63 protein-coding genes and 1 tRNA gene (2 of these 64 only partly in view) are annotated in these 54141 nt (G+C 73.0%); 33 read left to right on the top strand and 31 right to left on the bottom strand.

Annotation, left to right across the window (positions count from 1 at the left end; translation table 11 throughout):
• Positions 1-306 carry the end of a PAQR family membrane homeostasis protein TrhA gene (gene trhA, locus Pdca_RS05285; protein WP_085911771.1) on the top strand. It extends 321 nt beyond the left edge of the window, so 306 of the gene's 627 nt are visible here — the last part of the coding sequence; its start codon lies beyond the left edge, outside the window; it ends in the stop codon at positions 304-306.
• A gap of 16 nt (positions 307-322) precedes the next feature.
• Here trhA and Pdca_RS05280 read toward each other — a convergent pair whose 3' ends face one another.
• The 4 genes from Pdca_RS05280 to mca form a co-directional block, all read right to left on the bottom strand.
• On the bottom strand, positions 323-889 hold the full coding sequence (locus Pdca_RS05280) for a hypothetical protein (RefSeq protein WP_166665900.1): 567 nt from the start codon (positions 887-889) through the stop codon (positions 323-325).
• Positions 890-950: 61 nt separating this feature from the next.
• The gene (locus Pdca_RS05275) at positions 951-2966 is read right to left on the bottom strand and encodes a thioredoxin domain-containing protein (RefSeq protein ID WP_085911584.1); all 2016 of its coding nucleotides are present in this window, start codon (positions 2964-2966) and stop codon (positions 951-953) included.
• Between the two features lie 13 nt (positions 2967-2979).
• The gene (locus Pdca_RS05270; RefSeq protein ID WP_085911583.1) at positions 2980-3255 is read right to left on the bottom strand and encodes a hypothetical protein; all 276 of its coding nucleotides are present in this window, start codon (positions 3253-3255) and stop codon (positions 2980-2982) included.
• A gap of 81 nt (positions 3256-3336) precedes the next feature.
• Positions 3337-4275 (bottom strand): mycothiol conjugate amidase Mca, encoded by a 939-nt coding sequence (gene mca / locus Pdca_RS05265; protein ID WP_085911582.1) that lies wholly within the window; start codon positions 4273-4275, stop codon positions 3337-3339.
• Between the two features lie 479 nt (positions 4276-4754).
• Between mca and greA the strand changes: the two genes are divergently transcribed.
• Entirely contained in the window at positions 4755-5243 is a 489-nt protein-coding gene (gene greA / locus Pdca_RS05260; protein WP_174824366.1) for a transcription elongation factor GreA, read from the top strand.
• An 87-nt stretch (positions 5244-5330) separates the two neighbouring features.
• On the opposite strand, the gene ilvA is transcribed toward greA, so the two are convergent.
• A complete protein-coding gene (ilvA, locus tag Pdca_RS05255; RefSeq protein ID WP_085911580.1) occupies positions 5331-6569 on the bottom strand; it encodes a threonine ammonia-lyase in 1239 nt (412 codons plus the stop codon).
• Positions 6570-6718: 149 nt separating this feature from the next.
• Between ilvA and Pdca_RS05250 the strand changes: the two genes are divergently transcribed.
• A complete protein-coding gene (locus Pdca_RS05250; RefSeq protein ID WP_085911579.1) occupies positions 6719-6946 on the top strand; it encodes a hypothetical protein in 228 nt (75 codons plus the stop codon).
• A 19-nt stretch (positions 6947-6965) separates the two neighbouring features.
• Here the strand turns inward: Pdca_RS05250 and Pdca_RS05245 are convergent, their stop codons facing one another.
• The 3 genes from Pdca_RS05245 to Pdca_RS05235 are packed head-to-tail and all read right to left on the bottom strand — an operon-like array spanning position 6966 to position 10003.
• Positions 6966-8111: a cystathionine gamma-synthase gene (locus Pdca_RS05245; RefSeq protein WP_085911578.1), complete on the bottom strand. Its 1146-nt coding sequence runs from the start codon at positions 8109-8111 to the stop codon at positions 6966-6968.
• A 43-nt stretch (positions 8112-8154) separates the two neighbouring features.
• Positions 8155-9522, bottom strand: coding sequence for a cystathionine beta-synthase (locus tag Pdca_RS05240; protein ID WP_085911577.1), 1368 nt, complete (start codon positions 9520-9522; stop codon positions 8155-8157).
• Positions 9523-9541: 19 nt separating this feature from the next.
• Positions 9542-10003, bottom strand: coding sequence for a pyridoxamine 5'-phosphate oxidase family protein (locus Pdca_RS05235; protein ID WP_085911576.1), 462 nt, complete (start codon positions 10001-10003; stop codon positions 9542-9544).
• Positions 10004-10111: 108 nt separating this feature from the next.
• Here Pdca_RS05235 and Pdca_RS05230 point away from each other — a divergent pair, with 108 nt between their 5' ends.
• Entirely contained in the window at positions 10112-11332 is a 1221-nt protein-coding gene (locus Pdca_RS05230) for an acetyl-CoA C-acetyltransferase (protein WP_085911575.1), read from the top strand.
• A gap of 7 nt (positions 11333-11339) precedes the next feature.
• Here the strand turns inward: Pdca_RS05230 and Pdca_RS05225 are convergent, their stop codons facing one another.
• The 3 genes from Pdca_RS05225 to Pdca_RS05215 form a co-directional block, all read right to left on the bottom strand.
• A complete protein-coding gene (locus Pdca_RS05225; protein WP_085911574.1) occupies positions 11340-11792 on the bottom strand; it encodes a hypothetical protein in 453 nt (150 codons plus the stop codon).
• 161 nt (positions 11793-11953) lie between these two features.
• The gene (locus tag Pdca_RS05220) at positions 11954-12754 is read right to left on the bottom strand and encodes a Bax inhibitor-1/YccA family protein (RefSeq protein ID WP_085911573.1); all 801 of its coding nucleotides are present in this window, start codon (positions 12752-12754) and stop codon (positions 11954-11956) included.
• Between the two features lie 155 nt (positions 12755-12909).
• The gene (locus Pdca_RS05215) at positions 12910-13185 is read right to left on the bottom strand and encodes a hypothetical protein (protein WP_085911572.1); all 276 of its coding nucleotides are present in this window, start codon (positions 13183-13185) and stop codon (positions 12910-12912) included.
• Positions 13186-13355: 170 nt separating this feature from the next.
• Between Pdca_RS05215 and Pdca_RS05210 the strand changes: the two genes are divergently transcribed.
• The gene (locus tag Pdca_RS05210; protein ID WP_125911269.1) at positions 13356-13580 is read left to right on the top strand and encodes a hypothetical protein; all 225 of its coding nucleotides are present in this window, start codon (positions 13356-13358) and stop codon (positions 13578-13580) included.
• A gap of 10 nt (positions 13581-13590) precedes the next feature.
• Here Pdca_RS05210 and Pdca_RS05205 read toward each other — a convergent pair whose 3' ends face one another.
• A complete protein-coding gene (locus tag Pdca_RS05205) occupies positions 13591-13872 on the bottom strand; it encodes a hypothetical protein (RefSeq protein WP_125911268.1) in 282 nt (93 codons plus the stop codon).
• Between the two features lie 185 nt (positions 13873-14057).
• Here Pdca_RS05205 and Pdca_RS05200 point away from each other — a divergent pair, with 185 nt between their 5' ends.
• Positions 14058-14294, top strand: a complete 237-nt coding sequence (locus Pdca_RS05200; protein WP_085911769.1) for a DUF397 domain-containing protein — start codon at positions 14058-14060, stop codon at positions 14292-14294.
• 4 nt (positions 14295-14298) lie between these two features.
• On the opposite strand, the gene Pdca_RS05195 is transcribed toward Pdca_RS05200, so the two are convergent.
• Positions 14299-15348 carry an NAD(P)H-dependent flavin oxidoreductase gene (locus tag Pdca_RS05195; protein WP_197719931.1) on the bottom strand — a complete coding sequence of 350 codons (1050 nt, stop codon included), beginning with the start codon at positions 15346-15348 and terminating at the stop codon, positions 14299-14301.
• Positions 15349-15448: 100 nt separating this feature from the next.
• On the opposite strand from Pdca_RS05195, the gene prcB reads away from it, so the two are divergent.
• From prcB to Pdca_RS05180, 3 genes are all read left to right on the top strand, one after another.
• A complete protein-coding gene (gene prcB, locus Pdca_RS05190) occupies positions 15449-16240 on the top strand; it encodes a proteasome subunit beta (RefSeq protein WP_085911568.1) in 792 nt (263 codons plus the stop codon).
• 2 nt (positions 16241-16242) lie between these two features.
• Positions 16243-16749, top strand: coding sequence for a DinB family protein (locus tag Pdca_RS05185; protein ID WP_085911567.1), 507 nt, complete (start codon positions 16243-16245; stop codon positions 16747-16749).
• A gap of 89 nt (positions 16750-16838) precedes the next feature.
• Positions 16839-17192: a bleomycin resistance protein gene (locus Pdca_RS05180; protein ID WP_085911768.1), complete on the top strand. Its 354-nt coding sequence runs from the start codon at positions 16839-16841 to the stop codon at positions 17190-17192.
• A gap of 7 nt (positions 17193-17199) precedes the next feature.
• Here Pdca_RS05180 and Pdca_RS05175 read toward each other — a convergent pair whose 3' ends face one another.
• Positions 17200-17400, bottom strand: a complete 201-nt coding sequence (locus Pdca_RS05175; RefSeq protein WP_085911566.1) for a hypothetical protein — start codon at positions 17398-17400, stop codon at positions 17200-17202.
• Between the two features lie 86 nt (positions 17401-17486).
• Between Pdca_RS05175 and Pdca_RS05170 the strand changes: the two genes are divergently transcribed.
• Complete coding sequence (locus Pdca_RS05170; protein ID WP_197719930.1) at positions 17487-18059, top strand: TetR/AcrR family transcriptional regulator; 573 nt, start codon at positions 17487-17489, stop codon at positions 18057-18059.
• Between the two features lie 30 nt (positions 18060-18089).
• Positions 18090-18587: a hypothetical protein gene (locus Pdca_RS05165; RefSeq protein WP_085911564.1), complete on the top strand. Its 498-nt coding sequence runs from the start codon at positions 18090-18092 to the stop codon at positions 18585-18587.
• A 39-nt stretch (positions 18588-18626) separates the two neighbouring features.
• Here Pdca_RS05165 and Pdca_RS05160 read toward each other — a convergent pair whose 3' ends face one another.
• Together Pdca_RS05160 and Pdca_RS05155 are read right to left on the bottom strand one after the other, a co-directional pair.
• The gene (locus Pdca_RS05160) at positions 18627-19193 is read right to left on the bottom strand and encodes a dihydrofolate reductase family protein (protein WP_085911563.1); all 567 of its coding nucleotides are present in this window, start codon (positions 19191-19193) and stop codon (positions 18627-18629) included.
• A gap of 7 nt (positions 19194-19200) precedes the next feature.
• The gene (locus tag Pdca_RS05155; protein WP_085911767.1) at positions 19201-20628 is read right to left on the bottom strand and encodes an amidohydrolase family protein; all 1428 of its coding nucleotides are present in this window, start codon (positions 20626-20628) and stop codon (positions 19201-19203) included.
• Between the two features lie 197 nt (positions 20629-20825).
• Between Pdca_RS05155 and Pdca_RS05150 the strand changes: the two genes are divergently transcribed.
• The 7 genes from Pdca_RS05150 (at position 20826) to Pdca_RS05120 (ending at position 29662) form a co-directional block, all read left to right on the top strand.
• Entirely contained in the window at positions 20826-21635 is an 810-nt protein-coding gene (locus Pdca_RS05150; protein ID WP_085911562.1) for an IclR family transcriptional regulator domain-containing protein, read from the top strand.
• 73 nt (positions 21636-21708) lie between these two features.
• On the top strand, positions 21709-22875 hold the full coding sequence (locus Pdca_RS05145) for a CaiB/BaiF CoA transferase family protein (RefSeq protein WP_085911766.1): 1167 nt from the start codon (positions 21709-21711) through the stop codon (positions 22873-22875).
• On the top strand, positions 22872-23675 hold the full coding sequence (locus Pdca_RS05140) for a citryl-CoA lyase (RefSeq protein WP_085911561.1): 804 nt from the start codon (positions 22872-22874) through the stop codon (positions 23673-23675). Before Pdca_RS05145 ends, Pdca_RS05140 begins: the two co-directional genes overlap by 4 nt.
• Positions 23672-24574, top strand: coding sequence for a dioxygenase family protein (locus tag Pdca_RS05135; protein WP_232021421.1), 903 nt, complete (start codon positions 23672-23674; stop codon positions 24572-24574). Before Pdca_RS05140 ends, Pdca_RS05135 begins: the two co-directional genes overlap by 4 nt.
• Before the next feature lie 5 nt (positions 24575-24579).
• A complete protein-coding gene (locus tag Pdca_RS05130) occupies positions 24580-25527 on the top strand; it encodes a quinone oxidoreductase family protein (RefSeq protein ID WP_085911560.1) in 948 nt (315 codons plus the stop codon).
• Positions 25528-25883: 356 nt separating this feature from the next.
• Positions 25884-26555 carry a GntR family transcriptional regulator gene (locus Pdca_RS05125; protein WP_085911559.1) on the top strand — a complete coding sequence of 224 codons (672 nt, stop codon included), beginning with the start codon at positions 25884-25886 and terminating at the stop codon, positions 26553-26555.
• An 83-nt stretch (positions 26556-26638) separates the two neighbouring features.
• Entirely contained in the window at positions 26639-29662 is a 3024-nt protein-coding gene (locus tag Pdca_RS05120) for an FAD-binding and (Fe-S)-binding domain-containing protein (RefSeq protein WP_085911558.1), read from the top strand.
• Here Pdca_RS05120 and Pdca_RS05115 read toward each other — a convergent pair.
• Positions 29637-30278 (bottom strand): LysE family translocator, encoded by a 642-nt coding sequence (locus Pdca_RS05115; protein ID WP_085911764.1) that lies wholly within the window; start codon positions 30276-30278, stop codon positions 29637-29639. The genes Pdca_RS05120 and Pdca_RS05115 overlap by 26 nt on opposite strands.
• 225 nt (positions 30279-30503) lie before the next feature.
• Here Pdca_RS05115 and Pdca_RS05110 point away from each other — a divergent pair, with 225 nt between their 5' ends.
• On the top strand, positions 30504-30722 hold the full coding sequence (locus tag Pdca_RS05110) for a hypothetical protein (RefSeq protein ID WP_085911557.1): 219 nt from the start codon (positions 30504-30506) through the stop codon (positions 30720-30722).
• Between the two features lie 49 nt (positions 30723-30771).
• On the opposite strand, the gene Pdca_RS05105 is transcribed toward Pdca_RS05110, so the two are convergent.
• The gene (locus Pdca_RS05105; protein WP_085911556.1) at positions 30772-31494 is read right to left on the bottom strand and encodes a TetR/AcrR family transcriptional regulator; all 723 of its coding nucleotides are present in this window, start codon (positions 31492-31494) and stop codon (positions 30772-30774) included.
• On the bottom strand, positions 31491-32966 hold the full coding sequence (locus tag Pdca_RS05100; protein ID WP_085911555.1) for a carboxylesterase/lipase family protein: 1476 nt from the start codon (positions 32964-32966) through the stop codon (positions 31491-31493). The genes Pdca_RS05105 and Pdca_RS05100 overlap by 4 nt, the downstream gene beginning before the upstream one ends.
• Before the next feature lie 168 nt (positions 32967-33134).
• Between Pdca_RS05100 and Pdca_RS05095 the strand changes: the two genes are divergently transcribed.
• Positions 33135-34457, top strand: coding sequence for an MFS transporter (locus tag Pdca_RS05095; protein ID WP_197719929.1), 1323 nt, complete (start codon positions 33135-33137; stop codon positions 34455-34457).
• A gap of 3 nt (positions 34458-34460) precedes the next feature.
• Here the strand turns inward: Pdca_RS05095 and Pdca_RS05090 are convergent, their stop codons facing one another.
• Positions 34461-34850 (bottom strand): nuclear transport factor 2 family protein, encoded by a 390-nt coding sequence (locus Pdca_RS05090; protein ID WP_085911554.1) that lies wholly within the window; start codon positions 34848-34850, stop codon positions 34461-34463.
• A 176-nt stretch (positions 34851-35026) separates the two neighbouring features.
• On the opposite strand from Pdca_RS05090, the gene Pdca_RS05085 reads away from it, so the two are divergent.
• From Pdca_RS05085 to Pdca_RS05070, 4 genes are all read left to right on the top strand, one after another.
• The gene (locus tag Pdca_RS05085) at positions 35027-35521 is read left to right on the top strand and encodes an anthrone oxygenase family protein (RefSeq protein WP_085911553.1); all 495 of its coding nucleotides are present in this window, start codon (positions 35027-35029) and stop codon (positions 35519-35521) included.
• Between the two features lie 214 nt (positions 35522-35735).
• Complete coding sequence (locus Pdca_RS05080) at positions 35736-36128, top strand: VOC family protein (RefSeq protein WP_085911552.1); 393 nt, start codon at positions 35736-35738, stop codon at positions 36126-36128.
• A 125-nt stretch (positions 36129-36253) separates the two neighbouring features.
• Positions 36254-36631 (top strand): DUF4345 domain-containing protein, encoded by a 378-nt coding sequence (locus Pdca_RS05075; RefSeq protein ID WP_085911551.1) that lies wholly within the window; start codon positions 36254-36256, stop codon positions 36629-36631.
• Positions 36632-36875: 244 nt separating this feature from the next.
• Entirely contained in the window at positions 36876-37310 is a 435-nt protein-coding gene (locus Pdca_RS05070) for a cupin domain-containing protein (RefSeq protein ID WP_158092088.1), read from the top strand.
• A 127-nt stretch (positions 37311-37437) separates the two neighbouring features.
• Here Pdca_RS05070 and Pdca_RS05065 read toward each other — a convergent pair.
• A tRNA-Leu gene (locus Pdca_RS05065) sits at positions 37438-37511 on the bottom strand.
• Between the two features lie 32 nt (positions 37512-37543).
• Here Pdca_RS05065 and Pdca_RS05060 point away from each other — a divergent pair.
• Together Pdca_RS05060 and Pdca_RS05055 are read left to right on the top strand one after the other, a co-directional pair.
• On the top strand, positions 37544-38362 hold the full coding sequence (locus Pdca_RS05060; protein ID WP_085911549.1) for a class I SAM-dependent methyltransferase: 819 nt from the start codon (positions 37544-37546) through the stop codon (positions 38360-38362).
• A gap of 19 nt (positions 38363-38381) precedes the next feature.
• Positions 38382-38723, top strand: coding sequence for a hypothetical protein (locus tag Pdca_RS05055; protein ID WP_085911548.1), 342 nt, complete (start codon positions 38382-38384; stop codon positions 38721-38723).
• Positions 38724-38784: 61 nt separating this feature from the next.
• Here the strand turns inward: Pdca_RS05055 and Pdca_RS05050 are convergent, their stop codons facing one another.
• On the bottom strand, positions 38785-39501 hold the full coding sequence (locus Pdca_RS05050) for a uracil-DNA glycosylase (protein ID WP_085911547.1): 717 nt from the start codon (positions 39499-39501) through the stop codon (positions 38785-38787).
• Positions 39498-40451, bottom strand: a complete 954-nt coding sequence (locus tag Pdca_RS05045; protein ID WP_085911762.1) for a Ppx/GppA phosphatase family protein — start codon at positions 40449-40451, stop codon at positions 39498-39500. Before Pdca_RS05045 ends, Pdca_RS05050 begins: the two co-directional genes overlap by 4 nt.
• 86 nt (positions 40452-40537) lie before the next feature.
• Here Pdca_RS05045 and Pdca_RS05040 point away from each other — a divergent pair, with 86 nt between their 5' ends.
• From Pdca_RS05040 to Pdca_RS05030, 3 genes are all read left to right on the top strand, one after another.
• Positions 40538-42202, top strand: coding sequence for an acyl-CoA dehydrogenase family protein (locus tag Pdca_RS05040; RefSeq protein WP_197719927.1), 1665 nt, complete (start codon positions 40538-40540; stop codon positions 42200-42202).
• A gap of 175 nt (positions 42203-42377) precedes the next feature.
• Entirely contained in the window at positions 42378-43337 is a 960-nt protein-coding gene (locus Pdca_RS05035) for an ABC transporter substrate-binding protein (RefSeq protein ID WP_158092087.1), read from the top strand.
• On the top strand, positions 43330-44124 hold the full coding sequence (locus Pdca_RS05030) for a siderophore-interacting protein (RefSeq protein WP_197719926.1): 795 nt from the start codon (positions 43330-43332) through the stop codon (positions 44122-44124). The genes Pdca_RS05035 and Pdca_RS05030 overlap by 8 nt, the downstream gene beginning before the upstream one ends.
• Here Pdca_RS05030 and Pdca_RS05025 read toward each other — a convergent pair whose 3' ends face one another.
• The 3 genes from Pdca_RS05025 to eno all read right to left on the bottom strand — a co-directional run bounded on the left by Pdca_RS05025 (position 44125) and on the right by eno (position 46650).
• Positions 44125-44658 (bottom strand): DUF501 domain-containing protein, encoded by a 534-nt coding sequence (locus Pdca_RS05025; RefSeq protein WP_085911545.1) that lies wholly within the window; start codon positions 44656-44658, stop codon positions 44125-44127.
• A 4-nt stretch (positions 44659-44662) separates the two neighbouring features.
• Entirely contained in the window at positions 44663-45235 is a 573-nt protein-coding gene (locus Pdca_RS36285; RefSeq protein WP_197719925.1) for an FtsB family cell division protein, read from the bottom strand.
• 119 nt (positions 45236-45354) lie between these two features.
• A complete protein-coding gene (gene eno, locus Pdca_RS05015; protein WP_085911758.1) occupies positions 45355-46650 on the bottom strand; it encodes a phosphopyruvate hydratase in 1296 nt (431 codons plus the stop codon).
• A gap of 151 nt (positions 46651-46801) precedes the next feature.
• Here eno and Pdca_RS05010 point away from each other — a divergent pair, with 151 nt between their 5' ends.
• Positions 46802-47203 carry a tetratricopeptide repeat protein gene (locus tag Pdca_RS05010; protein ID WP_085911544.1) on the top strand — a complete coding sequence of 134 codons (402 nt, stop codon included), beginning with the start codon at positions 46802-46804 and terminating at the stop codon, positions 47201-47203.
• Positions 47204-47332: 129 nt separating this feature from the next.
• On the opposite strand, the gene Pdca_RS05005 is transcribed toward Pdca_RS05010, so the two are convergent.
• Complete coding sequence (locus Pdca_RS05005) at positions 47333-48343, bottom strand: IS3 family transposase (protein WP_125911267.1); 1011 nt, start codon at positions 48341-48343, stop codon at positions 47333-47335.
• Complete coding sequence (locus Pdca_RS35975; RefSeq protein ID WP_179956585.1) at positions 48340-48816, bottom strand: transposase; 477 nt, start codon at positions 48814-48816, stop codon at positions 48340-48342. The genes Pdca_RS05005 and Pdca_RS35975 overlap by 4 nt, the downstream gene beginning before the upstream one ends.
• A gap of 164 nt (positions 48817-48980) precedes the next feature.
• Between Pdca_RS35975 and efeU the strand changes: the two genes are divergently transcribed.
• From efeU to efeB, 3 genes are read left to right on the top strand one after another with little or no spacing between them, the layout of a single operon-like run.
• The gene (gene efeU / locus Pdca_RS04995; RefSeq protein ID WP_085914699.1) at positions 48981-49799 is read left to right on the top strand and encodes an iron uptake transporter permease EfeU; all 819 of its coding nucleotides are present in this window, start codon (positions 48981-48983) and stop codon (positions 49797-49799) included.
• A 14-nt stretch (positions 49800-49813) separates the two neighbouring features.
• Positions 49814-50950, top strand: a complete 1137-nt coding sequence (gene efeO, locus Pdca_RS04990; protein WP_085914700.1) for an iron uptake system protein EfeO — start codon at positions 49814-49816, stop codon at positions 50948-50950.
• A complete protein-coding gene (efeB, locus tag Pdca_RS04985) occupies positions 50947-52182 on the top strand; it encodes an iron uptake transporter deferrochelatase/peroxidase subunit (protein WP_085914701.1) in 1236 nt (411 codons plus the stop codon). Before efeO ends, efeB begins: the two co-directional genes overlap by 4 nt.
• Positions 52183-52186: 4 nt before the next feature.
• On the opposite strand, the gene Pdca_RS04980 is transcribed toward efeB, so the two are convergent.
• The 3 genes in view from Pdca_RS04980 to Pdca_RS04970 are tightly spaced (at most 45 nt apart) and all read right to left on the bottom strand, a layout consistent with a single transcriptional unit that may run on beyond the window.
• The gene (locus Pdca_RS04980; protein ID WP_232021420.1) at positions 52187-52939 is read right to left on the bottom strand and encodes a lytic murein transglycosylase; all 753 of its coding nucleotides are present in this window, start codon (positions 52937-52939) and stop codon (positions 52187-52189) included.
• Between the two features lie 45 nt (positions 52940-52984).
• Entirely contained in the window at positions 52985-53908 is a 924-nt protein-coding gene (locus tag Pdca_RS04975; RefSeq protein ID WP_085914702.1) for a nucleoside triphosphate pyrophosphohydrolase, read from the bottom strand.
• A protein-coding gene (locus Pdca_RS04970; RefSeq protein WP_085914703.1) for a SurA N-terminal domain-containing protein crosses the window boundary here: on the bottom strand, positions 53905-54141 show its final stretch. 687 nt of this gene lie beyond the right edge of the window; only the last 237 of its 924 coding nucleotides appear in the window; the start codon falls outside the window, past its right edge; its stop codon occupies positions 53905-53907. The genes Pdca_RS04975 and Pdca_RS04970 overlap by 4 nt, the downstream gene beginning before the upstream one ends.

Raw genomic sequence — 54141 nt, 5'->3', positions numbered from 1 at the left:
CTCGCCGGAGTCGCTCTGAAGCTGGCCTGGCCGTCGGCGCCGTCCTGGGTGGGGGTGCCGATCTATGTCGCGCTCGGCTGGGTGGCGATCTTCGTGCTCCCCGGCCTGCTCGACGGGGGCGGGGTCGCCGCGCTCGTCCTGCTCCTGGCCGGCGGAGCGCTCTACACCGCGGGCGCGGTGGTGTACGCGCTGCGGCGCCCCGACCCGTGGCCCGCCACCTTCGGGTACCACGAGATCTTCCACGCGGCGACCGTGCTGGCCTGGACCTGCCACCACATCGCGATCTGGCTGGTGCTGCTGCGCTGACCGGTTCCGGAACCGGTCAGGACGGGCCCTGGGCCCGCAGGTCGTCCACCCGCGCCATCGCCGAGCGCAGCTCGGCCAGCCACTCGTCGGCGTGCCGGCCGACCAGCCGGACCGACCAGCTCAGCGCGTCCGAGCGCGACCGGGCCACGCCGGCGTCGACCAGGGTGTCCAGGACCAGCCGCTCCGGCTGGCGCAGCCTGGTCATGACCGGCACCGAGATCGTGGTGAACAGCTCCGTGGTCCCGCCGAGCCGGGCGCCCCACGCGACCTTGCGCCGGTAACGGGTCTCCGCCTGCCGGGCGATCTCGATCCGCGCCTCCCGGGTCTCCTCCCGGAACCGGGAGATCCGGCCGGACTCCGCAGCAGCCGCGTCGGCCCGCCCGGCATCGGTGTCGGGATGCTCGGTGTCCAGCGCGGGCAGCTCGCCCACGACGACGATCTCGTCCCGGTCGCAGGTGATCTCCGGTGCCCCGGTGAACCAGCCGTCGGGCAGCCGCCCGGTGAACCAGGCCTGCGCGTCGTCGGCGGAGGGCAGGTCGGCCTGCTGCCAGCCGCCCCGTCCACGTCCTCGTGCTGTCATCATCGGACCCCTCTCGGTCGAATGATTACAGCATTACACCGCTTACGTCATTCGTCGATGACGATCACCGGTCGAGCAGCGCCGACAGCTCGTCGGGGCCGGTCACCGGCACGTCGCACACGAAGCCGCGGCACACGTACGCCGCCGCACTGCCGCCGATCGTCCCGCGACCGGCGAGCAGCGGGACACCGTCGGCGTCCGGCTCCCCGGCGACGACGACCGCACCACCGGGAGCGTCCCGGCGGGCCCGGTCGGTCAGCGGGCCGGATCCGGTCTCCCCCGCCACCGCCACCTGCAGTGGACCACCGACCAGCGCCTCGGCCGCGGTGAGCCAGTGCCCGAGGAACCGCGGGGCCCGCCCCGCGAGCGTCCCGACCGAGCGCACCGCCTGCTCGGCGGCATCCCGGTAGCGGGCCGCCCGCGTCGGCTCGGCCAGCGCCGATGCGGTCACCAGTGCCTCCGCCAGCGCCGAGGAACCGCAGGGCGAGGCGTTGTCGGTCAGCTCACGGGGCCGGTGCAGCAGCAGGTCGGCGTCCGTCGAGTCGGCGGCCGTGTCCAGGTAGGTACCCGGACGGTCGGGCGCGGCGAACCGCTCCAGGGTGCTGTCGAGCAGCTCCAGCGCGGCGGTCAGCCGGTCCGGGTCGCCGGTCGCCTGGTGCAGCGCGAGCAGTCCGGCGACGAGCAGCGCGTGATCCTCCAGCACCCCGTCGGCGTCGCCCGCCCGGCCGTCCCGCGAGGACCGCCGCAACCGGCCGTCGACCAGGTGCACGTCGAGCAGCAGATCGGCGATCCGGTCCGCGGCCCGCACCCACTCCGGCCTGCCCGACGCGGCGCCCACCTCGGCCAGTGCGACGACGGCGAGCGCGTTCCAGGCCGTCACCACCTTGTCGTCGCGAGCCGGTTGTGGCCGGGCCGAGCGCGCGGTGAGCAGTGCGGCCCTGGTCCGTTCCCACCATGCCGGGTCGTCGGGATCGCGGAGCAGCTGCAGGGTGGAGGCGCCGCCCTCGGCCGTGCCCTCCGCGGTGACCCCCAGCAGCTCGGCCGCCCGGGCACCGTCCTCGGGACCGAGCACCTCGCGCAGCTGCGCGGGCGTCCACACGTAGGTGAGGCCCTCGATCCCGTCGGTATCGGCGTCGAGTGCCGAGGCCAGGCCGCCCTCGGGGGTACGGAGCTCGTCGAGCAGGAACCGGGCGATGCCCTCCGCGACCCGCTCGGCGAGCGCGGAACCGCGGCGGCCGAGATGCCCGTAGGCCCGCAGCAGCAGCGCGTTGTCGTAGAGCATCTTCTCGAAGTGCGGGACCACCCAGCCGTCGTCGACCGAGTACCGGGCGAAACCACCGGCCAGTTGGTCGTGCAGCCCGCCCCGGGCCATCGCCTCGCAAGTGCGCTCGGCCAGCCACGACGACTGCTCGGAGCCGGTCCGCTCGTGATGGCGGAGCAGGAACTCCAGCACCATCGACGGCGGGAACTTCGGGGCGCGACCGAACCCGCTGTGTTCCGGGTCGTGCTGGCCCGCCAGCACCTCGACGACGTCGTCGAGGGTCTGCTCGCCGACGGTGACCGGCTCGGGATCGGATGCGGCCTGCTCCGCCAGCTGTTCGGCGATCCGCCCCGCGGCGACCCGGACCCGCTCGCCGTCCCCGATCCAGGCACCGGACACGGCGTCGAGCAGCTGCCGGAACGACGGCAGCCCGTGCCGGGGCTGCGGCGGCAGGTAGGTGGCGCAGTGGAACGGCTCGCCGTCCGGGGTGAGGAAGCAGGTCATCGGCCAGCCGCCCTGACCGGTCATCGCCTGGGTGGCCGCCATGTAGACGGCGTCGATGTCCGGGCGTTCCTCCCGGTCGACCTTGATCGCGACGAATCCGCGGTTCACGACGGCGGCGATCGCCGGATCCTCGAACGACTCGTGGGCCATCACGTGACACCAGTGACAGGCCGCGTAGCCGATCGACAACAGCACCGGGACGTCCCGGCGCCGCGCCTCGGCGAACGCATCGGCCGACCAGGGGTGCCAGTCGATCGGGTTCTCGGCGTGCTGGAGCAGGTACGGGCTGGTGGCCGTGGCAAGCCGGTTCGGCATGCCGCACAGCCTCTCAGGTGTTGCGGGGCTCCGCGCCGGTGTCCGTCTCGCTCCGGTCGCCCTGATCGCCATCGTCGTCGAACGACTCTGGCAGCCGGGTGATCCGCTTGCTCATGTTCCGGATGAGGAACCCCGTCGCCAGCAGCAGCAACAGCACGACCGCCAGCCCCGCCGGCGCCGAGCTGCCCCACTCCGGCAGCTGCCCCGGCGGCGGCTGGCGTTCCTGCATCGGCACCAGGAAGCCGGTCGCGATCTCGCGCGCCATCATCGTCGCGCTGTCGAACAGCACCGCCGACCTCCTCCGCACACCGAACCGTCAGAACCGGACCGCGGCTCGCGCCGCGCGTCCGACCGCCAGGCTACTCGCGCGTCAGCCGGCGATCCGCTGCTCCCCGCGCTCGAACGGGATGCCGGTGAACAGGTCGTCCTCCGGGGTGGTCGTGTCGACCAGCGAGTGCACCAGCTCGTAGTCCTCGGTCGGCCACACCCGGGCCTGCACCTCCAGCGGGGTGAAGAAGAACCGGCTGGTCGGGTCGATCTGGGTGGCGTGCGCACGCAGCGCGTCGTCGCGGCGGCCGAACCAGTCCGCGCAGGTGACCTGGGTGGTGACCCGGGTGCCCGGGTCGGGCCGGTCGGCCCCCCAGTTCGCCAGCCACTCCGCGTAGGGCGACTCCTCGCCGGCATCCAGGAAGGCCTGGTGGAACGCCTCCAGCCGGGCCCGGGAGAAACCGTGGCCGTAGTAGAGCTTGAGCGGCTGCCACGGCGGACCGGCCTCCGGGAAACGGGCCGGGTCGCCCGCGGCCTCCCAGGCGGCCATCGAGATGACGTGCGTGCGGATGTGGTCGGGATGCGGGTAGCCGCCGTTCTCGTCGTAGGTGACGATCACGTGCGGGCGGAACTCGCGGATCAGGCGGACCAGCGCGGCGGTCTGCTCCTCGACATCGCCGAGCGCGAAGCAGCCGGCCGGCAGCGGGGGCAGCGGATCGCCCTCGGGCAGCCCGGAGTCGACGTAGCCGAGCCAGGCGTGCCGGACGCCGAGGATCTCGGCGGCCCTGGCCATCTCACCGCGCCGGACCTCGGTCATGTTCTCCAGCACATCCGGCCGGTCCATCGCCGGATTGAGGACGCTGCCGCGCTCACCGCCGGTGCAGGTCACGACGAGCACCTCGTGGCCCTCGTCGGCGTACCGGGCGGTGGTGGCGGCTCCCTTCGACGACTCGTCGTCCGGGTGCGCGTGCACCGTCAGCAGCCGGGGACGCTCGCCGGGGGCGGGTAGCGACAGGGTCTTCTGCGTGGGCGATGGGGTCATCGGACGGGTTCCTCCACGGTCACCTGGCTCGGGGCCCGCTGCGCGACCGGGACCGGCGCGGGCGGCGAGTTCGTGTTCGTCACGATCCTGGCAGAGGGGACCGACAACGACCGCTCCGCACGGGATGCTCAGCTCTCGCAACGCCGTCCGGGTTTCCGCTGTTCCCGGAGCTGGACGCCCGTACCGGAACACTGCGGCGGGCGGTTCCGCTGCACTTCGGAAGGGAATTCGGCCCCACCACTACCATCGCCCTCACCTGCGATTATCCGGTCGTCGGGAACCAACTCGGCGCCGCCGCCGTTCATCGAGCGGCTGCGATGAGCGGCGCGCATCGTGCTAGGGTGTCTTGTACACGGCCCGCCAGCGGGTCGTGTTTTTCCTTACTCGGGGCGTGCCGCCCGGTGCCGCTGACCCCGTTGCCCCGTCGGCGCCCGGCGCCCGGCGGCGACACGCCCTGTTCCCTGAAGGAGTTGATGACGGTGACGGATACCCAGGCGACCTGGTTGACCCAGGAGGCCTTCGACCGGCTGAAGTCCGAGCTGGACGGGTTGATCGCGAACCGGCCCGTCATCGCCGCCGAGATCAACGCCCGCCGCGAGGAGGGCGACCTGAAGGAGAACGGCGGCTACCACGCGGCCCGCGAGGAGCAGGGCCAGCAGGAGGCCCGGATCCGCCAGCTGCAGGAGCTGCTGCGCACCGCCCAGGTCGGAACCACCCCGTCGAGCGCCGACGAGGCCGCCCCCGGGACCGTCCTCACCATCAAGTACGAGGACGACGAGGACACCGAGAAGGTACTGCTCGGCTCCCGCGAGGAGGGCAGCCACGGCGACCTGCAGGTGATCTCGCCGAACTCCCCGCTCGGCGCGGCGCTGCTCGGTGCGAAGCCCGGCGACACCCGCGAGTACCAGCTGCCCGACGGCGGCAACATGACGGTCACCCTGGTCGATATCGAGGCGTTCACCGGCTGACACCGGACACGACGAAGCGGGCCCGGCCGACACGGCCGGGCCCCTCGTCGTGACGGACCCGGCAGCACGGCATCAGGACGGTGCGGTTCAGGACGGTGCGGTGACGGCGTGCCCGGCCGCCCGCAGCCCGGCGACGATCGTGTCCCGGTGCTCGGGCCCGCGTGTCTCCAGGCTCAGCTCGACGTCGACCTCGCCGACCGGCAGCGCACCACTGATCCTCGAGTGCGCCACGTCGGTGACGTTCGCACCGAGGGTCCCGACCCGCGCCAGCAGCTCCGCCAGCGCACCGGGCCGGTCCGGCACCTGCACCCGCAGCGTCAGGTACCGCGAGGACGCGACCAGCCCGTTGCGGATGACCTGCAGCAGCACCAGCGGATCGACGTTCCCGCCGGACAGCACCGCGACGACCGGGCCGTCGAACCGTTCCGGGTGCTCCAGCAGGGCCGCGACCGGCGCCGCTCCGGCCGGTTCCACGACCAGCTTCGCCCGTTCCAGGCAGTGCACCAGCGCACCGGCCAGTGCGTCCTCCCCGACCGTGATCAGCTCGTCGATCAGGCCGGCCACCTGCGGGAACGTGATGTCGCCCGGGCGTCCGACGGCGATCCCGTCGGCCATCGTGCGCATCGCCTCCAGCGGGACCGGGCGGCCGGCCGCGAGCGACGACGGCCAGGCGGCCGCGCCGGCGGCCTGCACGCCGACGATCCGGACACCGGGCCGGCGCTCGCGCAGCACCGCGGCGATGCCGCCGAGCAGCCCGCCGCCGCCCGCCGAGACCAGCACGGTGCCGACGTCCGGTACCTGTTCGAGAATCTCGCAGCCCACGGTGCCCTGGCCGGCGATGATGTCGGGGTGGTCGAACGGGTGCACCAGCACCGAGCCCGAGCGCTGGGCCGCCTCGGCCGCCGCGCCGACCGCCTCGTCCACCGAACGACCGGTCAGCACGACCTCGGCACCGTAGCCGCGGGTGGCGTCCACCTTCGGGAGCGCGGCCCGCTCCGGCATGAACACCGTCGCCCGGACCCCGAGCAACCGGGCCGCCAGCGCCACACCCTGTGCGTGGTTGCCCGCCGACGCCGCGACGACGCCGCGGGCCCGCTCCTCCGGGGCGAGCCGGGCGATCCTGGTGTACGCACCGCGGATCTTGAACGAGCCGGTGCGCTGGAGGTTCTCGCACTTGAGGTGGACCGGGGCGCCGACCAGACCGGACAGCGCCCTGGCTCCCGCGACGGGTGTCCTGCGCACCACCGGGTCGAGCAGCTCGCGGGCGGCGTACACGTCGGCGGAGGTGACCGGCGGGGTGACGGAGGCGTCCGGTGCGGCGACCATCCGGGCAGTCTCGCACCACCGCCGGTAGCCTCGCCGGTAGCCACCGGGCGTGATCCTCGAACCACTCAGGGTCGAGGCACGCTGCGTGGGCCCCGGAACCCTGCGGGGCCCACTCCGCTCCGCGCCCGTGGCCGGGGAGGAACTCGCGAATGACCCGGTTGCGCACCACCGCGCCGCTGTTGCTGGCGGCCGCGCTGACCGCGCTCGCCGTGACGACGGTGCAGGGCGCGGGCTGCGACGACCCCGGCCACTACGAGCCGGGGCCGGACGGGTCCTGGTCCCTGGTCGGCGGCTGCGTCGAGCCGGGCGACCTCGTCGTCGCCCCGCCGCCGACGGTCACCGACCCGGCGTCGACCCCGGAGCAGTCCCGCAGCTGAGGCCCTCCGACCGAGGTGATCAGCGGACGGTGTCCAGCGCGGTCCGCAGGTCGTCGACCAGGTCGTCGGCATCCTCGATCCCCACCGACAGCCGCACCAGGCTGTCCGGGACCTCCAGCATCGAGCCGGCGGTCGCGGCGTGCGTCATCTGGCCGGGATGCTCGATCAGCGACTCGACGCCGCCGAGGGACTCGGCCAGGGTGAACAGCTTCGTCTCCGCGCAGATCCGCAGCGCTGCGTCCCGCCCGCCGGCGGCCAGGAACGACACCATCCCGCCGAACCGGCGCATCTGCTTGGCGGCGACCTCGTGGCCGGGGTGTCCGGGCAGCCCCGGGTAGAGCACCTGCGAGACGGCCGGGTGCGCCCCGAGCAGCTCGGCGATCCGCTCGGCGTTGTCGCAGTGCCGCTCCATCCGGACCGCGAGGGTCTTCACCCCGCGCAGGGTCAGCCAGGCGTCGAACGGACCGGGGACCGAACCGACCGAGTTCTGGGTGAAGGTGATCCGCTCGGCGAGCTCGTCGTCGTCGGTGATCAGGGCACCCCCGACGACGTCGGAGTGCCCGCCGACGTACTTGGTGGTCGAGTGCACGACGACGTCGGCGCCGAGCGCGAGTGGCGTCTGCAGGTACGGCGAGGCGAAGGTGTTGTCGACGACGAGCCGCGCCCCGGCCTCGTGCGTGATCGCGGCCAGGCCGGCGATGTCGGCGATCCCGAGCAACGGGTTGGTCGGGGTCTCCGACCAGACCACCCGCGTGCTGGGACGCAGTGCGGCGCGCAGCGCGTCGTGGTCGGCGAGATCGACCGGGGTGTGCTCGACGCCGAACCCGGCGAGCACCTTGTCGACCAGCCGGAACGTGCCGCCGTAGGCGTCGTGCGGGATGACCAGGTGGTCACCGGGGCGGAGCAGGATCCGCAGCAGCGTGTCGGTGGCACCCATCCCGGAGCCGAACGCGTGCGCGTGCCGGCCGCCCTCCAGGGCGGCCAGGCACTCCTGCAGAGCCGTCCGGGTCGGGTTCGCGCTGCGCGAGTACTCGTACCCGCCACGGATCCCGCCGACGCCGTCCTGCGCGTAGGTGGAACTCGTGTGGATCGACGTGGTGACCGCACCCGTGGTCGGGTCGGGGTCCTGACCGGCGTGAATCGCCCGTGTGGAGAAGCCCTGCATGTGCCCGGAGGGTACGCGCGCGTGCGATCGGGCTCCGCCCCGGTCAGCCGTTCCCGAGGAACGCGATCACGTCGGACCGCGTGACGACCCCGGCCGGCTTGCCGTCCACCAGCACCAGCGCGGCGTCGGCCTTCGCGAACGCGGCCATCGCGTCCTGCAGCGACTCGCCGGCGCCCAGCGTCGGCAGCGGCGGGGACATGTGGCCCTCCAGCCGGTCGGCGAGCTGCGCGCGGCCGGTGAACAACGCGTCCAGCAGGTCCCGTTCGACGACCGCACCGGCCACCTCGGCGGCCATCACCGGCGGCTCGGCCTTGACGACCGGCATCTGTGAGACACCGAACTCGCGCAGGTAGAGCGCCGCGTCGGCGACGGTCTCGTTCGGGTGCGCGTGCACCAGCGCCGGGATCGACCCGTCCTTGCGGCGCAGCACGTCGCCGATCGTGGCGCCCTCGGACGGCGGGAGGAAGCCGTAGCTGGCCATCCAGGCGTCGTTGAAGACCTTGCCCAGGTAGCCCCGGCCGCCGTCGGGCAACAGGACGACGACCACCGCGTCGGCGGGCAGTGTCGCGGCGACCCGCAGTGCGGCGACCGCCGCCATCCCGCAGGAGCCGCCGACCAGCAGCGCCTCCTCGCGAGCGAGGCGCCGTGTCATGTCGAACGAGTCGGCGTCGCTCACGGCGACGATCTCGTCGCACACGTCCCGGTCGTAGGTGGTCGGCCAGAAGTCCTCGCCGACCCCCTCCACCAGGTACGGACGGCCGGTGCCGCCGGAGTACACCGAGCCCTCCGGGTCGGCCCCGATGATCCGCACCGCGCCCCCGGAGACCTCCTTGAGGTAGCGGCCGATCCCGGAGATCGTGCCGCCGGTGCCGATGCCCGCGACGAAGTGGGTGATCCGGCCCTCGGTCTGCTCCCAGATCTCCGGGCCGGTGCTGCGGTAGTGCGACTCCGGGTTGGCCGGGTTGGCGTACTGGTTGGGCTTCCAGGCGCCCTCGATCTCGCCGACCAGCCGGTCGGAGGTGCGGTAGTACGAGTCCGGGTGGTCCGGGTCGACGGCGGTCGGGCAGACGACGACCTCGGCGCCGTAGGCCTTCAGCACGTTCCGCTTGTCCTCGCCGACCTTGTCCGGGCAGACGAACACGCAGTGGTAGCCCTTGCGCTGCGCGACCATCGCCAGCCCGACGCCGGTGTTGCCCGAGGTCGGCTCGACGATGGTGCCGCCGGGGCGCAGCTCACCGGACGCCTCGGCCGCCTCGACCATCCGCAGGGCGATCCGGTCCTTCACCGAACCACCCGGGTTCAGGTACTCGACCTTGGCGAGGACCGGCGGGGTGATTCCCTCGGCGACCGCTCCCAGCCGGACGAGCGGGGTGTTCCCGACCAGGTCGACGACGTGCTCGACATAGCGCATGAAGGCATCCTCGCACCGCTCACTCCCGCTCGACCGAGCGCAGTCCCGACGACGGTGTCCACCAGCGCACGACCAGTCGGTTGCGCGCGTCGTTCAGCCCGGTCCAGGCCACCTCCGACAGGTCCACACGGAAGGCGTCGCCGGTCACCGGGCCGGACAGCGGGCCGGTCCACAGCGCCCGGCCGGACACCTTCACGTCGCCGTCGCCCAGGTCACCGCCGCTCTGGTCGGCCGGCGCCGCGTGCAGCGCGAACCGCGGATCCCGCCGCAGGTCGGCACCCTTGCGCGCACCCGGCATCGATCCGAACGCCAACTCGGTGGCCGGGCCCGAGTCGTCGAACACGACCTCGATCCCGGACACCCGGGGCGATCCGTCGGCCCGCAGGGTCGCGATCACCAGGGCCACGCCACGCTGCAGGATCCGCTGCGTCAGCTCGGCGAACTCGGGCTCGGCGGACCGGAACTCTCCCCAGGAGGTCATGGCGGAAGCATGCCCGGTACCCCTGACAGTTTCGTCACGTCCCGCGCCGGGGCCCGGTTACCCGCAAGTAGAGTCGTCGCCGACCCCTGCGCTGGAGGAGGACGTCCCATGCCCGAAGCCGTCATCGTCGCTGCGGCCCGCTCGCCGATCGGTCGAGCCAACAAGGGTTCCCTCGCGGGAATGCGCCCGGACGACCTGACCGTGCAGATGGTGCGCGCGGCCCTGGACCAGGTCCCCTCGCTGGACCCGGCACAGATCGACGACCTGATGCTGGGCTGCGGCCTCCCGGGTGGTGAGCAGGGCAACAACCTGGCCCGGATCGTCGCGATCCAGCTCGGCTACGACTCGCTGCCGGGCACCACGATCACCCGCTACTGCTCGTCGTCGCTGCAGACCACCCGGATGGCACTGCACGCGATCAAGGCCGGCGAGGGCGACGTGTTCGTCTCCGCCGGCGTGGAGACCGTCTCCCGGTTCTCCCGCGGCACCTCCGACTCCTGGCCGGACACGCACAACCCGCTGTTCGCCGAGGCCGAGACCCGTACCGCGGAGACGGCGGAGAAGGGCGCCGGGGGCTGGAGCGACCCGCGCGAGCAGAACCTCCTCCCGGACGCCTACATCGCCATGGGACAGACCGCGGAGAACCTGGCGCTGTACAAGGACGTGAGCCGCGAGGACATGGACCGGTTCGCGGTCCGGTCGCAGAACCTGGCCGAGCAGGCGATCGCGGACGGGTTCTTCGAGCGCGAGATCACCCCGGTCACGCTGCCCGACGGCACCGTCGTCCGCACCGACGACGGCCCCCGGGCAGGCACCACCTACGAGAAGATCTCCGAGCTCAAGCCGGTGTTCCGGCCGGACGGGCGGATCACCGCGGGCAACGCCTGCCCGCTGAACGACGGCGCCGCGGCGCTGGTGATCATGTCGGACATCCGGGCGGAGCAGCTCGGCATCACGCCGCTCGCCCGGGTCGTCTCGACCGGCGTGACCGGCCTCTCGCCGGAGATCATGGGCTACGGCCCGGTGGAGGCCTCGAAGCAGGCGCTGCACCGTGCCGGGCTGACCATCGACGACATCGACCTCGTCGAGATCAACGAGGCGTTCGCCGCGCAGGTCCTGCCCAGCGCCCGCGATCTCGGCATCGCCGAGGAGAAGCTGAACGTGCACGGCGGCGCGATCGCGCTCGGCCACCCGTTCGGCATGACCGGTGCCCGGATCACCACCACGCTGCTCAACGGGCTGCGCGCCCGGGACGGCCGCTACGGCCTGGAGACGATGTGCGTCGGCGGCGGCCAGGGCATGGCGATGGTGCTCGAGCGGCTCTCCTGACCGACCGTCACGCGGCGGCCGGGCCGGGCGGATCGATCCGCACCCCGGTCGCCTCCAGCGCGGCCTCGGTGCGCAGCCGGGCCAGGTCGCGGCCTGCGTCGAGGGCACCGTCGGTGCCACCGGCCTCGACCCAGGCCCGCAGTGGCGGGTCCTCGACGCCGGTGGCCCGGCAGGCCGCCAGCAGCACGTCGTCGTAGGCGGCGAGCAGCGCCACCCGGCGCAGCCGGGTGCTCGGCGGCGGGCCACGACGCAGCCGGTCGAGCCGGCGCAGATCGGCGACCAGCCGTTCCAGCGGCGGCCCGGACGGCGTCGGCGCTGCGGCCCGGGACCGGCGGCGGAACGCGATCAGGTGCCGGACGAGCGCCGGTGCACGCACCAGCAGCACCACCAGCAACGCCGGCCCCAGTGCGATGGCCAGGAAGACGGTGACCCCGGCCGCGACCGGGTCGTTCCCGGGCACCTCGGAGACGCTACGGCGCCCGGAGCCCGCGCGTAAGAGCGATGGGACACCCCGGACACGACGACGCCGCGGGCACCCGAGGGTGCCCGCGGCGTCGTCGGACCGGAGGGGGCGAGTCCGGCCCGCTCCCCGGCCCACGCGGGGCCGGATCGTGCTGCGGGTCAGTCGCCTTGGAAGTAGCTCAGCAGACGGAAGATCTCGATGTAGAGCCAGACCAGCGTGGTCATCAGACCGAACGCGATGTACCAGGAGTACTTCTCCGGCACACCCGCCTTCACCGCGTTGTCGGCGGCGTCGAAGTCGAGCAGCAGGCTGAACGCCGCCACCCCGATGACCACCAGGCTGAACAGGATCGCCAGCGGGCTCCCGTCGCGCAGGCCGAGCCCGCCACCGACGAAGAAGCTCATCACCAGGTTCGCCAGCATCAGGACGACGACGCCGATCAGGGCGCCCATCATCCACTTGGTGAACCGGGGGGTGACCCGCACGGCGCCGGTCTTGTAGACGACCAGCATCCCGAAGAACACACCGGCGGTACCGATGACGGCCTGCAGCGCGACGCCCGGGTACATCGAGGAGATGCCGCCGAGCGCCACCCCCATCGCACCGGAGTAGGTCAGCGTCAGCGGAGCGCTGGGCTTCTGCTTGAAGATGACGATCAGCGCCACCACGATGCCGACCACGAACGCCGGCAGCGCGAGGACGATGAGACCCGACCACATGGTCAGGAAGCCCGCGACCAGTGCGAGACCACCGCTGATCGCGGTCCGCTGGACGATGTCGTCGACCGTGATCGGACGGCCGGTCTCCTGAGCCGCCTGGCTCGGGTCGACGTGTGACGACTGGGAGCCGGCGTAGGCGGAGGCCCCGCCCATCATGCCGCCACCCGAGCGGTCGAACGTGGCGTAGCCGCCCTGCTGGGTAGGCAGGTTGCGGAACGCCGGGTTGCTCGTGGAGCGCACCTGGATCCTCCTCGACGGACGTTGCGGGGCTCACCAGCGGCGAGCCCTCGCATCATTGCAACGCCGGGGAGCCGCCGGTGGTTCCCACCGGTAAAAGAAAATTTACCGCTTGTCACCCGTCCGGCGACAGGCCGCCCGGCAAAGACCCCTGAAGATCAGCGCTCGAAGCGCCCGACCTGCGGGAACATCCGTGTCGGCGGAGGTCGGTCGCCGTCCACCACCGGGATCTCCGGGGTGGTGTCGTCGCGCCGCGGTTCGGGCCCGAGCGGCGGCGCCCCACGCAGCTCGGCCCGGATCAGGCCCGGCAGCCTGCGCAGCGAACGGAGCGCGGCCGACACGGCCCGACGGCCTGCCGGGAGCATCAGGACGACGGCGAGCAGCACCAGCACGGCGACCAGGAACACCAGGCCGTCGGCACCCGGAGCGAACACGGGCACACCTCCTCGAACCCGGGCGTCCGGCCGGGGGGGGGGAGCCGGAACCTGCCCTTGTCACACCAACGAGCGGATGCCGGTGCGGTCACGTACCCGGCGACTGTCGGTGGGCCGTACTACGGTCGATCCCGACCGGAATCGTCGAGTCACCGAAGGTGGTCGTCGCCATGTGGGTGTTGATCTCCCGTCATCTGCGGGTGTGGCTGCTGCTGGCCGTGGGGGCGCCGATCCTGGCCTGGCTGCTCGGCAGGCTGGGCGATGCGATCGAGCGCCGGCGCGGGCCGAACGTGGTGAGCAAGCTCACCCATCAGGGGCGGCGTTTTCTCGAGCGCCGCGTCCGCGGACCGCTGCGCAGGCGCGAGCGACCCGACGCGGACCAGCTGGCCCGCTGAGGCGGCCGGGTCAGGCCGGAAGCAACCGGCCGAGCCACCCGCCGCGGCGTCGCGGAGTGGTGACGGTCGGGGTCGGGTCCAGCTCCACGCACCGCCGGCACGGCGTGCCGTCCGCTGCGACGAGCGGCGCCGGCGACACCAGGTGCCCGCAGAGCGCTTCGTAGCGCCCCGTTCGTGTGGCGTGCGGGGCACACAGCTCGACGTCGGTCACTTTGTGTGCAAGTCGGTCGATGACCGAGGTCAGCGTGAGGACCTCGGGGCCGTCGGCTTCGTGGGCCTTTCCTGCGCTCACGACGCCGACCTCCATGATGGATGTCCGTACGTCGACCGGCGCATTCCCACGACCCTTCCCGTCAGGATGGATCCCATCGTCGGCGATGCCGCTTGCGGATGCAAGATCGGATGCACACACGTTCGGCACTCTCCGCAGTCAGCGCACTCAGCGCGCCCAACCGCGACCGCACCCCGGAGGCCCCGATGTCCCAGCCGCACCGAACCCGCGCGGCCGATCTCGGCCCGGTCGTCTGGCGACGGCCCGCGGGCACCGGCGACGACACGCATGACGGGGTCGAGTTCGCGGTGCTGGACGACGGCCGGGTCGCCGTGCGCAACGCGGCCGACCCGGACGGCCCGGTTCTCCTCTACACCCCCGCCGAGATCTCGGCCTTCGTGGACGGAGCCAAGAAGGGCGAGTTCGACGACATGCTCGACTGAGCGCTCACGGCAGCAGCGCGTCGGCATCCCGCCACATGCCGGCGACCACCTCGGCGGCGGGCCGGGTCGTCGCCCGGGCCGCGGCCTGCCCGGCCCAGTGGTTGACCCGGTCCAGCACCCCGGGCTCCCCCGCCCGGTAGCGGGCGACCAGCCGCCGCTGCTGCGGGTAGGGCGCGGGGGCCGGCGCGTCCGGCCCGGCCCAGGCCCGGACGTAGCGGGTCGGGACGGCACGCGCCGTCCGGCCGGTGTACGCGCGGGTGGTCACGGTGTGCTCCGGGGCGAGCCCGTCCAGCTCGGCCGCCCAACCGGCGTCGATCCCCGCCTCGGGGGTACGCAGCAGCGCCGTCCCGACCTGCACGGCGCTCGCGCCGAGGGTCAGCGCGGCGGCGACCGACCGGCCGTCGGCGACCGCCCCGGCAGCCACCACCGGCACCGACAGCGAACCCGCCAGCCACGGGAGCAGCGCGAACAACCCGACCGTGGTGCCGTCCGCGTCCTCGGGCCGGGTGCTGCCGCGGTGCCCGCCCGCCTCCATGCCCTGCGCGACGACGACGTCCGCACCGGCCCGCTCCGCGGCGAGCGCCTCGTCCAGGGTGGTCGCCGTCGCGAACCAGGCGATCCCGGCGGCGTGCGCGGCGGCGACGTGCTCGGCGGGGAGCAGCCCCATGATCGTCGAGATGGCGGTGGGCCGGGCGGCGAGCACGGCGCGGACCTGCTCGTCGAAGTCCGGTGCCGGGCCCGCCGCGGGACCCGCGGTACCGCCGAGCCCGTCGAGGAACGCCGCCTGGGCGTCGGTGCCTGCCTCGGCGGGCGGGTCCGGGATCCACACGTTGAGCTGGAACGGCGCGTCACCGGCGAGCTCCCGGTACCGGCCGGCCCAGTCGGCGATCGCCGCCGGGGAGTCGTTGACGACCCCGGCGGCACCCATCCCGCCGGCGCCGGCCACCGCGGCCGCCAGCCCCGGCGGACAGGCGCCCGCCATCGGCGCCTCCAGCACGGGCACCCTCAGCCCGTACCGCGTACAGAAGGACCCGGCCCGCTCGCGTGCGCTCACCCCGGCGAGTCTGCCCCTTTCCGGCTGGACCTTCGGAGCCACCCGGGGAAGGATCGTCCGGGTCCGCCCCGGCAAGAGCAGATCGGAGCCAGCTCCCCGCATGACCGGCCCGTCGTTCCTGGAACAGCTGCGAGCACACGCCCCCGAGGCGCTGCCCGCCCGACTGCCCCGCGATCCCGCACATCGGGTCCCGGCCGACCTGCGCGCCCCGCACGGCACCACGATCATCGCTTTCACCTGGGCCGACGGCGTGCTGCTCGCCGGGGACCGGCGGGCCACGTCCGGCAACCTGATCGCGCAGAAGGACCTGGTCAAGGTCGTCGTCGTGGACGGCACGTCCGCGGCCGGGTTCGCCGGCTCGGTCGGGCACGCGCTGCTGCTGCTCAAGCTGTTCACGGCCGAGGTCGAGCAGTACGAGAAGGTCGAGGGCGCCCCGATCAGCCAGGACGGCAAGATCCGCAGGCTGTCGACGATCGTGCGGGAGAACCTGCCCGCCGCGATGCAGGGCTTCGTCGCGCTTCCGCTCTACGTCGGCTACGACCCGGCCGATCCGGATCCGGCCCGGATCGTGACGTTCGACGCGTCGGGCAGCATCGCCCGCAACCGCTCCGGCTACGCGAGCATCGGATCCGGATCGGACTTCGCGCAGGCGTCACTGAAGAAGCTGCACCGGCCCGATCTCGACCGCGCCGGCGCGATCTCGCTGGCGGTGAACGCGCTCTGGGACGCCGCCGACGACGACACCGCCACCGCAGGCCCGGACCTGATCCGCTCGCTGTTCCCGAACCTGGTCACGGTGACCGCCGAGGGCACCGCGGAGGTCGACGAGGACCAGGTGCGGGCCGCGACCGAGGTGATGCTCGCCGAGCGGACCCGGCGCCCCGGCGGCTGAACGTGACCGACCTGCTGCGCTGGCAGTTCGACCTGACCTGGTCGCTCTGCGAGTACCACCTGGAGCGGCTGACCGACGACGACCTGACCCGGATCCCGGCGCCGCTGCACTGGACCGTGCACCGCGGCCCGGACGGATCCTGGACGCCGGACTTCCCCGCCGACGGCGACGCCGAGCCGGACCCGCCGCCAGCACCGACCGGCGCCTGGATCGCCTGGCACCTGCTGTGGTGGTGGGGCACCGCGCTGGACGAGCTCTCCGGTGTCACACACCGGGACCGCTCCGATGTGGTCTACCCGGGCACCTCGGACGGCGTGGTCACCGGACTGCGCGCACTGGCCGCATCCTGGGCGGCCGGGCTCGACGACGCCGATCTCGCCCGGCCCGTGACGTTCCCCTGGCCGGACGGGCACACGGTCGGCCACCTGATCGCCTGGGCCAACGCGGAGCTGATGAAGAACGTCGCCGAGCTGGGCCGGGAGCGGGTGGTGCGGGGCGCAGGCGGCTGAGCCCCACCGCGGGCCGGCGCGTGGACCGGCGCGTTCGCGCGTTCCTCGCCGTGTGCCGGGTCCGGCGGCGATCCGGCAGGCTGTACCCCATGTCCACGCTGCGGTCGGTCGCGCCGGTGTTCGCCACATCCGATCTCGGCAGGTGGCTCGACCACTACCGCGCGCTCGGCTTCGTCGTGGAGCGTTACGGCGACGAGTACGGGTTCGCGGTGCTCGACGGTGTGGAGCTGCACGTCACGGTCGATCCCGATCATGATCCGCTGCGCACCGCCGGTTGCGCCTACCTGCACGTCGACGACGCCGACGAACTGCACGCCCGCTGGTCGGGCGTGACCGGCGGGCGCGCGGTCGCCCCGGTGGACACCCCCTACGGACTGCGCGAGGGCGCTCAGATCGACCCGGACGGCAACCTGCTCCGCTACGGCTCGCCGCTCGCAGGCTGAGTCACCGCTACGCCCGGTCCCGGCGCTCCAGCACGACGAGCGCGATCCCCGCCGTGACGGCGACGAGCAGCGGTGCGATCCACGGCATCGGGCCGGTGATGACCAACGGCCCCCACAGCCCCACTCGCCCGGTGAACAGGAACATGACCAGCGGGATGACCCCGAGGGTCAGCCCCACCAGGCCGACGACGTTCTGTGCTGCCTTCACCCTGCACCTCCCCTTTTAGAATGCAGTTGCATTGCAACAGTGCGCAGGCGCCGTTGTCAATGCAACCGCATTGCTACGATGCGGTCGTGCCCCGAACCGTCGACCACGACACCCGCCGCTCCGAGATCGCCGACGCGGTGCTCGCCCTCGTCGCCCGGGCCGGCACCGAGGCGGTGTCGCTGCGTTCGGTCGCGGCCGAGGCCGGCATCTCGATGGGCCGGGTGCAGCACTACTTCGCCAGCAAGGACGCACTGCTGCTGCACGCGCTCGACCGCTCGCACCGCCGGATGGAGCAGCGGATCGAGCAGCGGGCCCGTTCCGGTCCCGACACCGAGCGGGGCGCGCTGGCGACGATCCTCGACGAACTGATCGGCGCACATCCCGAGTCCCGCGACGCGATCCGCATCCACGCGGCGTTCGCCGCACGCGAGGTCGACGAGCGCGCCAGGGCGATCCTCACCGACGGCGACGAGGAGATCCTCGGCCTTGCCGTGCGGGTCGTCGCAGACGCCGGCTCACCCACCCCGGAGGACGACGGCTACGCGCTGCTCGCACTCGCCGGTGGCCTGGGAAGCGACGTCGCCCTGCACGGCGCACCGGCCGAGCGGGCCCGCCGGGTACTGGCGGCGATGCTCGAGCGGCTCGCGCCCACCCGATGAGCACCGGCCGGCCTTTGCGACGATCGTCCGATGCGTCCGTGGTTCCCGCTTCTGGTCGGATCGGTGTTCTATCTCGCCGCACTGCTCTGGGCCGGGACGGAGCTGCCGCCGGACGGGGTCCCGATGCACTTCGACGCCGGTGGCACGCCGACCTGGTTCGGCACCCGCAGCCAGTTCCTCGGTCTCGGCGCCGTGTTCGGCCTGCTCATGATCGGGACCGGGGCCGGGCTGTACGCACTGGTCACCCGGGGCCCGCTGGGTTCGATCACCGTGCCGCACAAGGAGTACTGGACGCATCCGAGGCGGTCCGGGCAGCTGCGGCGGATGCTCGCCGAGGACATGAGCAGGCTGTTCGGCGTCATCGTCGCCTTCCTCGCACTGGTCCCGGTGGCGGCGGTGCACGCGACGCGGGTCGATCCGCCGCGGCTCCCGGCCGGACCGGTGTGGGTCGCCGTCACGGCGCTGGTGGTGGGACTCGTCGCGTGGTGCGTGTGGCAGAGCCGCTACCGCTACCGCCCGCCGGCGTGAGCAGCCGCCGGGTGACATCCGGGCGGGGCCTGCGGCGGCTCAGGCCGTCGCACCGGTCCGGTAGTGCAGGAAGGTGAAACCGCCCGTGAGCCGCTGCTGCTCGACGAGTTCCAACCGGGTGCGGACGCCGTCGGGCAGCGCCCGCAGACCCCCGCCGACCAGCATCGGGACCAGGTAGAGCTCGAGATCGTCGACGAGCCCGGTCCGGATCGCCTCCGCGGCGAGGGTCGGCCCGGAGATCGAGACGTCGCCCGGCGCCGCCGCCACGATCGCCCGGACCCGGGCCGGGTCGAGATCGCGCTCCAGGGTGGTCCGGGTGGTGCTCACCGCGGTCAGGCTGCGGGAGAACACCACCTTGGTCGCGGCCCGCCAGGTCCGGGCGAACTCGAGATCGGTCCCGCTGCGGCCGGAGGACTCGTCGACGTCCTCCCAGGCCCGCATCTCCTCGTACATCCGACGGCCGTAGAGGTGCGTGTCGGCGACGCGCTCGCGTTCGGTGATGAACGCGACCACCTCGTCGTCGGGGACCGCCCAGTCGTAGCGGCCCTCGCTGTCGGTCAGGTAGCCGTCCGCCGACATGATCATCGAGTACCGCAGCCGCCCCATCGGCCCATTACACCTGGTGCGTCGCCCCGCTGCGGTAGTCGGTGTAGGTGTAGGGGTTGTCGAGGATCTTGGTCTCCGGGATCTCCGGGTTCATCCCCTGCTGCCAGGCGTCCTCGCCCATCGTCGCGCGCAGGTGCTCCACGGTCGATCCGACGGCGTCCCGGGCGGCGGCGAGATCGACGTCGACCAGCCGGCCGTCGCGCTTCACCACGCGTCCGTTCACCAGCACCGTGTGCACGTCGGCGCGCTGTGCCTGGAACGCGACGTGCCCGTGCGGGTTGAGCAGCGGGAACGAGACCGGCGAGTGGTCGTTGCGGATCAGCACCAGATCGGCCTTCTTGCCGGTCTCGACGCTGCCCAGGTCGGCCTCCCGGCCGAGCGCGCGGGCGCCGCCGCGGGTCGCCCACTCGACGACCTGCTCCGCGCGCAGCGCCGAGTGAGTGACCGTGTCGCCGCGGGCGTGCGCCTCCAGGTGCTCGCGGGAGCGGTCGGCGCCCAGCGTCGCGCGCATCGCGGAGAACAGGTCGGCGCTCCACCACATCGAGGTGTCCATCGACAGCGACACGTCGATGCCGTGCTCGCGCAGCGCCCAGGTGGGCGGGTAGCCCTGCCCCGCGCTCTGCTCACTCTCGGTGGACACCGAGACCGATCCGCCGGTGGCGGCGATCCGCTGGTAGGAGTCGGTGCTCAAGGTCGCGGCGTGCACGTACACCGTCTCCGGGGTCATGAAGCCGTGCTCGTGCATGAGCCGGATGCCGTCGTCGTTCGTGGCGCCCCACACCCCGGCGTGCGTGGTGACCGGCACTCCCAGCTCGCGGGCGACCTCGAAGGCGGGCTTCTCCGGGAACGCCGGGTCGCCGGTGACGTCGAAGGCCAGCTGGAAGCCGAGCATGTCGTCACCGGGGGTGATCCGGCGCCCGACGAACTCCCGGAAGCCCGGATCGGCGGTCCAGTTCGCCGGGGCGTCCTGGATGTTTCCGTAGGCCAGGACGAACCGGCCGGCCGTCGCCTGCAGGCCGTCGACGGCGGCGTCGGCGTGCTGCGGGGTCTGCAGGCCGTGCGACCAGTCGACGGTGGTGGTGACCCCGGCCTCGAGGGCCTCCAGCGCGGCGAGCAGGTTGCCCGCGTACACGTCCTGCGGGCGGAAGATCTTGCCCCACTCCAGGTAGTTCCAGACGAAGTACTGGGTGAGCGTCCAGTCGGCGCCGTAGCCGCGCAGCGAGGTCTGCCACATGTGCCGGTGGGTGTCGATCATGCCCGGCATGACGATGCCGCCGGTCGCGTCGATCTCCTCGGTGCCCTCCGGCACGGTCAGGTCCGGCCCGATCGCGGCGATCCGGTCACCGGTCACCAGGACGTCGTGGCCGGCCAGCACGGTCCGCCGCGCGTCCACCGTCAGCACGGTTCCGCCACGGAGGACGATCGACTCGCTCATCGGGTGCTCCTTCACTGTGAACACGATCGGACGGACGTCCGCCAAGCGGACAGACTCCGGCCGAGCCACTGTGGCGCAGAGCGGTTGCGGTGTCAACGGACTGTCGGCGACACCCATGCGCGTGATGGACACACCCGTCCGCAGAGCGGACACGACCGGCTACCGTGGGCGGCCGGACAGCGGACGAGGGGGAGCCCATGCCACGTGAGGGAACCGGGCCGGACTTCATCGAGGCCCTCGCGCGCGGGCTGGACGTGATCACCGCGTTCCGGCCGGCCCAGCCGGAGATGACGCTGGCCGACGTCGCGGCCGCCACCGGACTCGCCCGGCCGACCGCGCGCCGCATCCTGATCACGCTGACCGAGCTGGGCTACGTCCGCAGCTCCGCCCGCGGCTACCTGCTCACCCCGCGGGTGCTCGAGCTCGGCGTCGCCTACGTCCGGTCGACCGGGCTGTGGGAGATCGCCCGCCCGCACCTGGAGCGGCTCGTCGAGCGCACGAACGAGTCCTGCTCGATCGGCCAGCTCGACGGTTCGGACATCGTCTACGTCGCCCGGGTGGCCGTCCCGAAGATCGTCACCCTGGCGGTCCAGATCGGCACCCGGTTCCCGGCCCTGCCGACCTCGCTGGGAAAGGTGCAGCTCGCGGCGCTCTCCCAGGAGGAGCTGGAACGGGTACTCGCCGAACCCACCCGGTCCGGGCTGACCCCGCGCTGGCGACCGGAGCCCGAGGAGCGCGACGCGGAGCTCCGCCAGGTCCGGGCCCGCGGCTGGGCACTCACCGATGAGCAGCTCGCACCCGGCATCCGGTCGGTCGCCGCCCCGCTGCGCGACGGCGACGGCCGGGTGATCGCCGGGGTCAACGTCAACTGCCACGCGGCCGAGACGCCGCTGGAGACCCTGCTCGAACACCACCTGCCGCTGCTGCTGCAGGCCGCCGGGGAGATCAGCGCCGACTTCGCCCGGCTGGCGACCGTGCCGCACGTGACGGTGCCCGCCCCGGCTTGACCGCGGCCCGCTCCGGAGCCACGATCGTCATATGCGGACAGTTGTCCGCATCGCGATCAGCACGGAGGATCTCATGGCCGACCCCGGAGTACCGGACGCTGGCGGCGGACCGCTGTCGGGCATCCTGGTGGCCGACTTCTCGCGGATCCTGGCCGGGCCCTACGCCACCATGCTGTTGGCCGACATGGGCGCCGACGTGGTCAAGGTCGAGGGCCCGGCCGGTGACGACACCCGTTCCTGGACTCCCCCCGAGCGCGACGGCGAGTCCACCTACTACCTGGGGATCAACCGCGGGAAGCGGTCGATCGCACTCGACCTGCGCGACGAGGACGACCGGGCCGCCGCCCGGGAGCTGGCCCGCCGCGCCGACGTCGTCATCGAGAACCTGCGGCCCGGCGGGATGGCCCGGTTCGGGCTGGACCACGAGAGCGTCGCCGCGACCAATCCCGGCGTCGTCTACGCCTCGATCTCCGGATTCGGCTCCGGCGCCGGTGCACACGTGCCCGGCTACGACCTGATGGTGCAGGCGATGTCCGGGCTGATGAGCCTGACCGGGGACCCGGACGGGTCGCCGTTCCGGGCCGGGATCTCGGTGTTCGACGTGATGGCGGGCAACCACGCGACGATCGGCATCCTGGCCGCGCTGCGGCACCGCGACCGCACCGGCGAGGGCCAGCACGTCGAGGTGAACCTGCTGTCCTCGGCCCTGACCGGCCTGGTGAACCACAGCTCGGCCTGGGTCGCGTCGGGCACCGTGCCGTACCGGATGGGCAACGCACACCCGAGCGTGTTCCCGTACGAGCCGCTGCCCACCGCCGACGACGACATGATCGTCGCGGCCGGCAACGACCGGCAGTTCGGAAAGCTCTGCGAGGTCCTGGGCATCCCCGAGGTGGCCGACGATCCGCGGTTCGCCCGCAACGCCGACCGCACCGCGAACCGGGAGGAGCTGCGCCCCGTCCTCACCGAGCGGCTCGCCGAGCGGGGCGCGGTGGAGTGGTTCGAGCTGCTCACCGATGCCGGTGTGCCGTGCGGGCCGATCCAGACCATCGACGGCGGGTTCGCGATGGCCGAGCGGTTCGGCCTGGATCCGGTCGTCGAGGTCGGCGATGGCGAGCGGGCGATCCCGACGACCCGGCACCCGATCCGCTTCTCGAGCACCCCCGCGGTGTACCGACTCCCCCCGCCGCAGCTCGACGAGCACGGCGCCGACCTGCGGAAGTGGCTGAGCGAGACATGAGCGACCGGACGTACGAGACCGCGCTGGGCGCGTCCACTAAGGACACCATCACGCTGCTCGGGCACGATCTCGCGAACGACGTGATGGGCGAGGTCGGCTTCGGGGAGCTGGCCTTCTGGCTGGCCACCCAGCGCCGTCCGACGCCGGGTGAGACGCGGGTGTTCGAGGCCGTCCTCGCCGCGCTGGCCGATCACGGCTTCACGCCGACCGCGATCGTCACCCGGCTCACCCACCTGTCCGCGCCGGACTCGGTGCAGGGTGCGCTGGCCGCCGGGCTGCTCGGTGGCGGATCGCGGTTCCTCGGCGTCACCGAGGACTGCGGCCGGTTCCTGCACGACCAGCTGCCCGCCGAGCACCCGGCCGACGACGCCGGTTGGGACGCCGTCGCGCTGGAGATCGTCGCGGCGCAGCGGGCCGCGAAGCGGTTCGTCCCCGGGCTGGGCCATCACGTGCACAAGGACGGCGATCCGCGTACCCCGCGACTGTTCGCGATCGCCGAGGAAGAGGGACTGACCGGCCCGCACCTGCGGCTGTTCGCCGCGATCGGCCGGGTGCATCCCGAGGTGCTGGGGCGCACGCTCCCGCTCAACGGCGCCGGGGTCTGCGGGGCGGCGCTGGCCGACCTGGGCCTGCCGCTGGAGCTGCTGCGCGGGTTCGCGCTGCTCGCCCGCACCGCCGGACTGGTCGGCCAGCTCGCCGAGGAGCTGCGCAATCCGGTCGCGAACGACATCTTCCTCTCGGTCGACCTGAACAATCGCTCCGTCGATCCCCGTCCCTACCGCGCCGAGGAGCTGTCGTGACCCAGGAAGAGACCCAGGAGAAGACACCGGAGAAGATCCAGCCCACCACCGTCACCGAGGACACGATCACCGACGTGGCGGCGGCGCGCTGGGCCACCGCGCACGACCCGCGCACCGCCGAGCTGATGACCGCGCTGGTGCGGCACCTGCACGCGTTCGCCCGCGAGACCGGGTTGACCGAGGCCGAGTGGATGGCCGCGATCGGGTGGCTCACCGCGACCGGGCAGATCAGCGACGAGAAGCGCGAGGAGTTCATCCTGGCCTCCGACGTGCTCGGCCTGTCCATGCTCGTCGTGCAGCAGAACCACCGGTTCGACCCGGCGGCCACCCCGGCGACGGTGCTCGGCCCGTTCCACATCGACGGCTCACCGGACAAGGACTTCGGCGAGGACATGTCCGACGGCCTGGCCGGCGAGCTGCTCTACGTGCACGGCACCGTCCGCTCGCTGGACGGCACGCCGGTGCCCGGTGCGGTGCTCGACGTCTGGCAGTCCGACGCCGACGGCGCCTACGAGGCCCAGCTCGACGTCGACGAGGCCCGGCTGCGCGCCAAGTACACGACCCGCCCGGACGGCAGCTACTGCGTGCGGACGATCGCCCCGCTCGGCTACGCGATCCCGATGGACGGCCCGGTCGGCGCGCTCATCTCGGGCACCGACATCAGCCAGTACCGACCGGCGCACATCCACTTCCTGATCAACGAGTCCGGCTTCGCGCCGCTGATCACCCACCTGTTCCGGGAGGGCACCGAGTTCCTGGACTCCGACGTCGTGTTCGGGGTGAAGCGGGAGCTGATCGTCGGCTTCACCGAGCACGGACCTGGCCCGACGCCGGACGGCGGGCACTCCGAGGTGCCGTGGCTGGAGGCCCGGTACGACTTCGTCCTACAGCCGGCCTGACGCCGATGCGCCGCGTACTCGTCGAGCGCCCCGGCGAACCACCGGTCGTGCGGGACGGCCCGCCGCCCGCTCCCGGACCGGGCGAGGTCACGGTCGAACTGCTGGCGGCGCCGATCACCCCGCTCGACCTGCTGTGCGCGTCGGGCACCTCCTACTTCGGGGTACCGGCGACGCCGTACGTGCCCGGGGTGCAGGGGGTCGGCCGGGTGGACGGGCGGCCCGTCTGGTTCCCGACGACGGCCGGTATGCGCCCCGGTGACGGCAGCATGGCCGAGCTCGCAACGGCCGTCGCCGCCGATCTGGTGGAGCTGCCGGAGGCGGCCGATCCGGTCGCTGTCGCGGCGGCCGGGCTGTCCGCGGTCGCCGCGCACGCCTGCCTGCACGCCCGCGGTGGGCTGGTCGCCGGGGAGACGGTGCTCGTGCTCGGCGCGGGTGGCGTGGTCGGGCTGTCCGCGGTGCGGTTCGCCCGCGCCGCGGGCGCACGAGTGGTCGCCGGGGCCCGCTCCCCCGCCGCCAGGGCCCGGGCCGGATCCGCCGGAGCGGACGTGGTGGTCGGTCTGGACGGCGATCTCGACGAGCTGGCCGCGAGCCTCACCGACGCCTGTGACGGTGGCGCCGACCTGGTGATCGACCCATTGTTCGGGGTCCCGGCCGCGGCGGCGCTGCGTGCGCTGCACCCGGGCGGGCGGATGGTGCACCTGGGCAGCTCGGCCGGGGACACCAGCCCGATCGACTCCGCGACGCTGCGCAGCGGGTCGCTGCGGGTGATCGGCTACACGAACAACGAGCTGTCCCGGGCCGAGCGGGCGGCGACCCTCGGCGCGGTCGCTACCGCCGTCGCCGAGGGGACCCTCGAACTCCCGCACGAACGCCGGCCGCTCGACGACGCCGGTGCCGCCTGGCAGCGCCAGGCCACCGGGAGCACCGACGGACGGATCGTGCTGGTCCCCTGACCGGTGGCCGAGGCGCCCGACCGGGTCCGGATCGGTCTCCCCCGCGCCCCGGCGCCGGACGGCTCCGGCCCCGGGGCGCCCGGCACCCTCGGGCCGGGTTTCGCACGGGATCGTCCGATCCGCACGGGATCCGATCCCGTGCGAACGACACAATCCCGTGCGGACGCAGGCGCAGCCCCGGACCGCCGCCCGCACGGGTCCGTCCGGCAGCCCCCGGGCCGGGTTCGCACGGGTTCGTGCGCTTCGCACGGGATCCGATCCCGTGCGAAGGACACGAACCCGTGCGGGTGCGGGTGCGCTCGGCCCGGAGCGTTCCGCACCGGGAAACTAGAATCACCGGCGAGCGAAGGAGTGTCATGGAACGGCTCGCCGACCAGCCCAGCAAGGCCGATCAGCTCACCGTCGCCGTACGGGACGCGATCCGCAGCGGCGAGCTGACCCCCGACCGCCTCTACTCGGCCCAGGAGCTCGGCGAGCTGTTCGGGGTGTCCCGGACCCCGGTCCGGGAGGCCCTGCTGAAGCTGGCCAACGCCGGCCTGGTCCGGATCGAGCGGAACCGCGGCGCACGCGTCCTGCACAGCACCGAGGCCGACATCACCGAGGTGTCGACGCTGCGGCTGCTCCTGGAGCCGGCCGCCACCGGGCGTGCCGCGGCCAACCCGGACTTCCCGTTCGACGAGCTCACGGCGACCCTCGACCGGATGCGGGCGCACGCCGACGAGCCGGACGGGTTCTTCCGCGCCGACTGCGACTTCCACGACGTGATCATGCGGGCCGGCGGCAATCAGCGGCTGGCGGGCATCGTGCTGTCCCTGCGCGACGCGATCGCGCTGCAGGGCAGGCGCAGCATGCCGAACGTCCGGGGGGCGACCCAGATCATCGCCGAGCACCGCGCGGTCGCCGACGCCGTCGCGAGCGGGGACCGCAACCGGGCGAGTGCGGCGATGCGCGAGCACCTGCTGAGCACGGCCGACGTGCTCAGCGAGGACTCCGCCGCATGGCGGCAGGAATGGCAACGCTGGGTCTGACGGGTCCCGGCGCGGACCGCCGATTCCGGCTACTGATCAGTAGCATGTAACGTGCAATCACACCACCACGCGAGAGGGCGGGCATGCTCGACGGCAACTCCCGGACACCGGCATCCGGCCCGCCCGATCCCGCCCGGCAGGATCTCGCCCAGCAGGATCCCGCCCGGCCCGATCCGGCTCAGCCGGGTCCCGCTCGGCCCGATCCCGCTCGGCCCGATCCCGCTCGGCCCGATCCCGCTCTGCCCGCCCCGGCTCGGCCGGATCCCGCCCGGCCCGATCCCGCTCTGGCCGCGGCGCTGCACCGGCACGGCCTGGAGTTCCGCGACGATCCCGGCACCCGGGCGATGTACGCCACCGACGCGTCGCTGTACCGGATCCCGCCGCTGGGCGTGGTGCGCCCCCGCTCCGCCGACGACGTGCTCGCCACCCTGGCCGTCTGCCGGGAGCTCGGCGTGCCGCTGACGTCACGGGGCGCCGGCACCTCGGTCGCGGGCAACGCGATCGGCCGCGGCGTGGTGCTGGACTTCAGCAGGCACATGAACCGGGTGCTCTCGATCGACCCGCAGGCCCGCACCGCGGTCGTCGAGCCGGGCACCGTGCAGGCCGCGCTGCAGGCACGGGCCGCCGCGCACGGACTGCGGTTCGGCCCCGATCCGTCGACGCACACCCGCTGCACCATCGGCGGGATGATCGGCAACAACGCCTGCGGCGCACGCAGCCTGGGTTACGGCCGGACCTCCGACAACGTGGCCGGGCTGGAACTGGTCACCGCGTCCGGCGCGCGGATCGGCACCGGCTACGACCAGGCCGGTCGCCCCACCGTCACCGGTGACACCGGCCTGGTGACCGGACTCCAGGACCTGATGGCCGGGTTCCTGGCCGTCGGCCGCACCGAGTTCGACCGGTTCGGCAGGCAGGTCTCCGGCTACGCCGTGCAGCACCTGCTGCCCGAGCGGTTCGATCTCGGGCAGGCGCTGGTCGGCTCCGAGGGCACCCTCGGTGTGCTGACCGCGGCGACCGTCCGGCTGGTGCGCGACCCCGCGCACCGGGTGATGGTGGCGCTGGGCTTCGACGACATCGTCGCCGCGGGCGAGGCCGCCCCGCGGGTCGTGCAGTACCGGCCGACCGCCTGCGAGGGGCTCGACTCCCGGCTGGTCGACGTCGTCCGCACCCGGCGGGGCGCCGATCGGGTCCCGGAACTCCCGGACGGCCGCGCCTGGCTGTTCGTCGAACTCGCCGGCGACGACCGGGACGAGGTCATGGACCGGGCGGCCACCCTCGCCGGATCCGGTGTCTCCGCACGCACCCGGATCGTCGACGACCCGGCCGTGGCCGCGCCGCTGTGGCGGATCCGGGAGGACGGCGCCGGGCTCGCCGGGATCGCCCCGTCCGGGAAGCGGGCCTGGGCCGGCTGGGAGGACGCGGCCGTCCCACCCGACTCGCTGGGTGCCTACCTGGCCGAGTTCGACGAACTGCTGGCCACCCACGAGCTGACCTCCGCGCCGTTCGGCCACTTCGGCGAGGGCTGCATCCACGTGCGGCTGGACTTCCCGTTCGACCGCGCTGACGGCACCACCGCGTTCCGCGAGTTCCTGGCGGCGGCCGCGAAGCTAGTCGCGAAGTTCGGCGGGACGCTGTCCGGCGAGCACGGCGACGGCCGTGCCCGCAGTGCGCTGCTGCCCACCATGTACTCGCCGGAGGCGCTGCGCCTGTTCGGCGGGGTGAAGGCGATCTTCGACCCGGACGGCCTGCTCAACCCCGGAGTACTCGTCGACCCGGATCCGGTCGAGGAGTCGGTGCGGTTCACCGCGGAGCTGCCGCTGGTCGGCTCCCGCGGTTTCCGCTTCGAGCACGACGGCGGCGATCTCGGCAACGCCGTGCACCGCTGCACCGGTGTCGGCAAGTGCCGCGCCGACAACTCCGGGCACGGCGGCCTGATGTGCCCGTCCTATCTGGCCACCCGCGAGGAGAAGGACTCCACCCGCGGCCGGGCCCGGGTGCTGCAGGAGATGATCCGCGGCGAGCGGACCGACTGGCGGGCGCCGGAGGTGCACGAGGCGCTGGATCTCTGTCTGTCCTGCAAGGGCTGCACCTCCGACTGCCCGACCGGGATCGACATGCCCGCCTACAAGGCCGAGGTGCTGCACCGCGCCTACAAGGGCCGGATCCGGCCCCGGGCGCACTACTCGCTGGGATGGCTGCCGCGCTGGGCGCGACTGGCCGGGCTGGCACCGCGGTTGGCCAACCGGGCGGCGACGCTGCCCGGGATCGGACGGCTGATGCTCCGGGCGGCCGGTGTGGACACCCGCCGCTCGGTCCCCACGTTCGCGACGACACCGTTCCACCGCTGGTGGCGGCGCACCGGTGCGGCCGCGGCCACCGGCGGCACCCCGGTGCTGCTGTTCACCGACAGCTTCACCGACGGCTTCTCCCCCGCCGCCGCACAGGCGACCGTCGAGCTGCTGCGCCGGGCCGGTTTCGAGCCACGGGTCCCGCAACAGCAGCTCTGCTGTGGACTGACCTGGATCTCCACCGGCCAGCTCGACGCCGCCCGCCGGATCCTCGGCCGCACCACCGCCGAGCTGGCCGCGGCGACCGCCGCCGGGATCCCGATCGTCGGACTGGAGCCGTCGTGCACCGCGGTGCTGCGCAGCGACGCCGTCGAGCTGCTCGGGACCGACGACGCCCGGGCCGTCGCCGGGAACACGTTCACGCTGGCCGAGTTCCTGGCCCGCCAGGACGGCTGGACCCCGCCGGACCTGTCCGGGGTGACGGTGGTGGCCCAGCCGCACTGCCACCACCACGCCGTCATGGGCTGGTCGGCCGATCGGGAGCTGCTGGCCCGCGCCGGGGCGTCGGTCCGGGCGCTGGCCGGGTGCTGCGGCCTGGCCGGGAACTTCGGCGTCGAGGCGGGGCACTACGAGGTGTCGGTGGCGGTGGCGGAGCAGAACCTGCTGCCCGCGCTGGACGCCGATCCCGACGCCGTCGTCCTGGCCGACGGGTTCTCCTGCCGCACCCAGATCTCCGACCTGCGCGGGCGACCCGCGGTGCACCTGGCCGAGCTGCTGCTCGACCGCCGGGTCACGGCGCCGACGGCGACGGGCTGAACGCGGTACGCACCGCGAACCCGCCGAGAACGGTGCCCGCGACCCACCGCTGGACAGTCATCGCGCGCGGACGCGCGGCGAGGAAGCCCGACACCGACGCGGCGGTCAGCACGATCATCGCGTTCACCGTGACCGCGACCGCGATCTGGGTACCGCCGAGCTGCAGGAGCTGGCTCCAGGTCGCGCCGTCGGCCGGGGTGACGAACTGGGGCAACAGCGCCGCGTACATCAGCGCGATCTTGGGGTTCAGCAGGTTGGTGAGCAGGCCCATCCCGAACAGTCGCGCGTCCGACTCGGGCGCGAGCTCACGGGCCTGGAACGGCGAGCGGCCGCCCGGCCGCAACATGGTCCAGGCCAGCCACGCCAGGTACACCGCTCCGGCGATCTTCACCGTGGTGTACGCGGCCGGCACAGCGACGAACAGCGCCGACAGCCCGGCCGCGGCCGCCACCAGGTAGCAGACGAACCCGAGCGCGGTACCCGCCAGCGAGACCAGCCCGGCGCGTCGCCCCTGGGAGATCGCCCGCGAGGTCAGATAGATCATGTTCGGCCCCGGAGTCAGGACCATGCCGAGAGCGACGACAACGACACCGAGTACCGCGGACAGCTCGATCACGGCACGAGCGAAGCACGCGCGGCCGGGCACCGGCCACCGGATTCCGCCCCGGCTGGGCACTGGAGTGATGCTCGTCGCAACGATCGAGGGAGTTCGACGTGGCCGAGCCGCCGTCGCACACCGGGATCCTGCTGGCCGGCCCGCCCGCCGCCGGTAAGCGCACGGTCGCGTTCGCGCTCACCAGCCTGCGCCGCGGCTACGCCCGGGTCCCCGCACTGGCTGCCGGTGCTGCTGTGGTGCCCGGCCCGCGACGCCCGGGCCAGGGCCGGCCGCGGGCTGCGCGGCCCGGTCGGCCGCAGCTGGACGCGCCGGTGGGAGCGCTCCAGCAAGGCCCTGCTGGGCGCGGCGACCCGCTTCACCCTGACCCTGCGGACGGACCGGTTGGACGCCGTCGACGCCGCCCGGGTCGTCCACTCGGCCGCGCAGGCGGACGTCCCGGACTGATCACCGCTGGTGCCGCCGGGGATCCGCCGCCGAGCGCCGGAGCCGGTGCTCAACCGGCGACGGAGTCCCCGGCCGCCGGGCGTGACCGCTCCGGGGCGTCGAGTTTCACCAGGTCCTGCAGCAGCCGCCGGGCGGTCGGGGTGTTGGGCACGACCGCCAGCAGCGAGGTGCTCACGGCGTCGTCGGTCGCCGCGGCCAGCGCCCGCTGGGCCCAGCGGGTACCGGAACGCAGGTCGGCCATCGCGTCGGTGGCGCCGCCGCTGCGGAGCCAGTCACCGAGTGCCGAGCGGTGCATGCCGTCGATGAGCGCCGCGATCGCCATCGGCTCGAACGTCCGACTGCCGCTGGGCAGGTGCAGCCTCAGGTGCCGGCGGCTGTACACCAGGTACCGCTCGTGCTCGAGGATCTCGCGCTCGGCCAGCCGGGGCACCACCCTGGTGAGCCGGTAGCGGCGGAGCACCAGGTCCGGATCGGACAGGAAGTCGGCGAGCGTGTACTCGGTCGCCTCGATGACGTCGCGCACCGGATCGGCGCCTCGCCCCGGTTCGGCGAGGAACACCCGCGCCCGCTCCCGGCGCTCGGCGTGATCGGGGAACGGGATCTCGTCCTTGCTCTCGAAGTGCCGGAACACGGTCCGCCTGGACACCCCGGCCGCGGCGGCGATCGCGTCGACGGTCACCTGCTCGTAGCCGTGCTCCAGGAACAGGCCGAGCGCGGTCCGCGCGATGTGCGTCGTGGTGTCGACCGGTTCGGGCTGCGGGGCACCCGTCATCGCCGTCCGTCCCAGGCGATCCGGCGGGCGCGATCGGCGTCGGTGACGACCCGGCCGGCGCCGGCGAACTCCCGCTCCCGGCGGTGTTCGGTCTCGTAGGCGGGCCAGCCGGGATCGCCGCTCCGGATGAACGAGACCCAGGCGGCGTGCATCTCCCGGGCGAGCTCGCGCGGCCGCTCGTCGCCGAGCAGGCCGTGCCAGTCGGGGTGGTCCAGGGAGTCGAAGACGAACGGGAGCTCCACCGCGTGCGCGGCGCCGAGGCGTCCGTCCCAGGCGGGTGAACGCCAGCCGAACCGGTAGAGGTGCGAACGCCCGTGCGTCTCGGCGAGGCGCAGCGCGGGGATCCGGTAGACGGCGTCGGTGAGCACGTCGCAGAGCAGGTCCAGATCGCTGCCGGTGCGCGGGTAGCCGCGCAGCCCGGCGCCGAGCCGGTAGCGGCGGGCCATCAACCGGGCCGCCAGCCGGGTGCGCAGGCCGTTCTCGGCGAACCCGCTCAGGAACAGCCGGGCCTCCTCCAGGTTGTGGCCGATCAGCAGGTCCACCGGGGCGGTGCTCCCGGCACGGGCGGCGTCGATCGGGCTCCGGGGCAGCACCTCGCCGTCGACGACCGGCTCGAACGGCATCAGGTTGGCGACGATCTCGGCCCACCCACGGCGGAACGGCCGGCGCACGAGCTCGGCGGCGAGCCGCATCTGGGCGGCGACGACCCGTGCCGGCTCGATCCCGGCGATCGCCTCCCGGGTGGCGGGCACGCCGAGCAGTGCGGCGAGCCGGGTGCCCACCCGGTGCGCGCTCTCCGGGGTCAGCGTGTGGTGCCCGGCGCCGGACTGCAGGATCGCCCGCCCGAACAATCCGCGCGCGGCGGGCATCGCGAGCAGCGCGCCGATGCTCATCGCCCCGGCGGACTCGCCCATCACCGTGACGTTGCCGGGATCGCCGCCGAACAGCGCGATGTGGTCGCGGACCCAGCGCAGTGCGGCGACCTGGTCCAGCAGCCCGAGATTGGGGGTGCCCTCGCCGAGCCACAGGAAGCCGTCGGCGCCGAGCCGGTAGTTGATGCCGACGTAGACGATCCCGTCCCGGGCGAAGCTCCCGCCGGTGTAGCCGCCGACCGCGTTGGAGCCGGTCACGAAGGCTCCGCCGTGCACGAACACCACCACCGGCGCGGCGCTCGCCTGCTCCGGCGCCCACACGTCGAGGTGCAGGTGGTCATCGCCGGGATCGACCGGGTTCCCGAGCAGCCTGCCGATCTCCCCCTGGGGGACCGCCTGCGGTGCGGTCGGCCCGGTGCGGGTCGCCTCCCGGACACCGCTCCACGACGACGGCGGCTCGGGCGGCCGGAACCGGAGCGCGCCGACCGGCGGTGCGGCGTAGGGCAACGCCCGGTAGACGACGCCGTCACGGTGCCGGGCTCCCCGCACGGCCCCCTGGGGCAGCTCGACGACGGGTGCGGCCTCGTCCTGCTGCAACATCGATCCAGTGTGACACGTCGGCAGCCATACATGACACCGAGTGCCACGCCCGCTGCCTGCATGCACCGTGCAACTCGCCCTTGTCACCCGAGCATCGACCGTTCATGCTGACACTCAGTGCCAGTATGTCGCCGCAGTGGTGACACTGGATGTCAGGGGGACCCTTCAATGTCGACCGGCCTCGCGACGTTGCACGCCGTCGCCACCCGAAAGGCGATGTACCGGCTGCTGCCGATCATGGGCATCGCGTACTTCATGTCCTATGTGAACCGGACGAACGTCGCGCTGGCCAAGACCCAGCTCGAGGCCGACGTCGGGATCAGCGCCGCCGCCTACGGGCTCGGGGCCGGGATCTTCTTCCTCAGCTACGCGCTGCTGGAGATCCCGAGCAACATGGTCCTGCACCGGATCGGGGCCCGGGCCTGGATCACCCGGATCGCCGTGACCTGGGGGCTCGTCTCGGCGGCGATGATGTTCGTGCAGGGCGAGCTGTCGTTCTACGTGCTGCGCTTCCTGCTCGGCGCCGCCGAGGCCGGCCTCTACCCGGCCCTGATGTACATGGTCACGTTGTGGTTCGCCCCGAAGCACCGGGTGACGGTGGTCGGGCTGATCTACACCGCACCCGCCCTCGCGCTCATCCTCGGCTCACCGGCCGGCGGAGCGCTGATGCTGCTCGACGGCACCGCGGGCCTGTACGGCTGGCAGTGGATGTTCATGGTCGAGGGCCTGGTGACGGTGCTGATCGGCATCCTCGTCTGGTTCACCCTGCCCAGCCGCCCGCAGGACGCCCGCTGGCTCAGCCGCGCGGAGGCCGACGAGCTCAGCGCCCGGGCCGGCTCCGGCGACCAGCCGTCACCGGGCCGGCTGCGCGGCAACCTCGGGTACGCGTTCGGCCGCCCGGTGATCCTGGTGCTGTCCGGGCTCTACTTCCTCAACCAGCTCATCGGCGCCGCGGTCGGGTTCAACGTGCCGTCGCTGATCCAGGCGCTCGGGGTCGACGACCCGCTGCAGATCGGCGTGATCACCGCCGGTCTCGGCGTCGGCGCGCTCGCCGGGGTGCTGTTCTTCCCGTGGCTGCACCGCCGCCACGTGCACGACGACACCGGCCTGATCGTGCTGTGCGCGGTGCTGGCGACCGCCACTCTGGGCGGCTACCTGGCGGTGGCGAACCCCGTGTTGCAGATCGTGCTGCTCTACGCGACGAACTTCTTCGTGATCGGCACCCTGCCGCTGTTCTGGTCGGTCGCGATGTCCCGGATGTCCGGGCTGATGGCAGCGGTGGGGCTGGCCTTCGTGAACATGATCGGCCTGACCGGGGCCTTCGTCGGGCCGGCGGTGTTCGGGCTGCTCGAGGGATCGGGCGGGGACTCGGTGGCGTCGTTCGTCTTCGTGCTGGGGGCCTGCGTCGTGGGGATCGCCATCAGCGTGCTGCTGGCGGTGATGGTGCGTCGCGAGCGGGGCGCCACACCGCAGGCCGCCGGCCGTCCGTGATCGTCAGAACAGGCCGTTGTCGTTCGCCGAGGTGGCCGGGACGACCTGCAGGACGTCCCAGTGCTCGACGACCTTGCCGTCGTCGTCCAGCCGGAAGATGTCGATGCCCGCGTAGTCGTCGCCGCCCGGCCAGCTCTGGTGACAGTGCAGGACGACCAGGTCCCCCTCCGCGATCGCCCGGACGAACCGGACGGACTTGCCCGGGTACTCCGCCGCCATCCGCTCGAAGTAGTCGATGAAGGCCTGCTTGCCGTCGGCGACGTGCACGTTGTGCTGGATGTAGGTCGCCCCCGCGTAGCGCTCGATCGCCTCGGCGGGGCGGCACCGGTTGAACATCAGGTCGTAGAACGCCCGGACGTTGTCCTTGTTGCGCTGCAGGTCGGTGTCGGTCACGGCGAACTGGCCTCCGGTGCGCGGGGATGTGGTCGGAACGAGCCAACCCCGGCGCGGTCGCTTTCATTCCGCGGTGCCGGCGAGGTCCTGGCGGCGGGTGATCGACCGATGTGCAGCGGAGCATCCTGTTGTCGAACGCGCCTCCGGAACCGGCGGCAACGCCGTAGCCTGCGCGGATGTCGAGCCGACGACGCCGCACGGGCCCGGCCCTGGCCCTCGCCCGGCTGACCCACGTCCAGTGGTTCGCCGTGAACCTGTACGAGGCCGTCGTCCGGATACCCGAGCGGCTCGCCGACGAGCACGACCGCACGGACCGCCCGCGGGGCCGGGGGCCGCTGCGCCGGGGCAGTCCGGCGCGCTACCACGTTCCCGCGATCCCGCTGGTACTCGGCTCGGCCGTCGCCGCGGTCGCCACCGGGCCGCGCAGCACCGGCGCCCGGCGGGCGACCGTGACGGCGGCGGGATCGTCGCTCGCCGCGACAGTCCTGACCGGATACCTCGTGCGCACGGTCAACCTCCGGCTGTTGGACGACGGAGGACCGATCACCCCGGACGAGCGGGACCGGCTGCTCGCCCGGTGGGACGCCGTGAACGGGGTCCGCCTGGTGCTGCTGGCCGTCGCCACCGCCGGGTTCGAGTACGCCGCGCGGTCCGGCCCGGAAACCCGGTGACCGCGACGTCATGACCGCCCCGGAGGAGGGCGTCCCGCCCACCCCTTCGCTGGTCCCCCGACGCACCACCCGAACCCGACGAGTCAGCGCGGCAGGAGCTGCGCTCATCGCCCCCGCCACAGCAGTCACGAACCGGACTGCCGGACGACGCAGAGCGATGACTTCCGGTTCCGCCTCCGGTCCTACCCGCAACGACCGATGACGGAGGACGAGCATGACCGAACGGTCCCACCGGTTCACCGACGACCTCTACGGCTGGATCACCCACACCGACCTGGCCAGTAACGACGCGGACGCCACCCGCAACTGGTGCGCCGACGTCCTCGGCTGGAGCTTCCAGCCGCCCTTCCCGGTCGGCGACGGCGACTACCACCTGTTCGCCTACTCCGACGCCGGAGGCGGCGGGATCCGCCAGACCGCCCCGGACGAGACGACCGGCGCCACGCCCACCGTCCACGTGCGCGACACCCGGGCCGCCTACGAGCACGCCCTGCGCGCCGGAGCCGAGCCCGTGCGCCCGCCGACGAAGATCATGGACGGCGTGTGCACCGCACTCGTCCGGGCACCGGGCGGGGTTCTGATCGGGTTCTCCGGGCCCACCGGATAGCCGGGCCGGCCGTTCAGGGTCCGCGACGCGCATGCCGGTGCCGGTGCCGGTGCCGGTGCCGGTGCCGGTCGGGAGCCTCGGCGAATCTACTGGGGCGACACCCCCACGCCTGCGAGGATGGCCGCATGTCGACGTTGAGGACCGTAGGACAGGTGACCGGATGGGCCTGCATGGCGATCGGAGGGATCCAGCTCGTCGGCGGGGTGCGCGGCGAGCCGGGCATGACCGGTGACGCGACGGTGGACTCACACGTCCGCTTCATGGGGCCCGTGTTCGCCGGCTACGGCTTGGCCTGGCTCGACGCCACCACCGACGACGAACCGGACCTGGACCGGCTGCGGATCCTCGCCGGGCTGATGGCACTCGGCGGCGTCGGACGCCTGGTGACCCGCGCGACCCGGGGCAGGCCGCACCGGTTCCACGACGTGCTGCTCGCCGTCGAGCTCGCCGCCCCGGTCGTGACGGAGGTGCTGGGCAGGCGCGAGCGGGCCGCTCACGGGTGATCGCGGGCCCCCCGGTCACCACGCCTCGACGCCCTCGTCAGGGCGATCAATCGTGTACCGCACGAACACGATCAGGGGCGACATCCTGAGATGGACGTCAGGAGTTCTCGTCTCGGAGACTTCCCGGGGTGGCCGCCCGGGTCATCGCGACGCCAGGGTCCGCGCCGTCCGCCCACGACGGCTCCGATCGAGCGGGTGATGCGGCCGGCGCTCGGCGGCCGGGACACGTCTTCGAGGGATGTCGATGACTGACAACACGTTGAGCAGATTTCACGTCAGGGCGCAGGACCAACCCGTCGTCGACCAGGGCGACGCCGGGAACGAGTCGTGGATGAGCGCCGGTGGTGACCCGCGCGATCGGGGACGGCTGGTCGAACTCGTGTCGGAGCAGCTCGTCGGGTCCGAGCGCCTGATGGTCGGTCTGGCCTGGCTGAGCCCTGGCGAGGTGCACCTGCTCCACCATCACCCGCACGCCGACGAGTGGTACTACATCATCCGGGGATCGGCGCAGTTCACCATCGGCGACGAGGTCATCCGCGGTGAGCCCGGTTCGGCTCTGTGGATCCCGAGGGCGGTGCCGCACCGGATCCACAACGACCGTCCGCGGGAGACGCTCGAATTCCTGTGGGGCTTCGACCGCCCGCGTCTGGACTCGGTCGGGATCGTCTGGGACGAGTAGACCTCGAGACGTCAGCGCGAGGTCGCTCGATGGGCACCGGTTTCCGCCGGTCACAGGCGGACAGCCGGACCGCAGCCTCGACGGGCGAACATGCTGGTCAGGGGCGTAAAGTCGCGGTCGGAACGGGTGCCCCCGGTGGGATTCGAACCCACACCGGTAACCCTTTTAAGGGGCTTGCCTCTGCCGTTGGGCTACGGGGGCGCCACGCCAGCGTAGCCAGTGGGAGGTCGACGATGGCGCACACCGAGAAGGTGGATCTGCGCGGCGCCGCCGCGACCCTGCTGATGACCCTCTACATGCGACGTCTCGACGCGCGTTCCCGCAGTCCGATCCTCGGTGACGCCTACGCCGGCGAGGTCTACGACCGCATCGAGCACGACGTCCACGGCCTCTGGCAGTTCGCGGGCGACGCCGCCACCATCGCCTGCCGGTCCGCCGTGCTGGACGGCTGGACCCGGGACTTCCTCCGGACCGAGTCGCACGGCCAGGTGCTGCACCTGGGCTGCGGGCTGGACAGCCGTCCGCTGCGGGTGGCGGTGCCGCCGACCGTCCGCTGGCTCGACGTCGACCAGCCCGAGGTGATCGACATCCGGCGACGGCTGTACTCGTTCCCCGCGCACGTCGAGCAGGTTCCCGGCTCGGTCACCGACGAGGGCTGGTGGGGCGCGGTCGATCCGGGCCGGCCGACCCTGGCCATCGCCGAGGGCCTGTTCATGTACCTGCGGCCGGCGGCGGTGCACGCCACGGTCGATCGGATCGTCAGTGGGACGCCGCGGGCCGCGCTGGCCTTCGACGCCGTCTCCCCGTGGACGGCGAGCGTGTCCCGATGGACCCCCACGTTCAGGGCGTTGGGCACCGGGTTCCACTGGTCCTGGAACCCCGCCGACTTCGCACACCGGCACAACACACTGCGCGAGCTCGACGACGTCTCGATCATCGACGAGCTCACGATCCGGCATCCTCGGGTGTGGCTGCGCCCGCTGCTGTCCACGGCCGGACACCTGCCGATGCTGCAGGACGCGATGCGCCTGCACCGCTTCATCACCCGCTGAGAGAGAAGGACCCCCGACCGTGTCAGCTCTGCAGACTGCCGCCAGACCGTTCAACGCCGTCATCGACGCCCTGCTGCGTTCCCCGCGGCTGCGTGGACTCGTGCAGGGCCGGATGACGATCCTGACCTACACCGGACGCCGGTCCGGGCAGGAGTTCAGCCTCCCCGTCGCCTACCAGCAGGACGGCCCGGACCGGGTGCTGATCCAGATCGCACTGGCCGACCGGAAGTCGTGGTGGCGCAACTTCACCGGCGACGGGCACCCGCTCACCGTCCGGTTGGACGGCCGCGACCGGACAGGGCACGGGGTGGCGCGCCGCGAGGGCGGACAGGTGACCGTCGGCATCTCCCTCGACGGGTAAGCAGAGCAAAGCGACCGACGACACTCCTGCGACCTGCGACGACGCCGCCGGTCGGCGTTGGCTAGCGCGCTGCGGGCGAGAGCCCACCGGCCCGGGCTGCGTCGGCCAGCACCCGCTCCAGCATGTCCGGGGTCAGGCGTCCGGTGAAGGTGTTCTGCTGGCTCACGTGGTAGCAGCCGAACAGCTCCAGCGGCGCGCGCCGCGGACCGGCGGGCCGCAGCGTCACCGACGCCCCGTGGCCGAACCGCGGCCGCGGGCGCGGGATCTCCCAGCCGGCGCCGGCGAGCACCGGCAACAGCGCCTGCCAGCCGAAACCACCCAGCACCATGATCGACCGGACGGTCGGTGCGAGCAGGTCCAGCTCCTGTTCCAGCCAGGTCCGGCAGGTGTCGCGTTCGGCGGGGGTCGGCTTGTTCGCCGGCGGCGCGCAGTGCACCGGCGCGGTGATCCGGACGCCGTACAGTTCCAACCCGTCGCCCGCATGCGTCGCGGTGGGCTGCGAGGCCAGGCCGACCGCGTGCATCGCGGCGTAGAGCACGTCGCCACTGCGGTCACCGGTGAACATCCGGCCGGTGCGGTTGGCGCCGTGCGCGGCCGGCGCGAGCCCGACGATCAGCATCGCCGCGTCGGCCGGGCCGAACCCGGGCACCGGGCGGCCCCAGTAGGTCTGCCCGCGGAACGCGGCCCGCTTCTCCGCGGCCACCTGCTCGCGCCATTCGACCAGGCGCGGGCAGGCCCGGCACTCGGAGATCTGCCGGTCCAGCAGCGCCAGGTTCATGCGATCGAACGCGCGATGCCGTCCAGGATGTCGTGCTCGGAGACGACGACCCGGTCGATCCCGGCGCGCGCGTGCAGCTCGTCGGCGAGCGCCTGCACGACCAGCGACCCGGCGCCGATCACGTCGACCCGGCCCGGGTGCAGTGCGCCGTGCTTCCCGCGCTCCGCGCGCGGCGCGTGGATGAGCAGATCGGCGACCCGGTGCAGCTCGTCGCGCGAGAGCGTCGACAGGTGCACCGCCTCCGGGTCGTAGCGCGGCAGGTCCTGGGCGATCCCGGACAGCGTGGTGATGGTCCCGGCGACGCCGACCCAGGTCCGGGCACCCTCGACCGGCACCGACGCGAACGCCTCGGCGAGCACCTCGGCGGCGACCTCGCGGGCCTGCGCCACCTCGGCGGGCGACGGCGGGTCCGATGGCAGGCAGCGCTCGGTCAGCCGCACCGATCCCATGTCCACCGACCGGGCAGCGGTCACCTCGGCGACACCGTCGCGCAGCGCCCCCACGACGACCTCGGTGGAGCCGCCGCCGACGTCGGTCACCACGAACGGCCCGTCGTCCGGGTCGAGATCGCCGACCGCACCGACGAACGACAGCCGCGCCTCCTCGTCCCCGGTGATGATCTCCGCCTCGACCCCGAGGGTGTCGCGCACCATCGCGAAGAAGTCCTCGCGGTTGGCCGCGTCGCGGGTCGCCGAGGTGGCGACCATCCGGACCCGCTCGGCACCCTTGCGGCGGGCCGCGGCGGCGTAGTCGACGAGTGCGACCCTGGTCCGCTCCAGGGCCTCCGGATCGAGCCGGCCGGTCGCGTCGACGCCCTTCCCGAGCCGCACGATCCGCATCTCCCGGTGCAGGTCACGGAGCTCCTTGGCGCCGTCGAACGCCTCGGTGACGTCCGCGACGAGCAGACGGATCGAGTTGGTCCCGCAGTCGATGGCGGCCACCCGTGACATCGGCACTCCCTGAGCTGGACGACCGGTCGCCGCCACCGTACGCGGAAGCCTGGAGGCGGACCCGCCGGTCAAGTTACCCTCGGGTAGTGACGACGACGCACACCCGGCCGGAGACGCCGGCACCCGTGTCCGATCTCGGCACCCACGAGGTCACCAACCAGGTCCCGCCGCGCCCGGACGGCGACCTGCTCGGCACCGACCCGGCGCTGGTCGAGGCGCTGACCCGGGAGGGTGGCGACCTGGACCGGCTGACCGGGCTGGCCGCCGTCGTCGGCTCCGAGGTGCACCGCGAGCACGCCAGGGCGGCCAACGCGCACGAGCCCGAGTTGCGTACGCACGACCGCACCGGGCACCGGATCGACGAGGTCGGCTTCCACCCGTCGTGGCACGAGCTGATGCGGGTCAGCATCGAGCACGGCCTCGCCGCCGCCCCGTGGGCGGCCGCGCCCGGCACCGGCGCGCACGTCACCCGCGCCGCCGGGTTCGCGCTGACCTCGCAGGTCGAGCAGGGCCACCTGTGCCCGGTCTCGATGACCTACGCCTCTGTCCCGGCGCTGCGGCACGCCCCGGAGCTCGCGGCCGCCTACGAGCCGGGACTGACCGCGCTCGCCTACGCCCCGGGGCTCGCCGTCCCGGCCGGCAAGCCGGGCCTGCTCGCCGGAATGTCGATGACCGAGAAGCAGGGCGGCTCCGACGTCCGTTCCGGCACCACCGTCGCCGCGCCGCAGCCGGACGGCAGCTACCGGCTGACCGGGCACAAGTGGTTCACCTCGGCGCCGATGAACGACCTGTTCCTCACCCTGGCCCAGGCGCCCGGCGGACTGACCTGCCTGGTCCTGCCGCGGGTCCTGCCCGACGGCACGCGCAACGCGATCCGGCTGCAGCGGCTCAAGGACAAGCTGGGCAACCGGTCGAACGCGTCGTCCGAGATCGAGTACTCCGGCGCGGTGGGCTGGCGGGTCGGCGAGGAGGGCCGCGGCGTCCGGACGATCATCGAGATGGTCTCGATGACCCGGCTGGACTGTGTGCTCGGCGCCACCGGCACGCAGCGGGCCGCGGTCGTCGAGGCCGCGCACCACGCCGCGCACCGCAGCGCGTTCGGCGCCCGGCTGATCGATCAGCCGCTGATGCGCGAGGTGCTCGCCGAGCTGGCCGCCGAGACCGAGGCCGCCACCGTGCTGGCGATGCGGCTGGCCGGCGCGGTCGACCGCGGCGAGACGGCGCTGCTGCGGCTCGCGCTGCCGGTGTCGAAGTACCTGGTCTGCAAGCGCACCTCGGCGGTCGTCGCGGAGGCGCTGGAGTGCCTGGGCGGCAACGGCTACGTCGAGGAGTCCGACCTGCCCCGGCTGTACCGGGAGGCACCGCTCAACTCGATCTGGGAGGGCGCGGGCAACGTCACCGCACTCGACGCGCTGCGCGCGATCACCCGCGAGCCGGACGCCGTCGACGCACTGCTGACCGAGATCGATCTGGCCGCCGGGCAGGACCCGCGGCTGGACGCGACGACCGCCGCGCTGCGCACCGAGCTGGCCGCACCGCAGGAACGCCGGGCCCGGCGCCTCGCCGAGCTGGCCGCACTCGCGTTGCAGGGCTCGCTGCTCGTCCGGCACGCCCCGACCGCGGTCGCGGACACGTTCCTCGCGACCCGGCTCGACGCCGACGGGCCGCTCCGCACGGCCGGATCCCGGCCGGGAGGGAGCGCCGTGGACGTCGTGCTGCAGCGGGCGACGCCGGCGCTCCAGGAGTCCTGAGAGGGCCCGATCACATCAGGTCCGGCCGGGCTGTTCGCCTGTTAACTTCGGTTTGCCTACCCTCATGAACCGGAGTCGCCCCGTGCCCGTGCTCTGCCCACCCGCCCCCCGATCGGTCCTGCACATCGCGGGCGCTCCCCCGATCGCGCTGCACCGGACCGGATGGCCGGCCATCGTGAGCGAGCTCGACCGGCGCGGGTTCCTCCTCGGCAGCGCCGTCGCCGCAGCCGCCGCGATGACCGGCTGCTCGACGACGAGCGGTCCGACCGGTCCGGCGATGATCGACTTCAGCTACCAGGGCGTCGAGACCCGGATCCCGGCCGAGCCGACCCGGGTCGCGGTCGTCGAAGGCCGCGGGGACCTGGAGTTCGCGCTCGTCACCGGCTATCCGGTCGTCGCCAGCGGGTTCTACTTCGGCCGCGACGGTGCGCTGCTCGACGAGCTGTCCGAGTTCGATCTCGATGCCGTCCAGGAAATCCGGTTCAGCACCCAGAAGCCGGACCTCGAGCAGCTCGCGGCGATCGCGCCGGACCTGATCGTGATGCGGGCCAACGCATACCAGCAGGACTTCTACGGCAACGACCTGCTCGCCCGGATCGCCCCGATCCTCGCGGTCCAGGCCGGTCGGCCGCAGTGGGTCGAGGACATCACCGGGCAGGCGGCCGGTCTGCAGCGGGAGGACCGCGGGCAGAGCGAGATCGAGCGCTACGAGGCGCTCGTCGCCGAGGCCCGCCGAGCACTCGGCGACATCCCCGACCGGCTCACCCTGACCATGGGCACCGCCCTGGACACCGGCGGCATGTACGTGTGGGCGAACCTGCTCGCGAACCGGGTCGCGGCCGATCTCGGATTCACCCAGCCGCACTACGACCCGTCCGCCGAGGAGCCGTACTTCGAGGTCGGCGGTGAAGAGCTCGGCACCGCCGCGAACGCCGACGTCCTGTTCGTCCAGAGCCTGGACGACCGTCCCGCGCTGCAGGAGTCCCCGCTGTTCCGGGCTCAGCCCGCCGTGCTCGCGAACCGGGTGTTCGATCTCGACGCCACCCTGAACAACGGGCTCGGCCGCGCCGCCTGCGGGGTCGTCCGCCGGATCCGGACCGCGCTCGCCGGTGACGCGGCAGCCACCGGTGGCTGAGCCGGACGCGCCGCGCCGGGCGGCCCGCAACCTGCGCACCGAGCACCGGCTCTACCGGGCCACCGTGTCCGGTGCCGAGCAGGTGTCGCCGCACCTGCGGCGGATCACGCTGGTGGCCCCGGAGTTCGCCGATCTCGATCCGCTCGGCCCCGACGAGTTCTTCGGCCTGCTATTGCCCGCCGCGGGGCGGCCGCTCACGCTGCCCTGTTCGGGGGACGACATCCGCTCGGCGCTGGCCGGGCTTTCCGAGCCGGACCGTCCGGCGTTGCGCTGGTACACGCTGCGCCGTCACCGCCCGGCCGAGTCGGCCGTCGACATCGACTTCGTGGTGCACGGCGACGAGGGCCCCGGCAGCCGCTGGGCGCTCGACGCCCGCGCCGGTGACGTCATCGGCGTCCGGGAGTCCGGCGCTCCCTACCTGCTCCCGCCCGATGCTCGCAGCCAGGTGCTGATCGGCGACGAGACGGCACTGCCCGCCCTCGCCCGCATCCTGGAGTCCGCGCCGGCGGTCGGCACCGTCGCCCTGGTCGAGGTCCCCGACCTCGACGACGCCGTCGATCTCACCGACGGCCCGATCCGGGTCGCGCGGGGCGGGCAGGCACCCGGGGCCGCCCTGATCCCGGTGCTGGAGGATGCGGCGCTCCCGGACCCGATCGACTACGCCTGGGTCTGCGGCGAAGCCGATCTCGTACGACGCGCCCGCCGGCACCTGGTCGAGGAGCGCGGCGTCCCGAAGGAACGGATCATGTTCTCCGGGTACTGGCGCCTGGGCCAGGCCCGCGGCTGATCAGCGGGCGCAGTCCGCGCCCCGCCACCAGTCGCCCAGCTCGTCGAGCGCCTCGTCGCCGAACGGGTTGATCCCGGATCCGGCGGCGAGCGCGTGCGCAACGTGCACGTGCAGGCACTTCACCCGGTCCGGCATGCCGCCCGCGGTGACGTCCGGGTGGGTTGCCAGCGGCTCGATCGCGTCCCGCTCGGCGAGGTAACGCTCGTGCGCGAACCGGTAGCGCTCGGCGAGCTCCGGATCGTCGGCGAGCCGGGCCTCCATCTCCTTCATCCGGCCTTCCGCCTCCAGCGTCCCGATCCGGGACGCCAGCCGCGGGCAGGTCAGGTAGTAGAGCGTCGGGAACGGGGTGCCGTCGGGCAGCCGCGGGGCGGTCTGCACGACCGCGGGATGCCCGGACGGGCAGCGGTAGGCGACCGCGAGGATCCCGCGCGGTACCCGCCCGAGCTGCTGGGCGACGGCGTCGAGATCCTCCGGCGACGGCGGACCGGTCTCGAGTCCGGGCGCGCGGGTGACGGGATCGGGCTGCGAACTCACCGCGTCATCGTCGCGGTTCGCCCGTGACGTCGTTCCACAGGGTGGTGAACCACGGGACACCGGGCTCGGCCTGCCCGTCGTCGACGACCGGCTCCGGCGGCGCCGGGAACTGCACGATGTACGGGGTCTCCCCCGGTTGCACCATCCCCAGCCTGGTCCTGGCCTCGGCCTCGACCTCGGCCGGATCGGACAGCCGGGACCGGTCCGCCGACAGCCGGTCGACCTCGGCCTCCAGCGCCTGCTGCTGGTCGGAGACCGCCGCCAGCTCCTGGCGCTGGGCGACGTAGTTGTGCAGCGGGACGGCGACGGTCAGTGCGAGCGCACAGACCACGATCGCCAGGATCGCGGCCCGCTTCGTCGACGACAGCCCGAGCATGCCGGTCGTCCGCGCGACGACCTCACCGGCCTTCGACCGCGCCCTGGTCAATCGCGGGCGGGACGGCGGCGGGCCGGCCGGGCGGGACCGCTCGGTGCCCTTCCGTGCGCCCGACGGCGAGGTCCGGGGCTTGGCCGGGGCCCGGCCGGTCCCGGAGGCGCGCGCCCGGGCGTCACGGCCGCGGTTGCGCGTGTCTGCCACTGCGTCCCCCTCCCCCGAGCCGGTGCCGCTGCGTGTTCGCCGCCCCAGGATGCCGCCCGATCGGGCGTCGGTCCGGGTGCCGCGCCGAGACGATCCGGCGCGGCATCCGGATCACCCGGTCAGCCCTGGCCGGGCACCTGGTAGCGCGGGAACGCCAGCTCGCCGTTGTAGCGGGCGGCATCGCCGAGCAGCTCCTCGATGCGCAGGAGCTGGTTGTACTTGGCGACCCGCTCGGACCGGGCCGGGGCGCCGGTCTTGATCTGGCCACAGCCGGTGGCGACCGCGAGATCGGCGATCGTCACGTCCTCGGTCTCGCCGGAGCGGTGGCTCATCATGCAGCGGTAGCCCGCGTTGTGCGCCATCGTCACCGCGTCGAGGGTCTCGGACAGCGTGCCGATCTGGTTCACCTTCACCAGCAGCGCGTTCGCGGCGCCGCGGCCGATGCCGTCCTCCAGCCGCTCCGGGTTGGTGACGAACAGGTCGTCGCCGACCAGCTGCACCTTGTCGCCGATCGCCTCGGTCAGCGCGACCCAGCCGTCCCAGTCGTTCTCGTCGAGCGGGTCCTCGATGGACACCAGCGGGTAGGCGTCGACCAGCTCGGCCCACACCTCGGCGAGCTTGTCGGAGGAGACCTTCTTGCCCTCGAAGGAGTACTTGCCGCCCTCGTGGAACTCGGTGGCCGCGACGTCGAGCGCCAGCACGACGTCGGTCCCCAGGGTGTAGCCGGCCCGCTGCACGGCCGCCGCGATCAGGTCGAGCGCGCCGCGGGTGCCGCCCTTGACGTCGGGCGCGAAGCCGCCCTCGTCGCCCAGCCCGGTCGAGAGGCCCTTGTCCTTCAGCTCCGACTTCAGCGCGTGGTAGACCTCGGTCCCCCAGCGCAGCGACTCGCGGAAGGTCTCCGCGCCGATCGGCGCGACCATGAACTCCTGCACGTCGACGGAGGTGTCGGCGTGCGCTCCCCCGTTGAGGATGTTCATCATCGGCACCGGCAGCACGTGCGCGTTCGAGCCGCCCACGTAGCGGAACAGCTCCAGCCCGGACGACTCGGCGCCGGCCTTCGCGACCGCCAGCGAGACGCCCAGCAGCGCGTTCGCCCCGAACTTCGACTTGTCCGGGGTGCCGTCGAGATCCACCAGGCGCTGGTCGACCAGGCGCTGGTCGACCGCCTCGACCCCGACCAGCTCGGGCCCGATCTCGTCCAGGACCGCCGCCACGGCCTTCTCCACACCCTTGCCGCCGTAGCGCTTCGGGTCCCCGTCACGCAGCTCCACGGCCTCGTGCTCACCGGTCGAGGCGCCCGACGGAACCGCGGCACGTGCCAGCGTGCCGTCGTCCAGCGCGACCTCGACCTCCACCGTCGGGTTACCCCGCGAGTCGAGGATCTCGCGTGCTCCGACCTGCTCGATGACCGCCACCGTCACTCCTATCACGCATCGCCGGTCGTGTTCGGCGCCAGCGTAGTCACAGCCGCATGGCGCGCGGGGGACGCTTACGTCACGCTGCCGGCACCCACCCCGTGTCAACCCCTCGCTTCGAACGTGGATCACACCTAACGTGGGAGTGACCATGAGCAGTCCACGCACGAACTCCACGGACCCGGTGGCCGCGTTCCGCCGGGCCGACGAGCTGCTCTCCCGGCGCCGTCCGCTGGAGGCCCTGGAGGCACTGCGTTCGGTACTCGATCCGGCCGGCTCGCCGGATGCGTCGGTGCATCTGCTCGCCGGCCGCGCCTACCTGGACTCGGCGCAGCTCTTGAAGGCCGAGCAGTCGTTCCTGCGGGTGATCGAGATCGACCCGGCCGATCACTACGCGCGCTTCGCGCTCGGCAAGACACTGCAGCGGCAGGGCCGGCTCGGCGAGGCCGAGACGTCGCTGAAGATGGCATCGGCAATGGACCCGCGGCCGGAGTACCAGGAGGCACTGGGCGAGGTCAGGGCCCGGATCGCGGTCGTCTCCGACCGGCCGTGATCCAGCACTGACCGTTCGGGCACAAGGTCCTGACCTGGTCCGAAGCGGACTCCGAGGCCTCAGGGGATCTTCCGGGAGGAAGGGCTCGCGACCCTTCGGTAGCTGTCAAGTCAACTGAGACAGTTGATCTTACTGAGTTGGCTGTAGGACGGGTTGATTGATCCACGCCTGCTCGGGCAGGCGCGGCGGGCTGGGCCGGCGACTGAATCGCTCGGGATACTGGGCGTGTGCGCGGTCGAGGACGGTCTGACGCTGAGCCCGGACCTCGGTCGCGGTGTCGAAGTGGATCGACGCCGGGGTGTGCATGCCGATGCCGGAGTGCCGATGCTCGTGGTTGTAGTGCTCGAAGAACCGCTCGCAGAACGCGCGGGCATCAGCGAGCGAGCCGAACCGGTCCGGGAAGTCCGGCACGTACTTCAGCGTCTTGAACTGCGCCTCGGAGAACGGGTTGTCATTCGAGCACTGCGGCCGGGAATGTGACCGGCAGATACCGAGATCGACCATCAGCTCCGATACCGGTTTCGAGGTCATCGACCCGCCCCGGTCGGCATGAATCGTCTGCGGGATGACGTGGTTGCGGGCGACTGCGTCGGCGAGGAAATCCTTCGCCACGACGGCATCCTCAGCGTTCGCGGCGAGCCATCCGACTACGTAGCGGGAGAAGATGTCGAGCACCACATACAGCTTGTACCACTCGCCCTTCCGCGGGCCCTTCAGCGCGGTGATGTCCCACGACCACACCTCGCTCGGGCCATGAGCGACCAGCTCCGGGCGCACCCGCGGCGGATGCGTGGCCTGGGCGCGCCGTTCCCGGTTCTGACCCGCTGCGCGGGCGATCCGGTACATGCTCGACTGCGAGCACCACCACCGGCCCTCGTCGAGCTCCCGGGCCCACACCTGCGGAATGGCCAGATCCCGGTAGTCCTCGGAGTTCAGCAGCGCGAGCACGGCGGCACGCTCGTCGTCGGTGATCGTCGAGGGCGGGAGCCGGCGCGCACGGTGCGGGCCGTGCAGCGGCCCGAGCGTCACCCCCGCCGGGTCGGCGCGGCGGTAGTGCGTGGCCCGCGACCGACCGGTCAACGCGCACGCCGCCTTGATCGACACCTCAGCGGCGCGCAACTCGGTGAACGCGCCGTTCAACGCCGCTTCCGCGGCGCCGGTGGTTCCTGGTCGTCCGCGCTCTCGGACAGCTGCTCCAAGAGCGCGTGCGCTTTTCCCATGATGTCCAACGCGGTCCGCGTCTTCGTCAGGTCGGATTCGAGTTTCGCGTTCCGGGCCCGGAGCCGTTCCAACTCGGCCGCCTCCGCCGACCGCTTCGGACGTTTCGCCGACCGCCTCGAATCGGCTACGCCCTCCAGCGCGCCGACGTCCCGGGCCCGGGTCCACTCGATCACGTGCGACGAATACAGGCCCTCCCGGCGCAGGACCGCGCCCTTCTCACCGTTCGGCGCGTTCTCATACTCCGCGACGATCGCCAGCTTGTATTCCGCGCTGAACGACCTACGCGACGGACGCGGCGACGGACCACCAGCCGACCGCGGACCCGACGACGACGCCGTCGACCCGCTGCTGCCGGCCCCCGCACCGCGACGCTCCTCCGATGACACGAGCACCAGGATCTCCGATCACGCCCTCTACTGTGAACCGCTGACTTCAACCTGTCTCAGGTGATCTTGGCAGAGAGGGCTTTTCCGGAGCGAAACGGTGAGGCTAGCCTCCGCATCGGACAGCGCACCCTGACCTGGTGCCTGTCATCGGTGCCTGCGGTCGGAGGAACATGCTGGGGAACGCCCTCATCGGGCTGCGCGAAGGTCTCGAGGCGTCGCTCGTGGTGGCGATCTTGGTGGCCTTCCTGGTGCGTACCGGCCGACGCGCGGAGCTGCCACGGGTCTGGCTCGGGGTCACCGTCTCCGTCGCCGTCAGCGTCGGGGTCACCCTCGGACTGACGCTGACCCGGCAGGCGCTGACCTTCGAGGCCCAGGAGGCGCTGGGCGGCTCGCTGTCGATCATCGCCGTGGGCTTCGTCACCTGGATGATCTTCTGGATGCGGTCGCACGGCCGGACGCTGTCGGCCGAGCTCGAGGGGCGGCTCGACGCCGCGATCGCGATGGGCCCGTGGGCGGTCGTGCTGATGGCCGCGCTGGCGGTGGGCCGGGAGGGCCTGGAGACGGCGGTGTTCTTCTTCGCCGCGGCACAGGCCGCCGGGGAGACGACCGGGCCGCTGGTCGGCTTCCTGTCCGGGATCGCGGTCGCCGTGCTGCTGGCCTACCTGCTCTACCGCGGCGCACTGCGGATCGATCTCGGCCGGTTCTTCACCGTCACCGGCTTCCTGCTGATCTTCGTCGCCGCCGGGATCCTCGCCTACGGCGTGCACGACCTGCAGGAGGCCGCCATCCTGCCCGGCCTGAACACCCTGGCCTTCGACGTCAGCACCGCCGTCCCCGCCGACTCCTGGTACGGCACGCTGCTGAAGGGGATCTTCAACTTCTCACCGCGGACGACCGTGCTGGAGGCCGTCGTCTGGTCGGTCTACGTCGTGGTCGTGCTGGCGCTGTTCCTGCGCCCGGCCCGCCGCTCCACGAGCACCACCATCTGAGATCCGGGAGAACCATGTCCACCGCCCCACGCACGGCCGCCGGCCTCGCATCCCTCGCCGCAGCCGCCGTGCTGGCCGGCTGCACCTCGACCGCCCCACCCGCGGATTCCGCCGGGCCGATCACGGTGAACGCCACCGACACCGCCTGCGAGGTCTCCGCCGGTACCGCGCCGGCCGGGAACATCACCTTCGCGATCACCAACACCGGCTCGAAGGTCACCGAGTTCTACCTCTACGGCGTCGGCGACCGGATCATGGGCGAGGTCGAGAACATCGGTCCGGGGCTGTCCCGCGACCTGATCGTCGAGGTCCCGGACGGCGGCGGCTACACCACCGCCTGCAAGCCGGGGATGTCCGGCGACGGGATCCGCGCCCCGTTCACCGTCACCGGGAACGCACAACGCGCCACCGACACCGACGCCGAGCTGGCCGCCGCCACCGCCGGCTACACCCGCTACGTGTCCTCGCAGGTCGAGGCCCTGGTGCCGAAGACGGGTGAGTTCGTGGACGCGGTCAAGGCCGGTGACGTCGAGCGGGCCAAGGCACTGTTCCCGGTCTCCCGGACCTACTGGGAGCGGATCGAGCCGGTCGCCGAGTCGTTCGGTGACATCGACCCGAAGATCGACGGCCGGGAGGACGACGAGCGCGATCCCGGCGTCGGATTCACCGGCTACCACCGGCTGGAGAAGGACCTCTGGGTGACCGGTCTGCAGCCGGACTCGCCCGCGGTCGCGGACCAGCTGATGACCGACATCAACGATCTCGCCGCCCGCACGAAGACCGTCGAGCTCACCCCGGTACAGCTGGCCAACGGGGCCAAGGAGCTGCTCGACGAGGTCGCCACCGGCAAGATCACCGGCGAGGAGGACCGCTACTCGCACACCGACCTGTGGGACTTCCAGGCCAATGTGGAGGGATCGCAGGCCGCGGTCGCCGCGCTCCGTCCGGTGATCGACCGGAAGGACCCGGCGCTGGGCCCGCAGCTGGACGAGCGGTTCCAGGCCGTCGACCAGCTGCTGCAGGGCTACCGCGACGGCGACGGCTACGTGCTCTACACCCAGCTCACGCCGGACGACGTGAAGAAGATGACCGCCGCGATCGACGCGCTGTCCGAGCCGGTCAGCAAGGTCGCGGGGACCGTCACCGCATGACCCCCCGGGTCTCCCGGCGGGGACTGTTCGGGCTGGCCGGTGCCGGTGCGGCGCTGGCGGGCGCCGGCGTCGCCGCCGGGTACGGGCTGGACGCGGCAACCTCCCCCGGCCCGTCGGCCACGGTGGAGTTCCGCGGCCCGCACCAGGCCGGGATCGTCACCCCGGCCCAGGACCGGCTGCACTTCGTGGCGCTGGACCTGACCAGCACCGACCGGGGCGCGGTCCGGGATCTGCTGCAACGCTGGACGATCGCCGCCGAGCGGATGACGTCCGGCCGGGAGACCGCCGAGGGCGGCGCGATCCCGGCCAACGCCAACGCCGCCCCGGCCGACACCGGTGAGGCGCTCGGATTGCCTGCGGCGTCGCTCAGCCTGACGTTCGGGGTGGGCCCGTCGCTGTTCACCCGGCTCGGACTCGACGACCGGCGGCCCGCCCCGCTGGCCGACCTGCCGCGCTTCCAGGGTGACCGGCTCGATCCGGCGCGTTCCGGCGGCGACCTGTGCCTGCAGGCCTGCGCGGACGACCCGCAGGTCGCCGTGCACGCGGTACGGAACCTGGTGCGGGACGGCTTCGGGGTGACCGAGGTCCGCTGGTCGCAGCTCGGGTTCGGGCGTACGTCGTCGACCTCGACCGGCCAGGCCACCCCGCGCAACCTGTTCGGGTTCAAGGACGGCACCAACAACCTCAAGGCCGAGGAACCGGAGCTGCTCGACGAACACGTGTGGGTCGGTGACGAGGGCCCGGACTGGCTGCGCGGCGGCTCCTACCTCGTCGCCCGGCGGATCCGGATGCACATCGAGACCTGGGACCGGTCCTCGCTCGACGAGCAGCAGCTCATCGTCGGGCGGGACAAGGGCGAGGGCGCCCCGCTGACCGGGACCGCCGAGTTCGATCCCGCCGACCTGGCCGCGATCGGACCGGGCGGGCCGGTCATCCCGGCCGACGCGCACATCCGGCTCGCCTCGGCCGAGGCGAACGGCGGAGTGCGGATGCTGCGCCGCGGCTACAACTTCGTCGACGGCTCGGACGGCCGCGGGCATCTCGACGCGGGACTGTTCTTCGTCGCGTTCGTCCGGGATCCGCAGCGCCAGTTCGTGCCGATGCAGCGCGCACTCGCCCGTCACGACGCGATGTCGGAGTACCTGGAGCACACCGGTTCTGCGCTGTTCGCGGTGCCGCCCGGCCTGACCGGCCCCGACGAATTCTGGGGCGCGGGCCTGCTCGGCCGGTGACCGGTCAGCCGGCGGTGGTGGGCGCGGTGCGGGCGGCGTAGTCCGCGGCGGCCGACCACACGTCGCGGGCGTACCGGCCGGAGGCGTTGTAGGCGAGCACACCGTCCCACCAGTCCTGCGCGTCGGTCACGTCCCGGTCCCGGCTGCACAGGTAGCCGGCCGCGGCGAGCGCGGCGTCGTCGATCTGGTGCGGATCGGCGACACCGTCGCCGTCGCCGTCGCCGTCGGCGCCGTACCGCTGCCAGGTCTCGGGCAGGAACTGCATCGGCCCGACCGCACGATCCAGGTCCGGGTCGCCGTCGAGCCGGCCGCCGTCGGTGTCCTCGACCAGCCGGGTGCCGTTGGTGCCGTCCAGCGGGATCCCGATCACCGGTGGCTCCACCCGCCCGTCGGATCGCACCTGCGCGCCGCCCAGCGTGCCGTGCCGGGACTCGATCCGGCCGATCCCGGCCAGCGTGGCCCAGCCGATCCGGCACTCCGGGGTGCGCTCACGCTGGCGCAGCTCCGCGTTCGCGTAGGCCTGCAGCGCACGCTCGGGGATGTCCGCATCCGGCGCCGTCGCACCGGCCCAGGCGACCGGGTCGGTGCCGTCCGGCAACGATGCGGCGGCCGGTGGCGGGCTGTCCCGGTCCACCGGTGTCCGCGGCGGGCCGCTGCGGTCCAGGCCGGTGATCAGAGCGCCGAGCACGACCAGCACGACGATCATCAGGAAGGCCAGGATCCCGCCGACGACCGCCGCCAGAGATCGGGTTCGCACTCCGCCCACCGTACCCACCGGAGCCACCCGGCCGGGTGATCCGACTCAGGGGGTCTGCCAGTACCGGCGCCACTGCTCGGCGGTCAGCGCGTGCGGGTCCCGGCCGTCGGCGGCGGCGGCCTTCTCCGCCGCCCGGACCCTGGCCTCGAACGCGCGGGCGACGCCGCGCAGCGCGTCCTCCGGGTCGCCGCCGCCGAGCTGGGTCGTCGCGGCCAGCCGGAACAGCCGCTCGCCCGGGTCGTCACCGCCGGGCAGCAGGTCCGCCGGCAGCCCGGCCCTGGCCGTCCGCGACGTGAGCTTCGCGGCCAGCGCCACCGCGGGCTGCGCCGTGGCGACGCCGTCCACACTGGACTCACGCTGCTTCTCGGCGCGCTTCAGCTCGTCCCAGCGACGGTCCTGGTCCTGCGCGGTCGCGACCCGCTCACCGGTGCCGAACACGTGCGGATGCCGCCCGACGAGCTTGTCGACCAGCCCGGTCGCGACCCGGTCGATGTCGAACGGGCCGTCCGGGTGCTCGGCGGCGACCCTCGCGTGGAACAGCACCTGCAACAGCACGTCGCCGAGCTCCTCGCGCAGCTCGGTGCGGTCGCCGTCCTCGATCGACTGGTAGAGCTCGTAGCACTCCTCCACCAGGTAGCGCAGCAGCGAGCGGTGGGTCTGCTCGGCGTCCCACGGGCAGCCGCCCGGTGAGCGGAGCCGGTCCATCACCGCGATCGCGTCGAGCACGGCGTGCCCGACCGGCGGGGCGACGGCACCCGTACCGGCGGCCGGGTGCCCGGCCGGGAGCAGCAGCACGGTGCCCACCGGCAGCGACGCCGGATCGGTGCCGTCCCACTCCTGTGCGCCGGCGGCCGCACCGGCCTCCAGCCCGGGGGCGGCGAGCACCGTCGTGGCGCCGCGCAGCGCCGGCAGCGCAGCGGCGGGAAGCGCGTCCCCGCGGCGCGGGCAGACGACGACCGTCGCGGTCACGGCGTCAGCGCACCGGATCCGGAGCCGACCGGCAGCAGCATCGACGCCTCGTCCGTGCCCGGCACGGCGAGCATCTCGATCGGGTCCCAGGTGCCGTAGCGCGGGTTCAGCTCCACCCCGGCGCGCAGCGCGGTCGGCGTGAGCAGCCGGATCCCCACCCTGGACAGCGTCTGCGGGTCGAGCCGCTCCGCGGCGCCGCCCTCCGGCGGAGCCTCGGCGTCGAGGGTGCGGTC

Origin of the sequence: Pseudonocardia autotrophica, from assembly GCF_003945385.1 — a bacterium.
GTDB lineage: Bacteria > Actinomycetota > Actinomycetes > Mycobacteriales > Pseudonocardiaceae > Pseudonocardia > Pseudonocardia autotrophica.
The sequence above is the reverse complement of the archived record's forward strand: the minus strand, read 5'-3'. Positions and strand labels throughout refer to the sequence as shown.

Excerpts from the sequence above, each read along its gene's own strand:
- mca (WP_085911582.1), bottom strand. The coding sequence starts at position 4,275 with ATGACCCCATCGCCCACGCAGAAGACCCTGTCGCTACCCGCCCCCGGC.
- Pdca_RS05085 (WP_085911553.1), top strand. The coding sequence starts at position 35,027 with ATGTCGAGCCGACGACGCCGCACGGGCCCGGCCCTGGCCCTCGCCCGG.
- Pdca_RS05130 (WP_085911560.1), top strand. The coding sequence starts at position 24,580 with ATGCGCCGCGTACTCGTCGAGCGCCCCGGCGAACCACCGGTCGTGCGG.
- Pdca_RS05245 (WP_085911578.1), bottom strand. The coding sequence starts at position 8,111 with ATGCAGGGCTTCTCCACACGGGCGATTCACGCCGGTCAGGACCCCGAC.
- Pdca_RS05125 (WP_085911559.1), top strand. The coding sequence starts at position 25,884 with ATGGAACGGCTCGCCGACCAGCCCAGCAAGGCCGATCAGCTCACCGTC.
- Pdca_RS05050 (WP_085911547.1), bottom strand. The coding sequence starts at position 39,501 with ATGAACCTGGCGCTGCTGGACCGGCAGATCTCCGAGTGCCGGGCCTGC.
- Pdca_RS05200 (WP_085911769.1), top strand. The coding sequence starts at position 14,058 with ATGTCCCAGCCGCACCGAACCCGCGCGGCCGATCTCGGCCCGGTCGTC.
- Pdca_RS05140 (WP_085911561.1), top strand. The coding sequence starts at position 22,872 with ATGAGCGACCGGACGTACGAGACCGCGCTGGGCGCGTCCACTAAGGAC.
- Pdca_RS05250 (WP_085911579.1), top strand. The coding sequence starts at position 6,719 with ATGACCCGGTTGCGCACCACCGCGCCGCTGTTGCTGGCGGCCGCGCTG.
- Pdca_RS05280 (WP_166665900.1), bottom strand. The coding sequence starts at position 889 with ATGATGACAGCACGAGGACGTGGACGGGGCGGCTGGCAGCAGGCCGAC.
- Pdca_RS05100 (WP_085911555.1), bottom strand. The coding sequence starts at position 32,966 with ATGTTGCAGCAGGACGAGGCCGCACCCGTCGTCGAGCTGCCCCAGGGG.
- Pdca_RS05095 (WP_197719929.1), top strand. The coding sequence starts at position 33,135 with ATGTCGACCGGCCTCGCGACGTTGCACGCCGTCGCCACCCGAAAGGCG.
- efeO (WP_085914700.1), top strand. The coding sequence starts at position 49,814 with ATGTCCACCGCCCCACGCACGGCCGCCGGCCTCGCATCCCTCGCCGCA.
- ilvA (WP_085911580.1), bottom strand. The coding sequence starts at position 6,569 with ATGGTCGCCGCACCGGACGCCTCCGTCACCCCGCCGGTCACCTCCGCC.
- Pdca_RS05145 (WP_085911766.1), top strand. The coding sequence starts at position 21,709 with ATGGCCGACCCCGGAGTACCGGACGCTGGCGGCGGACCGCTGTCGGGC.
- Pdca_RS05235 (WP_085911576.1), bottom strand. The coding sequence starts at position 10,003 with ATGACCTCCTGGGGAGAGTTCCGGTCCGCCGAGCCCGAGTTCGCCGAG.
- Pdca_RS05105 (WP_085911556.1), bottom strand. The coding sequence starts at position 31,494 with ATGACGGGTGCCCCGCAGCCCGAACCGGTCGACACCACGACGCACATC.
- Pdca_RS05230 (WP_085911575.1), top strand. The coding sequence starts at position 10,112 with ATGCCCGAAGCCGTCATCGTCGCTGCGGCCCGCTCGCCGATCGGTCGA.
- Pdca_RS05075 (WP_085911551.1), top strand. The coding sequence starts at position 36,254 with ATGTCGACGTTGAGGACCGTAGGACAGGTGACCGGATGGGCCTGCATG.
- prcB (WP_085911568.1), top strand. The coding sequence starts at position 15,449 with ATGACCGGCCCGTCGTTCCTGGAACAGCTGCGAGCACACGCCCCCGAG.
- Pdca_RS05070 (WP_158092088.1), top strand. The coding sequence starts at position 36,876 with ATGACTGACAACACGTTGAGCAGATTTCACGTCAGGGCGCAGGACCAA.
- Pdca_RS05160 (WP_085911563.1), bottom strand. The coding sequence starts at position 19,193 with ATGGGGCGGCTGCGGTACTCGATGATCATGTCGGCGGACGGCTACCTG.
- Pdca_RS05045 (WP_085911762.1), bottom strand. The coding sequence starts at position 40,451 with ATGTCACGGGTGGCCGCCATCGACTGCGGGACCAACTCGATCCGTCTG.
- efeU (WP_085914699.1), top strand. The coding sequence starts at position 48,981 with ATGCTGGGGAACGCCCTCATCGGGCTGCGCGAAGGTCTCGAGGCGTCG.
- efeB (WP_085914701.1), top strand. The coding sequence starts at position 50,947 with ATGACCCCCCGGGTCTCCCGGCGGGGACTGTTCGGGCTGGCCGGTGCC.
- Pdca_RS05060 (WP_085911549.1), top strand. The coding sequence starts at position 37,544 with ATGGCGCACACCGAGAAGGTGGATCTGCGCGGCGCCGCCGCGACCCTG.
- Pdca_RS05275 (WP_085911584.1), bottom strand. The coding sequence starts at position 2,966 with ATGCCGAACCGGCTTGCCACGGCCACCAGCCCGTACCTGCTCCAGCAC.
- Pdca_RS05210 (WP_125911269.1), top strand. The coding sequence starts at position 13,356 with ATGTGGGTGTTGATCTCCCGTCATCTGCGGGTGTGGCTGCTGCTGGCC.
- Pdca_RS05155 (WP_085911767.1), bottom strand. The coding sequence starts at position 20,628 with ATGAGCGAGTCGATCGTCCTCCGTGGCGGAACCGTGCTGACGGTGGAC.
- Pdca_RS05165 (WP_085911564.1), top strand. The coding sequence starts at position 18,090 with ATGCGTCCGTGGTTCCCGCTTCTGGTCGGATCGGTGTTCTATCTCGCC.
- Pdca_RS05080 (WP_085911552.1), top strand. The coding sequence starts at position 35,736 with ATGACCGAACGGTCCCACCGGTTCACCGACGACCTCTACGGCTGGATC.
- Pdca_RS05150 (WP_085911562.1), top strand. The coding sequence starts at position 20,826 with ATGCCACGTGAGGGAACCGGGCCGGACTTCATCGAGGCCCTCGCGCGC.
- Pdca_RS05240 (WP_085911577.1), bottom strand. The coding sequence starts at position 9,522 with ATGCGCTATGTCGAGCACGTCGTCGACCTGGTCGGGAACACCCCGCTC.
- Pdca_RS05010 (WP_085911544.1), top strand. The coding sequence starts at position 46,802 with ATGAGCAGTCCACGCACGAACTCCACGGACCCGGTGGCCGCGTTCCGC.
- Pdca_RS05120 (WP_085911558.1), top strand. The coding sequence starts at position 26,639 with ATGCTCGACGGCAACTCCCGGACACCGGCATCCGGCCCGCCCGATCCC.
- Pdca_RS05180 (WP_085911768.1), top strand. The coding sequence starts at position 16,839 with ATGTCCACGCTGCGGTCGGTCGCGCCGGTGTTCGCCACATCCGATCTC.